At 56.5% G+C, this 57671-nt stretch carries 49 protein-coding genes and 1 riboswitch (1 of these 50 running past the window's edge); of the genes, 39 read left to right on the top strand and 10 right to left on the bottom strand.

Features of this window, described 5'->3' with window-relative positions:
• The 5 genes from EXY20_RS25895 to EXY20_RS25875 form a co-directional block, all read left to right on the top strand.
• Positions 1-472 carry the 3' portion of a thiol-disulfide oxidoreductase DCC family protein gene (locus EXY20_RS25895; protein ID WP_135555030.1) on the top strand. Its footprint begins 2 nt before the window's first position, so only the last 472 of its 474 coding nucleotides appear in the window; the start codon is cut by the window's left edge — 1 of its three bases falls inside, at position 1; the stop codon is at positions 470-472.
• A gap of 410 nt (positions 473-882) precedes the next feature.
• Positions 883-2004, top strand: a complete 1122-nt coding sequence (gene bglB, locus EXY20_RS25890; RefSeq protein ID WP_135555029.1) for a beta-galactosidase BglB — start codon at positions 883-885, stop codon at positions 2002-2004.
• A 42-nt stretch (positions 2005-2046) separates the two neighbouring features.
• On the top strand, positions 2047-3006 hold the full coding sequence (locus EXY20_RS25885) for an ABC transporter permease (RefSeq protein ID WP_135555028.1): 960 nt from the start codon (positions 2047-2049) through the stop codon (positions 3004-3006).
• A gap of 41 nt (positions 3007-3047) precedes the next feature.
• The gene (locus EXY20_RS25880) at positions 3048-3962 is read left to right on the top strand and encodes a carbohydrate ABC transporter permease (RefSeq protein WP_135555027.1); all 915 of its coding nucleotides are present in this window, start codon (positions 3048-3050) and stop codon (positions 3960-3962) included.
• Between the two features lie 99 nt (positions 3963-4061).
• Positions 4062-5768, top strand: coding sequence for an extracellular solute-binding protein (locus EXY20_RS25875; RefSeq protein ID WP_135555026.1), 1707 nt, complete (start codon positions 4062-4064; stop codon positions 5766-5768).
• A 121-nt stretch (positions 5769-5889) separates the two neighbouring features.
• On the opposite strand, the gene bglB (EXY20_RS25870) is transcribed toward EXY20_RS25875, so the two are convergent.
• Together bglB (EXY20_RS25870) and EXY20_RS25865 are read right to left on the bottom strand one after the other, a co-directional pair.
• A complete protein-coding gene (bglB, locus tag EXY20_RS25870; RefSeq protein WP_235886200.1) occupies positions 5890-6984 on the bottom strand; it encodes a beta-galactosidase BglB in 1095 nt (364 codons plus the stop codon).
• Between the two features lie 42 nt (positions 6985-7026).
• Entirely contained in the window at positions 7027-8178 is a 1152-nt protein-coding gene (locus tag EXY20_RS25865) for a response regulator transcription factor (RefSeq protein WP_135555025.1), read from the bottom strand.
• Positions 8179-8510: 332 nt separating this feature from the next.
• On the opposite strand from EXY20_RS25865, the gene EXY20_RS25860 reads away from it, so the two are divergent.
• Genes EXY20_RS25860 through yajC form a run of 4 tightly spaced genes read left to right on the top strand, consistent with a single transcriptional unit; the run spans position 8511 to position 13316 of the window.
• Positions 8511-10700, top strand: a complete 2190-nt coding sequence (locus EXY20_RS25860; RefSeq protein ID WP_135555024.1) for a SpoIID/LytB domain-containing protein — start codon at positions 8511-8513, stop codon at positions 10698-10700.
• A gap of 12 nt (positions 10701-10712) precedes the next feature.
• Positions 10713-11798, top strand: coding sequence for a tRNA preQ1(34) S-adenosylmethionine ribosyltransferase-isomerase QueA (gene queA, locus EXY20_RS25855; RefSeq protein WP_135555023.1), 1086 nt, complete (start codon positions 10713-10715; stop codon positions 11796-11798).
• A 28-nt stretch (positions 11799-11826) separates the two neighbouring features.
• A complete protein-coding gene (tgt, locus tag EXY20_RS25850) occupies positions 11827-12960 on the top strand; it encodes a tRNA guanosine(34) transglycosylase Tgt (protein WP_135555022.1) in 1134 nt (377 codons plus the stop codon).
• A gap of 26 nt (positions 12961-12986) precedes the next feature.
• Positions 12987-13316, top strand: a complete 330-nt coding sequence (yajC, locus tag EXY20_RS25845; RefSeq protein WP_135555021.1) for a preprotein translocase subunit YajC — start codon at positions 12987-12989, stop codon at positions 13314-13316.
• 41 nt (positions 13317-13357) lie between these two features.
• Here the strand turns inward: yajC and EXY20_RS25840 are convergent, their stop codons facing one another.
• Both EXY20_RS25840 and EXY20_RS25835 read right to left on the bottom strand, forming a co-directional pair.
• Positions 13358-14203, bottom strand: coding sequence for a phosphatase PAP2 family protein (locus EXY20_RS25840; RefSeq protein WP_135555020.1), 846 nt, complete (start codon positions 14201-14203; stop codon positions 13358-13360).
• 96 nt (positions 14204-14299) lie between these two features.
• Entirely contained in the window at positions 14300-14695 is a 396-nt protein-coding gene (locus EXY20_RS25835; protein WP_135555019.1) for a TIGR04086 family membrane protein, read from the bottom strand.
• A gap of 191 nt (positions 14696-14886) precedes the next feature.
• On the opposite strand from EXY20_RS25835, the gene EXY20_RS25830 reads away from it, so the two are divergent.
• Positions 14887-16197: an ArsB/NhaD family transporter gene (locus EXY20_RS25830; protein ID WP_135555018.1), complete on the top strand. Its 1311-nt coding sequence runs from the start codon at positions 14887-14889 to the stop codon at positions 16195-16197.
• An 18-nt stretch (positions 16198-16215) separates the two neighbouring features.
• On the opposite strand, the gene spoVB is transcribed toward EXY20_RS25830, so the two are convergent.
• On the bottom strand, positions 16216-17757 hold the full coding sequence (gene spoVB / locus EXY20_RS25825) for a stage V sporulation protein B (protein ID WP_407944939.1): 1542 nt from the start codon (positions 17755-17757) through the stop codon (positions 16216-16218).
• A gap of 204 nt (positions 17758-17961) precedes the next feature.
• Here spoVB and EXY20_RS40480 point away from each other — a divergent pair, with 204 nt between their 5' ends.
• The 8 genes from EXY20_RS40480 (at position 17962) to dtd (ending at position 27764) form a co-directional block, all read left to right on the top strand.
• Positions 17962-18450, top strand: a complete 489-nt coding sequence (locus EXY20_RS40480; RefSeq protein WP_328592592.1) for a post-transcriptional regulator — start codon at positions 17962-17964, stop codon at positions 18448-18450.
• A 172-nt stretch (positions 18451-18622) separates the two neighbouring features.
• On the top strand, positions 18623-19855 hold the full coding sequence (gene secD, locus EXY20_RS25815) for a protein translocase subunit SecD (RefSeq protein WP_135555016.1): 1233 nt from the start codon (positions 18623-18625) through the stop codon (positions 19853-19855).
• The gene (gene secF / locus EXY20_RS25810; protein ID WP_235886199.1) at positions 19845-20756 is read left to right on the top strand and encodes a protein translocase subunit SecF; all 912 of its coding nucleotides are present in this window, start codon (positions 19845-19847) and stop codon (positions 20754-20756) included. Before secD ends, secF begins: the two co-directional genes overlap by 11 nt.
• A gap of 73 nt (positions 20757-20829) precedes the next feature.
• Entirely contained in the window at positions 20830-21789 is a 960-nt protein-coding gene (locus EXY20_RS25805) for a cation diffusion facilitator family transporter (RefSeq protein ID WP_135555015.1), read from the top strand.
• Between the two features lie 66 nt (positions 21790-21855).
• Positions 21856-24429 (top strand): single-stranded-DNA-specific exonuclease RecJ, encoded by a 2574-nt coding sequence (gene recJ / locus EXY20_RS25800; RefSeq protein WP_135555014.1) that lies wholly within the window; start codon positions 21856-21858, stop codon positions 24427-24429.
• A complete protein-coding gene (locus EXY20_RS25795) occupies positions 24426-24938 on the top strand; it encodes an adenine phosphoribosyltransferase (RefSeq protein WP_135555013.1) in 513 nt (170 codons plus the stop codon). The genes recJ and EXY20_RS25795 overlap by 4 nt, the downstream gene beginning before the upstream one ends.
• 176 nt (positions 24939-25114) lie before the next feature.
• Positions 25115-27301 carry a RelA/SpoT family protein gene (locus EXY20_RS25790; protein ID WP_135555012.1) on the top strand — a complete coding sequence of 729 codons (2187 nt, stop codon included), beginning with the start codon at positions 25115-25117 and terminating at the stop codon, positions 27299-27301.
• Between the two features lie 16 nt (positions 27302-27317).
• Positions 27318-27764 (top strand): D-aminoacyl-tRNA deacylase, encoded by a 447-nt coding sequence (gene dtd, locus EXY20_RS25785; RefSeq protein WP_135555011.1) that lies wholly within the window; start codon positions 27318-27320, stop codon positions 27762-27764.
• Here dtd and EXY20_RS25780 read toward each other — a convergent pair.
• From EXY20_RS25780 to EXY20_RS39195, 3 genes are read right to left on the bottom strand one after another with little or no spacing between them, the layout of a single operon-like run.
• The gene (locus tag EXY20_RS25780; protein ID WP_135555010.1) at positions 27761-28732 is read right to left on the bottom strand and encodes a polyprenyl synthetase family protein; all 972 of its coding nucleotides are present in this window, start codon (positions 28730-28732) and stop codon (positions 27761-27763) included. The genes dtd and EXY20_RS25780 overlap by 4 nt on opposite strands.
• Before the next feature lie 13 nt (positions 28733-28745).
• A complete protein-coding gene (locus EXY20_RS25775) occupies positions 28746-29387 on the bottom strand; it encodes a response regulator transcription factor (protein WP_135555009.1) in 642 nt (213 codons plus the stop codon).
• Complete coding sequence (locus EXY20_RS39195) at positions 29384-30790, bottom strand: sensor histidine kinase (RefSeq protein ID WP_167859530.1); 1407 nt, start codon at positions 30788-30790, stop codon at positions 29384-29386. Before EXY20_RS39195 ends, EXY20_RS25775 begins: the two co-directional genes overlap by 4 nt.
• A gap of 1027 nt (positions 30791-31817) precedes the next feature.
• On the opposite strand from EXY20_RS39195, the gene EXY20_RS40330 reads away from it, so the two are divergent.
• From EXY20_RS40330 to EXY20_RS25755, 4 genes are all read left to right on the top strand, one after another.
• Complete coding sequence (locus tag EXY20_RS40330; RefSeq protein ID WP_268966429.1) at positions 31818-31946, top strand: hypothetical protein; 129 nt, start codon at positions 31818-31820, stop codon at positions 31944-31946.
• A 197-nt stretch (positions 31947-32143) separates the two neighbouring features.
• Positions 32144-32341: a hypothetical protein gene (locus tag EXY20_RS25765; protein ID WP_135555007.1), complete on the top strand. Its 198-nt coding sequence runs from the start codon at positions 32144-32146 to the stop codon at positions 32339-32341.
• A 61-nt stretch (positions 32342-32402) separates the two neighbouring features.
• Positions 32403-32555, top strand: a complete 153-nt coding sequence (gene sda / locus EXY20_RS25760; RefSeq protein ID WP_135555006.1) for a sporulation histidine kinase inhibitor Sda — start codon at positions 32403-32405, stop codon at positions 32553-32555.
• A 200-nt stretch (positions 32556-32755) separates the two neighbouring features.
• Entirely contained in the window at positions 32756-34726 is a 1971-nt protein-coding gene (locus EXY20_RS25755) for an FAD-dependent oxidoreductase (RefSeq protein WP_135555005.1), read from the top strand.
• Positions 34727-34828: 102 nt separating this feature from the next.
• Here the strand turns inward: EXY20_RS25755 and EXY20_RS25750 are convergent, their stop codons facing one another.
• Positions 34829-35245 (bottom strand): hypothetical protein, encoded by a 417-nt coding sequence (locus tag EXY20_RS25750; RefSeq protein WP_135555004.1) that lies wholly within the window; start codon positions 35243-35245, stop codon positions 34829-34831.
• Between the two features lie 569 nt (positions 35246-35814).
• On the opposite strand from EXY20_RS25750, the gene hisS reads away from it, so the two are divergent.
• The 4 genes from hisS (at position 35815) to EXY20_RS25730 (ending at position 41075) form a co-directional block, all read left to right on the top strand.
• Positions 35815-37071 carry a histidine--tRNA ligase gene (gene hisS, locus EXY20_RS25745; RefSeq protein WP_135555003.1) on the top strand — a complete coding sequence of 419 codons (1257 nt, stop codon included), beginning with the start codon at positions 35815-35817 and terminating at the stop codon, positions 37069-37071.
• A 54-nt stretch (positions 37072-37125) separates the two neighbouring features.
• Positions 37126-38901 (top strand): aspartate--tRNA ligase, encoded by a 1776-nt coding sequence (gene aspS / locus EXY20_RS25740; protein ID WP_135555107.1) that lies wholly within the window; start codon positions 37126-37128, stop codon positions 38899-38901.
• A gap of 18 nt (positions 38902-38919) precedes the next feature.
• A complete protein-coding gene (locus EXY20_RS25735; RefSeq protein ID WP_135555002.1) occupies positions 38920-39666 on the top strand; it encodes a tRNA threonylcarbamoyladenosine dehydratase in 747 nt (248 codons plus the stop codon).
• Positions 39667-39758: 92 nt separating this feature from the next.
• The gene (locus EXY20_RS25730) at positions 39759-41075 is read left to right on the top strand and encodes a replication-associated recombination protein A (RefSeq protein WP_135555001.1); all 1317 of its coding nucleotides are present in this window, start codon (positions 39759-39761) and stop codon (positions 41073-41075) included.
• An 82-nt stretch (positions 41076-41157) separates the two neighbouring features.
• On the opposite strand, the gene mnmA is transcribed toward EXY20_RS25730, so the two are convergent.
• Positions 41158-42276, bottom strand: a complete 1119-nt coding sequence (gene mnmA, locus EXY20_RS25725) for a tRNA 2-thiouridine(34) synthase MnmA (RefSeq protein ID WP_135555000.1) — start codon at positions 42274-42276, stop codon at positions 41158-41160.
• Between the two features lie 207 nt (positions 42277-42483).
• Between mnmA and cymR the strand changes: the two genes are divergently transcribed.
• The 13 genes from cymR (at position 42484) to EXY20_RS25660 (ending at position 56851) form a co-directional block, all read left to right on the top strand.
• Positions 42484-42903, top strand: coding sequence for a cysteine metabolism transcriptional regulator CymR (gene cymR / locus EXY20_RS25720; protein WP_135554999.1), 420 nt, complete (start codon positions 42484-42486; stop codon positions 42901-42903).
• A 220-nt stretch (positions 42904-43123) separates the two neighbouring features.
• Entirely contained in the window at positions 43124-44278 is a 1155-nt protein-coding gene (locus tag EXY20_RS25715; RefSeq protein ID WP_135554998.1) for a cysteine desulfurase family protein, read from the top strand.
• Between the two features lie 261 nt (positions 44279-44539).
• On the top strand, positions 44540-44737 hold the full coding sequence (locus tag EXY20_RS25710) for a hypothetical protein (protein ID WP_135554997.1): 198 nt from the start codon (positions 44540-44542) through the stop codon (positions 44735-44737).
• Between the two features lie 237 nt (positions 44738-44974).
• Positions 44975-46045, top strand: coding sequence for an AI-2E family transporter (locus EXY20_RS25705; protein WP_135554996.1), 1071 nt, complete (start codon positions 44975-44977; stop codon positions 46043-46045).
• Positions 46046-46620: 575 nt separating this feature from the next.
• Positions 46621-49248, top strand: coding sequence for an alanine--tRNA ligase (gene alaS, locus EXY20_RS25700; protein ID WP_135554995.1), 2628 nt, complete (start codon positions 46621-46623; stop codon positions 49246-49248).
• Between the two features lie 127 nt (positions 49249-49375).
• The gene (locus EXY20_RS25695; protein ID WP_135554994.1) at positions 49376-49636 is read left to right on the top strand and encodes an IreB family regulatory phosphoprotein; all 261 of its coding nucleotides are present in this window, start codon (positions 49376-49378) and stop codon (positions 49634-49636) included.
• Between the two features lies 1 nt (position 49637).
• A complete protein-coding gene (gene ruvX, locus EXY20_RS25690; RefSeq protein ID WP_135554993.1) occupies positions 49638-50048 on the top strand; it encodes a Holliday junction resolvase RuvX in 411 nt (136 codons plus the stop codon).
• Positions 50049-50059: 11 nt separating this feature from the next.
• Positions 50060-50368 carry a DUF1292 domain-containing protein gene (locus EXY20_RS25685; RefSeq protein WP_135554992.1) on the top strand — a complete coding sequence of 103 codons (309 nt, stop codon included), beginning with the start codon at positions 50060-50062 and terminating at the stop codon, positions 50366-50368.
• Positions 50368-50682 carry a DUF1292 domain-containing protein gene (locus tag EXY20_RS25680; RefSeq protein WP_135554991.1) on the top strand — a complete coding sequence of 105 codons (315 nt, stop codon included), beginning with the start codon at positions 50368-50370 and terminating at the stop codon, positions 50680-50682. The genes EXY20_RS25685 and EXY20_RS25680 overlap by 1 nt, the downstream gene beginning before the upstream one ends.
• 87 nt (positions 50683-50769) lie before the next feature.
• Positions 50770-51885 (top strand): endolytic transglycosylase MltG, encoded by a 1116-nt coding sequence (gene mltG, locus EXY20_RS25675; protein WP_135554990.1) that lies wholly within the window; start codon positions 50770-50772, stop codon positions 51883-51885.
• A 106-nt stretch (positions 51886-51991) separates the two neighbouring features.
• Positions 51992-52924 (top strand): peptidase U32 family protein, encoded by a 933-nt coding sequence (locus EXY20_RS25670; protein WP_135554989.1) that lies wholly within the window; start codon positions 51992-51994, stop codon positions 52922-52924.
• Positions 52925-52937: 13 nt separating this feature from the next.
• Positions 52938-54242, top strand: a complete 1305-nt coding sequence (locus EXY20_RS25665; protein WP_135554988.1) for a peptidase U32 family protein — start codon at positions 52938-52940, stop codon at positions 54240-54242.
• Positions 54243-54406: 164 nt separating this feature from the next.
• A riboswitch (cyclic di-GMP riboswitch) is annotated at positions 54407-54494 on the top strand.
• 203 nt (positions 54495-54697) lie between these two features.
• Positions 54698-56851 (top strand): methyl-accepting chemotaxis protein, encoded by a 2154-nt coding sequence (locus EXY20_RS25660; protein ID WP_235886198.1) that lies wholly within the window; start codon positions 54698-54700, stop codon positions 56849-56851.
• Positions 56852-57671 lie beyond the last annotated feature (820 nt).

Here is a 57671-nt window from a genome sequence, read left to right as displayed (position 1 = left end):
GAAGGAGCAATTGACGGTGTTGTACGACGAAACCTGCGTGCTTTGCAGGCGGACGGTCGATACGCTCGGCAAGCTTCGCACGACGGCGAAGCTCGTTATGCTGCCTTTGCAAAGCGCGCCGTCTGCCATGCTGCCCGCCGGATATGCGCGGGAGGAATTGCTCGCGCAGCTTCATGTAATCGATGAAGACGGCCGTCTGTACCGCGGCGCCGACGCCATTTTCCGCATCATGCGCTCGGTCCCCTCCTTGCGTTTTGTCGCCCCGCTGTACCGAATCCCCGGCATGAAACCGCTCGCCGACTCGATTTATCGCATCGTCGCCAAACACCGATATCGCCTGTTCGGACAAGTCGGCGACGACTGCTCCTCCGGTTCGTGCAAACTCCACCAAGGCAAGCATAGTGAGAAAACCTCTATCGAGCGGCCTTTCGAAGATGAGCGACCGCGCTCCACCCCACAAAGTGAAGATTAGCTTCGAAGTGTAGTCCGGGTACTTTGCGGGGACCCCGGCAGAGATAAGTTTTATCGCCAAAAATAATGGGCGTTTCCGTTTGTTTCGGAAACTTATCCAATCTATTGTGGTCAAAATAACGAATAAAGAATCAAATCTACGCCATATAAAACGCTTTCAAATTCAATTATACTTAGTTTGTAGCGTTTCCATCTTCCAATGTATCCCAGACGCTGGCGGCGGGTGCAGAATCACTCAGGCAGCGGATAGAAGCGCAATTGTGAATTCGATTCCGAGCGTCGTCAGGGTCGGTTGCAGAACGAATTTGGACGGAATGATACAGGAATAGTGCCTTCAAAAATGACTGAATATTCGGTCTATTTGGCTTGGATTCATCTGTTGTCACGGTGCGCTTTCAATGAGGAACGGGAATGATGATGGACGGTTGGACGTTGCAGGAGAGGAGGAAGCGGATGATCGCCAGACAGCTGGATAAAAGCGACATTGAACGGCTGATCGACAAAACGGCCGGCAAAATGAAGCGGCTGGAAATCCAAATCGAAGAAGACACGCCCGCCAGCATCATTTCGATGGATACCTGGGATTGGTCGCAAGGTGTCGGTTTGTTTTCGCTCTACAAATATTATTTGGAATCCGGCGACCAGAACGTGCTCGATGCCATCATCGACTGGTTCGACCGACGTTTGCAAGAAGGACTCCCGCCGAAAAATGTCAACACGATGTGCCCGCTGCTCACCCTCAGTTATATTTGCGAGTTGAAGACGGCGAACCAGGCGCAATACTTGAGCGTGTGCAAGGAATGGGCAGCGTACGCCGTCGAAGGGTTGCTCCGAACGCCGGAGAACGGCATCACGCATGTTGCCATCGATCACGACAACAGCGGAGAGTTGTGGGCGGATACGCTTTACATGACCGTGCTGTTTATTGCGCGCATGGGTGTGCTGCAAGGTCGCGACGATTATGTGCAGGAGAGCATCCATCAAATTCTCGTTCACCTGAAATATTTGACCGATAAGGAAACCGGGTTGTTTTATCACGGATGGACATTTCAGGAACGCCATCATTTCGCTGGCGCGTTATGGGGACGGGGCAATGCGTGGTATTTAGCCGGGATGGTCGATTATTTCGAGATTGTCAAGCTTCCTCTCGGGGTGGAAATGTTTCTGATCTCCTCGCTCGAGCGTCAGGTGCAGAAGCTGGTCGCCCTGCAAGCCAAAAGCGGGATGTGGCATACGCTTCTTGACGATCCGACCTCATACGAGGAAACGTCGGCTACGGCTGGATTCGCTTACGGCATTCTGAAAGCGGTGCGCAAAGGGTATTTGAGCGAGGAATACGCGGATGTAGGCATCAGGGCGATGCACGCGGTCATCGGCCGAATCGATGCGGATGGCGCCGTGCAAGGCGTATCGTACGGTACGAGGATGGGGCGTACGCTCGGGTTTTACAAGCAAATCCCGCAATGCCCGATGCCTTACGGTCAATCGATGACGCTGCTTATGCTTGTCGAAAGCCTTCATTTGTTTCGATAACTTCGCTTGCAAGGTTGAATTCTCGAAAAAGGTTGTGATGGTATGGAATCCTCATCGATCCCGGTCAAAGCGAATTCGGTAACGGGGGTGAAAAAGCAGCCCCGCGCCGTGCGGGAAATCAAACGAAATTTCGATTTGTATTTGTACTTGGTACCCGGCTTCTTGTTCTTCGTCGTGTTTGCATACATTCCAATGTTCGGTGTCGTCATTGCATTCAAAGACTACAACATTTTCAAAGGAATTCTCGAAAGCGATTGGGTTGGCTTCCGGTTCTTCAAAGAAATGATTGAACTGCCCAACTTTTTCCCGATGATCCGCAACACCCTGCTGCTGAACATCCTTGGCCTGATCTGCGGATTTCCGGCTCCGATCATTTTGGCGATTATGCTGAACGAAATGCGAGCCAAAGTGTTCAAGCGTGTCAGCCAATCACTGCTATATTTACCGCATTTTATGTCCTGGATTGTGCTTGGCGGTATGATCTACCAAATTTTGTCGCCCAAATACGGCGTTCTGAATGAAGTGATGAGCTGGTTCGGGTTGCCCAGCATTTATTTCATGGCGGATAAAGGCTGGTGGGTGGCCGTCTATGTCCTTTCCAGCATATGGCAAGGAGCGGGCTGGGGGACGATCCTGTACCTCGCAACGATGACGACGATCGACCCGTCGCTTTACGAAGCGGCAGTGATCGACGGAGCCGGCCGTTGGAAACGAATCAAACATATTACGATTCCCGGCATCGTGCCTACAATGGCTGTTTTGCTTATCTTCAATGTCGGCGGTTTGGTGTCGATCGGCTTCGAGCACCCTTACGCGCTGGCCAATCCGCTCGTCAACGGAGTGTCTCAGGTTATTAGTATCGGGATCTATGAAATGGGTATCCAGCAAGCGGCGTTCTCCATTACGACGGCGATTGGCCTGACACAGTCTGTCGTCAATCTGATTCTGATCTGGACGGCCAATTATACCGTTCGCAGGATGGGGCAAGAAGGTTTGTGGTAACTCGGCCGTAAGGCCAGTTTCTAGATGGAGGAGGAGCTTCGATGGAAGAGGCGTATGTAACAAAAAGAAGCAGCAAGTTCAGCATGATGACTGGCTGGGATATCGCCTTTCATATATTCAATTATACTTGTGTGGCCGTCTTCACTTTCGTCTGTATGTTTCCGTTTTTCAACTCGGTTGCGAATGCGTTCAGCAGCAACGCTGCCATTCAAACCGGAAAAGTTGTGCTGTGGCCCATCGGGTTCCAGCTTGATGCGATCAAGGCGACCCTTCATAACAGTTCGATTATACGCGCCTTTTGGGTAACGGTTTTCATTACGGTCGTCGGAACGGCGCTCAATATGCTCTTTACGGTAATGACCGCGTATCCGTTATCGCGACGAGACTTATGGGGCCGCAAATTTTATATGAATTTCCTGCTCGTCACGATGCTGTTCAGCGGGGGGCTTATTCCGAGCTATTTGCTCGTTCGCGAATTGGGGCTGATCAATTCCATATGGGTGCTTATCATTCCCGGTTTGATCGGCGTATTTAATGTGATTATTATGAAAACGTTTTTTCAGAACATCCCTGGCGAGCTTTGGGACGCTGCGGTCATGGACGGCTGCGGCAATACCAGATACGTGCTGCGCGTCGTGCTTCCGCTGTCGGCGGCCTCGATTGCAACCATCAGTCTGTTCTACGCGGTCGGACACTGGAACACTTATATGAGCGCCATCATTTATATCAACAACCCGGATTTATACACGCTGCAGGTGAAACTGAGGAACTTGCTGCTGTTGTCGCAGATGGACACCAACCTCGAAACGCTGGCAACAGTCGATAAATTGAATGTGGTTGAGGAATCGCTCAAATCCGCCGTCATTGTTTTTGCGACAGTGCCGATTCTCGTCGTGTATCCATTCCTGCAAAAATATTTCGTCAAAGGTTCTTTGCTGGGTTCGGTCAAAGGGTAACTGGCCACAAGCGGCAGGATGCGGATTTCCAACCTTTACCGGGGTTGTCCGCCTCATATAAATGATTCCTGCAAACCAAATTAAGGAGGAAATGCAGCTATGGGGAAAATGCGAAAAGGGGCTTTAGGCGCGCTGGCGTCGGTTATGATGATGTCGACCTATCTGGTCGCCTGCTCAAGTTCAAAGGAAAACACAAGCAGTCCGTCCACCTCGCCGTCATCGTCGACAGCGGCCAGCGCATCGCCGAAACCGTCGGAAGCGCCGAAAATTACCAAGATTAAAGTGGAGCTTTGGGACCGTGGCAATCAACCGGCAGGAACACCTGCGCTGAAAGACAACGTTATCGTCAAATGGGTCAACCAACAGCTCGCTCCTCTCGGCGTAGAGGTCGAATACGTGCAAATTCCGCGCGCCGAAGAAAGCACGAAATTGAGCGTTTGGCTTGCGTCAGGGGATTCGCCGGATGTCATTCTTACGTATGACATCGGGGTCATGAACAAATATGCCGAACAAGGCGGATTATGGGATCTCGGAGCGGCACTCGACAAATTCGGTCCGAACATCAAGAAAAACAACAAAGCGGCACTTGACGTTGCCGGTGTTTATAAAGACAAACGTTACGCAATTCCGGCCTTGCGCGGCAATCCGTACGGCGGCGCGAACATGTCGATCCGCAAAGACTGGCTCGACAAGCTTGGTTTGCCGGTTCCGAAAACGGTCGACGAGCTTACGGCAGCGCTGAAAGCGTTCAAGGAGAAAGATCCGGGCGGCGTAGGCAAAGACAAAGTCGTTCCGTGGGGCTTGCCTGCACTCACCGGCAACGGTCAAGCGACTTTCATGTACGGCATGATGGCAGCGTTCGGCATCCGCAGCGACGGTCCGGCTCCTTCCAACGTCTACATGCAATCCGGCAACTTCGAGAATGGCAAATTTACATCTAGCGTCGCGATGCCGGAAGGCAAAGAATATTTCCGCTGGATGAACCAGTTGTTCAAGGACGGATTGATCTCGAAGGAGTTTGCAACCGATGCGAACTCGACACGCTACAATCAGGACTTTGCCAACGGTCTGGTCGGATTTATGGACGCAAACAACCCAGCCGCATACCAAAACATTCTCATGAGAAAAACAGGGCCGAAAACGGGTCAATATGTAACATTGGATCCGATGAAAGACCCGAAAGGCAACTACTTCTTCAATAAAACTGCCGACTACGGCATGATGATCATGGTGCCGAAATCCAGCTCGCAAGAAAAAATGGAAGCGGCTGTGAAGTATTTGGACTGGATGGCCAAACCGGAAAACATCGAAGCGCTCAACTCCGGGTTGGAAGGCGTTCACTTCAAACGCGTCGACGGCGCACGCGTACCGATCGATCCGGAGAAGAACAAGCAAGAACTGTGGGTCTTCGGCGGCGGCGATCTCGAGATCATTCAGCAAGGCAACACGGTAACAACGGATCGCAAAATTATGATCGCCGAGCAGTCTACCAGCACGGACTTGAATACGCCGCAACTGCGCGAAGAATACGCCGATCTTACGCTCGCATTCTATGAGAGCGTGAAAAAATACGGCATGACAGGACTGCCAATCACTGCACCTCGCCCGGTTAACGACAAGATCGGTGCAAACCTTGGCAAATATATTGGCGAAGCTATCTCGAAAGTCATCATCGCCAAAGACTTCGATGCCGAATACGCCAACCTGCTGAAAGGCTGGGAAGCGAACGGCGGCAAAGATTATGACAAAGAAGTTACGGATATCCTGAACCAAATGGGCTTCAAAGGAATGAAAAAAGCGTTCTAAATGAAATAACAAAAACGGTTGAGCGGATCATTGATCCGCCCAACCGTTTTTGTTATGCCCCATCCGATAAAAAATGGTTGAACGGATGCTGGATCCGCTCAACCATTTTGTGTTTGACCTGTTACTGCGCCGTTTTTTCCGTTTTCTTGAACAGATGCAGGCTTTCGACAAGCATGAGCAAGGCGAGCGACTGGCCGTACGGCATCGGGCATTGCGGGATTTGTTTGTAGAAGGCGAGCGTGCGTCCCATTCGTGTGCCGTACGATACGCCGTGCAAAGCGCCGCTTTCGTCGATTTGGCCGCTTACGGCTTGTAGCGCTCGTTTGCCCGTTTCGACAAATTCTTCGCTTACATAACCTTTACGCACCGCCTTCAGGATGCCGTAGGCGAAACCGGCGCTTGCCGACGTTTCCTCGTATGAGGTCGGGTCGTCGAGCAGCGTATGCCACAATCCGTTTTTCGATTGCAGGAGGGCCAGTTGTTGAATTTGTCTCTCCAGGGAAGAGAGAAGAAACATTTCCACGCCGATCGGGAGCTTGACGATGTCGAGATAATCGACGAGCCCCGCCATGTGCCATGCATTGCCTCGCCCCCAAAGCGCGCGGGCAAAATGATGACCGCCCATAAACGTCCACCCGTGATACAATAAACCGCTTTCCAAATCGGTCAAGTACTTGATGTGCACGAGCATTTGGCGGATGCTTTCCTGCACGTAATCATCCCGATCCAGCAATACGCCCATTCGGGCGATGAAGAGAACGGTCATATACAACGTATCCGGCCACAACTCGCCGGTATTGTCGTTGTCGACGACGACATGGGTAATGCCGAATTCCGGCGTTCGCGGCATTTCGTACACCGCATAGCTGACCCATTCCTCGCATAGATGCAAATAGTCGGCATTGCCCGTTTCTTCGTATAAATACGACAATGTCAACAACGGGCACATGGTGTTGACGTTTTTCGAAGGCAATCCTTCGCGTATGCGTTGATCGAACCAACTCGTCAAGTAGGCGAGCACGGCTTCATCCCGCGTTTCCCTGAAATAACGATAGAGCGAAAACAAACCTACGCCCTGGGACCAGTCCCACACGTCCATCGAAATGATGCTCGCCGGGGTGTCTTCCTGGATGCTGATATCCAAACTGTTCATTTTATCGATTACTTTTCCAATGAGCACCTCAACTTCGCTTTTTCCCAAATTTTTGGCGATCATTTTTTTCCTCCTAATATGCTTCTGCATCAAGATCGGAATCGTTTACGTCGCCTTCCCGTTATTTTTATATTCTTTAGGAGAAACGCCTTCCATTCGTTTGAATACGTGATAAAAATAAGCATACTCTTTGAATCCTACCATGTCGCCTACCTGATTTACATTGTATTTGCCGTCCTTCAGCAGCCGTTTCGCCGCTTCGATCCGAGCCCGCGCGACCAAATCGGTAAAAGTAACGCCGGTCGCTTTCCGAATGGTTCGGCTCAAATGGCTGGGGCTGTAACCGAACTTGTTCGCCGTGGAGGCCAGGCTGATATCCCGGTTGTAATGGCTATTGATATGTTCCTGCACCTGTTTGACGAACGGGATGTATTCTTTGCCGGCATTGCCCAGCTTATCCTTTACCTCGATGAACAAGGCGGACAGGAAGAAGCTCGCTTCCTGGATGTCTTCAAGCTGAAGCGCTTCATCCAGAAGCTGGTCCACGCTTTTGTCCAAGCCGCATTCGTTTCGCGTAATGCGGTAAAAGTACAGAACGGCGTTCATGCATAGTTGGGAAACCAATCCTTTGATGACAGACGGGTTGCCGTTGCTGTACGCCTTTATTTTGGCAAGCAGTCGATTCGTATAAGCGTCAATTTCAGCGGTGGAGGCACGCTCCAGCGTGGAATCGAATTGCTCGAGCTCCTGAAGGATCGAGCCGATGTTAACGCTTTCATAATCATGCCCGTCATCCTCTGCCGTTTCGTGCAGGGCGATGCCGCCACTTGTCGATTCCGCGTGCCGCTGATGCAAAAGAGAGGGGACTGTTCGCCGGATGTTATCCAAATCTCTTACCGCGGATTCGACGGCCTTGTATAGTTCTTCGCGTTGCAAAGGTTTGGCGACGACGGCATGAACCTTCTGAAGAAACGGATGTTTTCCCGGCTCGAAATCACCCTTCCATGAGGTCAGAATCGTCTTGGCCGTCGGGTAATTGTCGTTCATCCAATCTGCCAACTCGAGACTGTCTTTGTCCGTCTTGCGGATGTCGGCGATCACGATGTCCGGCTGCAATTGTTGGATCATCGTTTTGCCTTGCGAACCGTTCTCGGCCTGACCGATTACCCGGCAATTCAGCTTTCGCCAATCGAACGTATGGACGATCAAATGGCGATCTATTGCCGTATTATTGATGACAAGCACTGTTATCGTCATTTTTCCCTCCCTGCCTGCATTTGGTTTCAGGGGGTAAGTTCTTGTCGATCCGTTCGAGATTATACCACTTTAATTGTATGCGATGAATGGCGGTTTTTTTATCTTATAATATTGCTCTTTCATGAGTTTTTTTGTCCTTATTGGGTAGCTTGATGTGCGGTAAAAAATGTAAATATTTAGTAAAATAGAGAAATTGCATATTCTTGAAAATCCGGCGGCGAAGCGTTGCCAAGTGTCGATTGCTGCCGAAACTTCGCCCGGGCAAGGGTAACTTTTTCCTCTTCGCTGCGTCTAAACAACTATCATGGGCGAAGAGAGGACGAATCGACAGCATGAACCTAACGATGCGACGCAAGATGTTGACGGCCTTGTTATGTGTTGGCGTCTGGAGCGCCGGGTACGGGGCCGGTGCAGCGGAGGCGGCGGATGCCGCACCCAAAGACAAAGCCGCAACCCCCGCAACGGAGGCAGCTTCCGGCAATGGCGCGACTCCAGTCAACGCGGCCAATCCCCCCGTCACCGATGCGGCAGTTCCGAAGGAAGATTCGATTCGCGTAGCGCTATATCTCGATACGAAAGAATACAGCCGTACGGTGCCGTCCGTTACGTTCACTGCCCCGGCCGGGCTGCGGGCAGGCTTTGGCGCGCCCGGTGCCGGCAGCGCGGTGCTGGCTACGACAGACGGCAAGCCGCTGCGCGCCAGCCTGGACCAGTTTCGCGTGTTGCTGCTTGAAACGGGAGATGCTGCACAGGCGCAGAAGCTGGCGGACAAGCTGGACGGCGCCGTCGTATGGAAGACGAGCAAAGCCGGCAAGGACGTTTACCGCGTGCTTGCCGGTCCGTACGCAACGGCGGAAAGTGCGGCCGCCGCGAAGGAGACGCTGGCGAAGACGACCGGGCTTCCGGCATCGTCGTTCGCCGTGAAAGGCGCGCTGCGACTGAGCGCCGGCGACTATGCGAGCGAGCCGGAGGCGGCAGCGCAGCTGGCGGCGGTAGCCAAAGCCGGCTTCGATGCGGCGATTGCGGTGCAAGGCTCCGACGCGGGCAAGATCGGCTACGCCGTGTGGATCGGTGATGAAGCCGATCCGGCGCAGCTGGCGGCGCTGCAGCAGCAAGCGACGAAAGCGCTGCCTGGCGTGGCGCTGCAGCCGGCCGATACGAAGGCGCCGTATTTGCTCTTGCGGAGCGACGCCGCGGACGGCGCCGAGCCGGTGACGCATGCGGCGATCAATCCGGCCGCCGGCGCCAGGATGTGGGTCGCGCCGCAAGCGGGCAAGCTGACCGTGCGCGAGAAGAGCGGCCGCACTTATCGCGGCTTTGCGGAGCTGAGCCAGTTGAACGGCAAGCTGGCCGTTATTAACGAATTGCCGCTGGAGCAATACTTGTACGCGGTTGTCTCCTCCGAAATGAGCACCGGCTGGCCACTGGAGGCACTGAAGGCCCAGGCGGTTGCGGCTCGTACATATGCGGTTCGCAAGAACATGGCTTACACCGTCGCCGACGTGACCGATACAACACTCGATCAGGCTTACGAAGGCAAAGAATTCGACGATGTCGTCAAAGCGGTGGACGCCACGCGCGGCGAAATTATCGTCGATGCCGCCGGCAAGCCGATCGAGGCGCTGTTCTCGTCCAACGCCGGCGGCATGACGGCCGACAATGCCGAAGCGTGGCGGGGCAAAGCGCCGTATTTTCGCGCGGGGGCTAGCCCCGACGACGGCGATGCGGCGGGCCGCCTGAACTGGCTTCGCGTTGCGATGGCGGACGGCAGGCTCGGTTATGTGCGCTCCGACCTGCTGCGCGACACGGGCCAGCGCAATCCGCTTGGGCTAACCGTGTACACGGCGACCGAAAAGGGCGTCAATGTCCGCGAAGCGCCGTACACGTGGGACAATGCGGCCAATCCGGGTTTTGCCCAGTTGAATCCGGGCGATGCCGTTGTGGCGATCGGCCAGGAGAAGGAATCGAGCTCGTACAATTGGCTGTCGGTTCCGCTGCGCGGCAGCGAGCTGCTCGCCAGCCTGAACAAACAGCTGAGCGCGCCGCTCGCCGGGCCGCTGACATCGCTGCAGGTCGCTTCCCGCGGGCCGTCCGGCCGCGTTACGCTGCTGCGTGCGAACGGCAAGGACGCGGCAGTCACGTACCCCGACTCGTACCGCAGCGCGCTGGGAGGGCTGCGCAGCACGCTGTTTGAAATCGAAGAGACCGGCAGGTATACTATATTGGGTGCGGACGGCCGCACAACAAGCCATCCGGAAACGACGGCGGCGCCGGTCATCGCTTCGGCATTCGGCGCTGCAACGACCGGCGGCAAGTCGACGGCCGGCAACATGCTTGTGCTCGGCAGCGGCGGCACGCTGCGCGCGGTCACCGCCGAGCCGCAATTCATTTTCCGCGGCAAAGGGTTCGGCCACGGTCTTGGCATGTCGCAGTGGGGAGCGCGCGGGTATGCCGAGCTGGGGTATGATTACCGGTATATTTTGCAAAACTATTTTGCGGGGACGACTATCGTCAAGCCATAGAGGATGAACGGAATGGACGTGCAACAATTCGATTTTGAGCTGCCGGAGGAACTGATCGCCCAGACGCCGCTTGAGAACCGGACGGAATCGCGCCTGCTTGCGCTTGACAAGCGGACAGGCGCTACCGGGCATCACCGGTTCGCCGATTTGAAACAATACTTGCAAGCCGGGGATCTGCTCGTACTCAACGATACGAGAGTCATTCCAGCCCGGCTTTTCGGCGTGAAGCCGGATACCGGGGCCAGGGCGGAGCTGCTGCTGCTCCGGCAGCTGGAGGAGGACCGCTGGGAAGTGCTGCTGCGTCCGGCCAAACGATTCCGAAAAGGTGCAGTCATCGTATTCGCAGAACAATCTTCCGCGGGCGGAACGGGCGATCCGGCTTTCAGCGCCGTCGTCGAGGAAGAAGGCGAGATGGGCGGCCGCATCGTCAAGTTTCGGTATGAAGGAGTATTCAACGAGTGGCTCGACCGTCTGGGCCAAATGCCGTTGCCGCCTTACATTAAAGAAACGCTGTCCGACAAGGAGCGGTATCAAACCGTTTACGCCAAGCACGAAGGGTCCGCCGCCGCGCCAACGGCAGGTTTGCATTTTACCCGGCCGTTCCTGCAGGAACTGGAGGACGCAGGCGTCGGCATCGCCTATGTTACGCTTCACGTCGGGCTTGGCACGTTTCGTCCCGTAAGTGTGGATACGGTAGAAGAGCATCGGATGCATGCCGAATATTTTCAGCTGCCGCAAGAAACGGCGGATGCGATCAACCGCACCCGCGCCGCCGGCGGCCGCATCGTGGCGGTTGGCACCACGTCGGCGCGCACGCTCGAAACGGCGGCAAGGCTGTGTGCCGGCGGCGACGCTGCCGCGCCTGAACTGTCGCTGACGCTCCGGGCTTGCAGCGGCTGGACCGACATCTTTTTGTACCCCGGCGTACCGATTAAACTCGTCGATGCGCTGCTGACCAATTTTCATTTGCCAAAATCGACGTTGCTGATGCTGATCAGCGCTTTGGCCGGCACGGAGCATGTGCTGCATGCTTATCGCGAAGCGGTGGAGCGGCGGTACCGGTTCTTCAGCTTCGGCGACGCCATGTTCATTCATTAAACGAGCATTAATTGGAGGGCAACACCCGATGGCGATCACCTACGAACCGATCAAAACATGCCGGCAATCCGGCGCCCGTCTGGGACTTGTACATACGCCGCACGGTACGATCGAGACGCCTGCCTTCATGCCGGTCGGCACGCTGGCGACCGTCAAGACGGTCAGTCCCGAAGAATTGAAACTTATGGACGCGCAAATCGTACTAAGCAATACGTATCACCTGTTTCTCCGTCCAGGCCACGAAATCGTCCGCCGCGCAGGCGGCTTGCACAAGTTTATGAACTGGGACCGGCCGATCTTGACCGACAGCGGCGGCTTTCAGGTGTTCAGCTTGAGCGACAGGCGCAAGATCAAGGAAGAAGGCGTCGAATTTCGTTCGCACCTGAACGGCGACAAGCTGTTCCTTTCGCCGGAAGTTGCGATGCAGATTCAGAACGCGCTCGGCGCCGACATCATTATGGCGTTCGACGAATGCGCGCCGTACCCGGCCGAGCACGGTTATGTCAAACAGTCGCTCGAGCGGACGACGCGCTGGGCCGAACGATGCCTGCTCAGCCACGAGCGGCCGCACGATCAGGGACTGTTCGCGATCGTGCAGGGAGGCATGTTCGCCGACCTGCGCAAACAGAGCGCAACCGAGTTGACTTCCATGGATTTCCCGGGTTATGCTATTGGAGGACTTAGCGTGGGCGAACCGAAACCGCTGATGTATGAGGCGTTGGAGGAGACGGTGCCGCTATTGCCGACCGGCAAGCCGCGTTATTTGATGGGCGTCGGTTCTCCGGATGCGCTGGTGGAAGGGGCTATCCGCGGCATCGATATGTTCGACTGCGTGCTGCCGACCCGCATCGCCCGCAACGGCACGGTCATGACCGGCACGGGAAGGCTCGTCGTGCGCAACGCGAAGTACGCCGAAGATTTCGGCCCGTTGGACCCGGCTTGTACCTGCTACACCTGCCGCCATTATTCCCGGGCTTATATCCGGCACTTGATCAAGGCGGACGAAACGTTCGGCATCCGGCTGACGTCGATACATAACCTGCATTTCCTGCTGGAGCTGATGCGCGGCGTCAGACAAGCGATTCGCGAGGACAGGCTGCTCGATTTCCGCGACGAATTTTTTGCGGCGTACGGCATGGACGAGAACGGGAAAGGCTTTTGACCGACACTATATTTGGAGGGGTTTTCATGTGGTATTTGGCCGCCGATGAGGCGACTACGGGCAGCGGCAGCAACATGCTGTTCACGTTCGGCCCAATCGTATTGATGTTTGTGGTGCTTTATTTCTTGCTCATTCGCCCGCAGCAACGGAAACAGAAGACGAGGGTGAGCATGCTCGGCCAGCTGAAGAAAGGCGACAAAGTGGTAACGATCGGCGGCCTGCACGGCACGATCATGGAGATTACGGACGATATCGTAGTGCTTCGCGTCAACGATACGATGAGAATGACGTTCGATCGCTCGGCGATCAATTCGGTCACGCAATCCGCTGTATCGGATACACAGGAGAAGAAATGAAACAAAGCGGCTTCCGGATTCCGGAGCCGCTTTGTTTGTCGTTACTTGCCGATTTGTCGGCTGCGGAGCAGGCCGCTGAGCAAGTTCGTCACCAGCAGCGGCTTGCCTTCCGCGATGCGCAGCGCGGTGCGGGCGGCGAACAAACCGAGCAGCATGCCGGCGCACATGTCGGTCAGCCAGTGAATGCCGAGATAGAAGATCGAGAAGATGATGAACACCGCCGAACAAGCGGTAAACACTCGCCAGAAGCGGTTGTTCGAACGCATCGCGATGACCGCCATCGTGACGGAAATCGACGTATGCAGGCTCGGAAAACAGTTGTCAATGCCGGACAGCGGCCTGTAATCCTGCTCGAAGGTCGGAAACAGGTCGTGGATGAGCATCGATACATTCGGGTGAAACGACCATACTTCGCGCACCGGGAAAAACAAATAAAACGGAATCGCAATCAAATAGTTGAAGATAAGCGCGTAGCATACGGCGTAAAACAACTTGTACTGTTTCGTATATGTATAGAACAGCGTCGATGCGATCATGACCGACGTAAAAACGACGACATAGAAGAAAGTCGATGCTTGCGTGAGCGCGTCATTGCGGAACCAGGTTTGAATCGATGCGACAAAATTGCCTTCCAGCGCATAGATTTGGTCGGTGAAGTCGGCCCGGCTGTGCATGTGTTGTTCAAGCCAGAGCTCCATTTTGTTCGAAAACAGGATGGCGATCATGGCGGTAAAATGGAGTAAATATTTGCGTGACGTGAACATTTCCTGAACAAACGCGCCGGCGGCAAAAAACGGATTCGTGCGAATCGAGAACAGCAGCAGGAAAAACGTCGTGATCACAATGGCCAAAACGACATGATTCATCGACTGGTAAAAAAAAGTCATGGCGCGAAACGTCCCCCATCCGGGTTTTATTGCGCAATTGGTTGGACAAGCGAACTCATTATAGCATAGTTTGCGCAGGAAGGGGAAATGGCAGTCTCACTTGCGGCCGGATGCGTTGACGCCGAACATGCCGCCAAGCGCGCCGGACAAAAAAGCGATGCCGATAAACAGCAGCGACTGGGCGTCCAAGCCGCGGTCGTAGCCGAGAAAGGCGACAAGCCAGACGACCAACGCGTACAAGACGCCAAGCACCCCGCCGTAGTACCAGCCTCTTCGTCCCGCGCGCTTGCCCGCCGCGTATCCGCCAAGCAGCAGCGATAAAACGTGAATGACATACGCATACACCGGCAACTCGTCTTCCTGCTGGCTTGTGGCCAGCAATAGGAGCGACGCGACGATCGTCAGCAGCCCCATGGCGAAAAAAGCGTAAGTCAATCCGGTGAGCAGCGGCGAAGACAGTTTGACGCGCGAATGTTTGACGATTTCGATCATGTTCCCTTCCCTCCCTGGAAAAATATGGCGAGACGGACATGAGCGGCTGCGGCCGCGCGTCGGTCTCTTCCGCTTATTGCTAGTGTATGGCCAAGCAGGCGACAGTAGACCAGCCGCAGAGGCCGGTATTGGCCAGGCGCCGCATTTTTTAGTATAGTCGAAGTAGAAACCCGTTCGAAGGATGTGATCGTTTGGAACTCGTATCCCAGCTGGAGAAGTGGCAGGTTATTGCTGCTGCAGTCATTTTTTTGCTCTGTTATGCGTTGATCGTGACGGAAAAAATCAACCGCGCCGTTATTGCGCTCGCCGGGGCGCTGCTCATGGTCGTGCTGGGCATCGTCGATTTGCAGGCGGCTTACGAGCGCCATATCGAATGGCAGACGATCTTCCTGCTCGTCGGCATGATGCTGCTCGTCGGCATTGCCGCCCGCAGCGGCATGTTTCAATATGCGGCGATCAAAACGGCGCAGGCGGCCGGAGGCAATCCGACGCGCATCTTGCTGCTGCTGTCGCTGATGACGGCGGTTGGCGCAGCGCTGCTCGACAACGTAACGGTTGTGCTGCTGATGGTGCCGATCACGATAGCGATAGCGCGCGTGCTGCATATTTCGCCGCTGCCGTTTCTCGTTTCCGAAATCATCAGCGCGAACATCGGCGGCACCGCCACCTTGATCGGCGACCCGCCGAACATCATGATCGGCTCGGCGACCAACCTTGATTTCAACGATTTTCTGATTCATCTGGGTCCGCCGGTTGTCATCATTTTGGCCGTTTCGCTGCTGCTCGTCGTTTGGGCCTACCGCTCCCACCTGCTCGTGTCCCGCATTCACCAGCAAGAGCTGATGAATGTCGACGCCCGCGCTTATATCGTCGACCGCAAGCTGATGGTCAAATCGCTTGTCGTGCTTGCGCTGACGCTGCTCGGCTTTTTTCTGCACGCCGTGCTGCATGTGGAGGCGGCGGTCGTTGCGGTTGCCGGGGCGACGCTGCTCATGCTGATCGGCGTCAAGGAAGAGGAACTGGACGAAACGTTCCGCTCGGTGGAGTGGGTGACGATTTTTTTCTTTGCCGGGCTGTTCGTACTGGTCGGCGGTTTGGTCGAATCCGGCATCATCGGCAAGCTGGCTACTTCGGTGATGCAAGTAACGGAAGGCAACATCGCGTTTACTTCGCTGCTTATCCTGTGGATATCGGGCATTGCGTCGGCTACGATCGACAACATTCCGTTCGTGGCGACGATGATTCCGCTTGTCCAGGATATTGGCGTGCAGATGAACGCAACCGACACGGCGCTTGAGCCGGTCTGGTGGTCGCTGGCGCTGGGCGCCTGCCTGGGCGGCAACGGCACTTTGGTGGGCGCGTCCGCCAACCTGATCGCTGCCGGCATCGCGAGCCGGGAAGGATATCGCATTACTTTCGTCGACTTTTTGAAAATCGGCGTGCCGGTTACGCTCGTATCGCTGCTGGTTTCGACGGCATACGTCGCCTGGGTGCTGGTGTAAGCCGGCAGCGCCGGCGATTCACCTTTTGAACGTCCACGGAAACGGGATTCGGCGCAAGTCATATTTGTCGATCAGCTTCATCCAGGCGACGCAGGCCAAGTAAACGGCCGTTCCGGCAAGCGAAGCGGCGACGAACCGCCAGCCGCCGTTGCCCGGCCAACCGCTCGTTTCCACGACGAACGCGGCGAAGCCCATGGCCAGCATGGCGGCGCCGACTTTGACAAATTCACCCGAAGGCATGCCGAATTTCAGCTGCCGGGTTATGCTGGCCCAATGGAGCAGCGTAACGGCGACGATATTGATGTTGATCGCCAGCACCGCGCCCAGAATGCCGTAGCTTGGCCGCGAGGCGAGCACGACGATCAAGGTCAGCTTGATTGCGGAGCCGATGAACGAGTTGACAAGCGCCGTTCCCGGGCGATCCAGCGCCTGAAGCGCTGCCTGCAGCGGGGCCTGGAAATAAATGAACAGCGCGACCGGTGCCATCATTTTCAACATGACGGCGATGTCGGTATTGTGATACAAGTAGTAACATAACGGTTCGGCCAGCACGAACATGATGACCGCGAACGGTGCGCCGGTAATGAGGGCAAGCCGCAGCGACTGATGCAGCCGTTTGTGGATCGTGCGCATGTCGCCGGCGGCGGCGGCCTGCGACAGCGTCGGAACGAGTGAAGTCGACAGCGAGAATGTAAGCGCGCTCGGCAGCAGCAGGATCGGAATAATCATTCCTTGCAGCGCGCCGTATTGCGCGGTTGCTATGGCGGTAGGGATACCGGCAAGCGCCAGGCTCTGGGCAATGAAGATCGACTCCAGCAAATAGGAGGTCGAACCGACGAGGCGGCTGGCGGTAACCGGAACGGCGATGCGCAGCAGATGGCGCATCAACTGGCGGTTCCCCCGGCTGCCGTCGCTTCCTCCGTCCGGTTCCGGCTTCGGCCTGACGGCGGCATACCGGCTGCGGCTGCGGAAATAAAAGACGAGCGTGACGAGCAAGCCGATCAGCTCGCCCACGGTGACGCCGATCATGGCGCCGGCTGCCGCATATTCGATGCCGAACGGCAGCAGCATCTGCGCGAACAGCAGCATGGCCACGATGCGGGCGATCGTTTCGGCGATTTGCGACGCCGCGGTGGGAATCATATTTTGCCGGCCCTGGAAGTAGCCGCGCATGACCGACGAGATGCCGACGAGCACGATGATCGGCGTCATGCAGACGAACGTCAGGTATACCCGCGAATCCGTCAGCAGATAACGCATGATGAGCGGCGCAAACAACAGGCAGAGCGCGGTGAACAGCGCGCCCAGCGACGTGGTCAGCGCCATCGACAGACGCAGGATGCGGCGGATGCGCGCCTCGTCGCCGGCAGCGTCGGCTTCGGCGACCAGCTTGGCGACGGCCAGCGGCACGCCTCCCGTAATAATCGTCAGGATGAGGATGAGGAACGGGTAGCCGAGCTGGTACAGGCCGACTCCTTCCGCGCCGATCAGCCGCGGCAGCGCGATGCGCGGAAGGAAGCCGAGAATGCGGTTGACGATGCCGGCGACGAGCAGGATCATGGTTCCTTTGATAAACGATTGTTTCAGCTGATTCACGTAACGACCCTCTTTCCGCCCGGGCATGTACCCGTTGTCCATAGTTATGGATATGCAGGAGGCGGCCAAGCTCATGACTTGCGTCTGAAGGCTGGCCGGCGGGAAGGATTCCGGGAGTTTGCGGCGAATACTCTTTAAGTGCGGTTACTCAGGGGGAGGTCTCCCATTATGACGGAACGGGATTACGAAGCGCCGCATCGCGCGGATTCGCTGGAAGCGTTGCCGACTGCGGACGTCGAAGACGGGCCGGTAGCGGAGGATGCCGCTTGTGCCGAAGAAGATGCCGCCGCCGAGCCGGCTGGCGCGCAGGCAGCGGAGAACGAGCCGGGACAGGAACCGCTTCCGGGCGACATGACGGTAGAAGAAGCGGGCCTTGCCGCAGCCGCCGAAGCGGAAGCGGAAGCACCGCTAGAGCTTGAGGACGAGAGCCGGCTCAACGCCACGATCGAAAATTTGTGCCACAGCAAAGCAGACGAATTTCATATGCTGGGTTACGAACACGTAAGCGGCAAGGACATCTGGGATTGTGTCAGCGAGAAGTACGACAAAACCGGCATTCCTGGACTGCATCGGATCGTCAACGACATTTTGTCGCTCAAATCGACGCAATTCATGAACTGGATGACGATGCGCGCCTATAAAGGGGGAAGCTTCTGAGCCGGCGAACGGCAGACGAAGCCCTCGACTCGCGACCGGACAGGTGAGGACCGATTGTCCGGTTTTTTGCGCGCAAGAGCGGCTTTTCGTTGCGAAATGGCGCAAATTGACTCGTATTTTGCGGGTGGGTATAATAGGAATATTGAGTCTGGAAGGGAGACAAAGCACCATTATGAAAGTCAACAGGTTAGTCGCTTTTTTACTGATCGTAGTGGTAATGCTGGCGCTGGTCGGGGTTACCAGTCCGGCGTTGCTCGACAGAATCAAGCTGGGGCTCGATTTGAAGGGCGGGTTCGAAATTTTGTATGTCGCCACGCCGATCGATGAGGGCGGCGTGCTGACGAAAGATTCGTTGCACGAAACGGCCAAAAGTCTGGAGAAACGCGTCGACAAGGAAGGCGTCGCCGAACCGGAAATTACGACCGAAGGCAAGGACCGGATTCGCGTCAGGCTGGCGGGCGTTACCGACGAGCAGAAGGTGCGGGACAAGCTCAAGGAGCCGTCCGCGCTGACGTTTAAAGGCCCGGACGGCAAAGTCGAAATGGACGGCCGCGACTTCGTGCCCGGCGGAGCCAAAGTGCAATACCAGAACGGCACGCAGCCAATCGTCGAAATCAAGCTGAAAGACGCGGCGAAGTTCAAGGATATTACGACGCGGCTGCTCGGACAAACACTGTCGATTTATATGGACGACGAGCGCATTTCCAGTCCGTCGGTCAATCAGGTCATCGACAGCAACACCGCCGTGATCACCGGCCAGTTCGACTACCAGGAAGCGAAGGACTTGGCCGAGAAGATCAACCTTGGCGCGCTTCCGCTGAAGCTGACGGAGAAATATACGCAAAGCGTAGGCGCGTCGCTCGGCCAGTTGTCGCTGGAAGATACGGTGCGCGCGGGCGTTATCGCCGCCATCATCATTCTGGCATTCATGTTGTTCTTCTATCGGCTGCCCGGCATCGTCGCCAGCATTACGCTGATTACGTTCACCTGGCTGCTGCTGCTCGTCTTTTATTTGATGAACGTCACGCTTACGCTGCCCGGCATTGCGGCGTTCGTGCTGGCGATCGGGATGGCGGTCGACGCCAACATCATCACGTACGAACGGATCAAGGAAGAGATCCGCAGCGGCAAGAGCCTGCTGTCGGCGCTCAAGTCCGGCTCCAAGCATTCGTTCCGCACGATTATGGACGCCAACATCACGAACTTTATCGCCGGCGTCGTGCTTTATTACGTCGGCAACGGCGCAATTCGCGGCTTTGCCTTGACGACGCTGCTCAGTATTGCGCTCAGTATTTTGACCAACGTCTTTTTCTCGCGGTTTCTCATTTACTTGCTCATCCGCAGCAATGTATGGAAGAAACCGAGCTATTACGGTGTGAAGGAGGCCGAAATCCGTGACCTATAACAATCGTTTCGACTTCATGAAGCACCGCAACATCTTCTTTTCCATCTCCCTTGTGCTTGTGCTTGTCGGCATTATCCTGCTTCCGATCGTTGGCCTTCACTTCGGCGTCGACTTCAAAGCGGGGACGTCAATCGACGTCAGCGTAGGCAAAGCGGTAGAGAAAGAAGCGGCAGAGAAGGCGCTGAGTGACGCCGGCTTCAGCAAGTTCAAATTGACGGTAGGCGGCAACAACAGCAATATGGTATCGTTGCGCTTTGACGAAATCCTGAGCGATGTCGAGGCTACGAAAGTTAAAGACGCCTTCTCGGCTGCCTTTGGCACCCAGGTATCGCAGGAAGTGAACGCCGTGTCGCCGGATATGGCGCAGGAACTGGGCCGTAAAGCGATTTATGCGGTGCTGATTGCAAGCTTGGCGATCTGCATTTACGTCTCGTTCCGATTCGAATGGCGGTTTGCCGTTGCTGCGATCATCGCCATTTTGCATGACGCATTTATGGTCGTCACCTTTTTCGCCATTTTCCGCTTTGAAGTCAATCTGCCGTTTATCGCCGCCGTGCTGACGACGATCGGTTATTCGATCAACGACAAAATCGTCATCTTCGACCGGATTCGCGAAAACGTCCGTTTCGCCAAGCTGAAAACGACCGAAGATTTGTCGCTCGTCATCCATCAGAGCATATGGCAAACGATGGCGCGCAACGTGTATACGGTCGTCACGGTTCTGATCGCCGCCGTTTGTTTGTTCCTGTTCGGCAGCGAAGCGATCAAGCTGTTCGCCCTGGCCAAAATCATCGGCTTGACGAGCGGCGCGTATTCTTCGATTTGTATCGCCAGTCCGCTCTGGTTTTTGTTCAAGAACAAGGCAGTTACGGCAAAGAAACTGACACCGGCCAAAGAATAGCAGCACCGATTCGCTGCCCGTTCGCCGGAACGGACAACACGCGAACGCGGTTTATCGTGGGGGAGTGACCAGCTTGTCAGATCAGCGTTTCAAGCAGGCGCAGGCGGAATATGCCGCTTGGGCAGGCATTTTCGCAGGCTCGTTGCTAACCGCCGTCAAGGGCGTGGCAGGCTATCTTTCCGGAAGCAAGGCACTCCTTGCGGACAGCGCCCATTCGGCGTCCGAAGTAGCCGGCTCGATCGCCGCGCTGGTCGGCATCCGATCGGCCAAGCTTCATGCGGACGACCAGCATCCGTACGATCGCGGCAAGGCGGAATCGATTACAACGATTATCGTTTCCGTCGTGCTGCTTATCGCGGGTATCGAAATCGGCCTCACCTCGTTAAAAAAAATTGCCGCCGGCGTGGACAAAGCGCCGGAGTTGAACGCGCTCATCACGATCGTCGTTGCGCTCGCGGTACAGGAAGCCATGTTTCGCTACAACTTCCGGCAGGGCAACCGACTGTCCCGCCCGGCATGGGCCACGAACACGGCGGAGCATCGTTCGGGGGTATTCGCATCCGGCGTGGCGCTGGCCGGCATTGGCGGCGCCATCCTCGGCAGCGTGTTCGATATGCCGCAGCTGTACTACCTGGACCCGATCGCCGGCGTCATTATTTCCGCATTGGTGCTGCGCAAGGGATACAAGCTGGTGGTGGAATCGATTCACAATACGATGGATCATGTGCTTCACGAGGAAGACGCGGAAGAATTGCTCGAAACGATTCAACGGGTAAAAGGCGTCATCGCAGTGGACGATTTGCGCGCTCGCGAGCACGGCCACTACGTGATCGTCGATGTCAAAATCAGCGTCAACCCGCGCATTACGGTGACGGAAGGCCACGATATCGCCAAGTCCGTCAAGCTTCATCTGATGAAACGGTTCCATCACGTTTCCGACGTATTCATCCATGTCAATCCGTACGATCCCGGCTATCCGTACAAACGCAATATAGACCTCGATCAGGACGACTTTCCGACGTTGCTTCATTGATGGAGAGAAATGGAAGGCGCTTCGCCAGGGGCAGGGGCTTTAAAGACAGCCCAAGGAGGGGATCGCATGCTGGAATCGAAGGCAAGATGGGACGTGGCCGCTTGCGACGAAACGGTCGTCAAGGAATTGGCGGACGCCGCCTCGGTGTCCCTCTTGCTCGCCCGCCTGCTTGTCGTCCGGGGAATCCGGACGAAGGAGCAGGCGGCCTTGTTTTTGGAAGGCAATGAACAAACGATGCACGACCCGTATGAACTGGCCGGCATGACGGAAGCCGTCGCACGCATCCGTCAGGCGTTGGCGGACGGGACGAAAATTCGCGTTTACGGCGACTATGACTGCGACGGCGTCAGCAGCACGGCGCTGATGACCGGACTGTTCCGGCAATTGGGCGCCGACTTTGACACGTATATCCCGCACCGCGTTCAGGAAGGGTACGGACTGAACCGATTGGCGCTGGAGAAAGCGCGCGACGCCGGCGTCGGGCTGATCGTCACCGTCGATACGGGCATCAGCGCGGCGGAAGAAGTGGCGTATGCGCGAACGCTCGGCGTCGATGTCATCGTAACGGATCATCACGAACCGCCGGAACGGCTGCCGGACGCCTGCGCCGTCGTCAACCCGAAGCAGCCCGGCTGCAAGTATCCGTTCAAGCATTTGGCCGGCGTCGGCGTCGCCTTCAAGCTTGCTCAGGCGCTGCTCGGCCGATTCCCGGTCGAGCTGCTGGAGCTGGCAACCATCGGCACCATCGCCGATCTGATGCCGCTTACCGGCGAGAACCGCGTGTTGGTGCGGCTGGGTCTCGCCCGCATGCGGGAAACCGGGAACCCCGGCATCCGGGCGCTGCTCGACGTAGCCGGCGCCGACCGGCGCACGGTAACGGCAACGAACGTAGCGTTCGGCCTGGCGCCGCGCATCAACGCGAGCGGACGGCTGGAGAGCGCCGGCGACGCGCTGGCGCTGCTGACGACGGACAACGAGCAGGAAGCGGCCCATCTGGCGTTCCAACTGGACGGCCTGAACAAGGACAGGCAGCGGCTGGTCGACGACATGACGCAGGAAGCGATCGCGATGCTGGAACGATCGATTGCGGAGAAGTCGGATGAAGCGGATGCGCAGGAGCGGCCGCTTGGGCGGAAACGGGTGCCGGAAGTGATTGTGCTGGCTCAGGAAGGCTGGAACGTCGGCGTCATTGGGATTGTGGCTTCGAAGGTGCTTGAGGCGTATTACCGGCCGACGATTATTCTCGGCATCGATCCCGCGACCGGCAAGGCGAAAGGCTCCGCGCGATCGATCGCGGGCTTCGATATCCATCGCGCGCTGACGGCTTGCAGCGACTTGCTCGAGCACTTCGGCGGCCACTATTCCGCCGCCGGCATGACGCTTGACGCGAGTCGATTGCCGGAGCTCGCGGACAGGCTGTGCCGGCTTGCCGGCGAGTGGCTGTGCGCCGAAGATTTGACGCCGAAGCTGCAACTGGACGCCGCATGCGACCTTGCCGATGCGACGCTCGGCGCGATCGCCGACATGCAGCGGCTCGCTCCGTTCGGCATGGGCAATCCGGCGCCGAAGTTCGTCTTCGCCGGCGCCTTGGTGCGCGAGATGCGCAAGATGGGGCGCGATCAGCAGCACTTGAAGCTGCTGATCGCGCCGGAAGCCGGCGACGCCCCCGCGCTTGAGGCGGTAGCCTTCGGCAAAGCGGAGCTGGCGCGCAAGCTGTCGCCGACGGCGCAGCTTGACGTTGTCGGCGAGCTCGCGGTCAACGAGTGGAACGGCGTGAGCCGGCCGCAGCTGATGCTGCAGGATGTGCGGGTACGGCGCAAGCAGCTGTTCGATTGGCGCGGCGCCAAAGACGTGCCGAAGCGGCTCGCCGCGCTGCTCGGTGACGACCGGTTCGAAGGCGGCGCCGTCGGCGTGCTGCTGTTCGCCGCAGGAGACGCCGCGCTGCTTGGCGAGCCGCCGTCTGGGGAACTGGCTCCGGCCGTATGGCTGGCGGAGCGCGTACAGGCAGACGCCGGCATCGACGGCACGTCGCAGGAGACGCCGGCTTATGCGATGAAGCCGCTGAACGATATCGCGAAGCGGGCCGGTTATGCGGCGGTGAAGGATTTGCTCGTGCTGACGCTGCCGCAGCGCATGGAGCAGCTGCAGGCTGCGCTGCGGCAGGCGACAGGCGCGCAGCGGGTGTATGCGCTGCTGGCGGACGCCGAACCGGCAGCCGCAGGCGTGATCCCGTCCCGCGACAGCTTCAAGCTCGTGTACGGCACGCTGCATGCGCTGACGGGCACGAACGGCGCGTTGGCGCGACCGCCGGGAGCGGGAAGCGGCGCCGATTGGCCCGCTTACATAAGCAGACGGACGCAGGTGCCGGTTGCTACCGTTCGCTTCATCCTCGACGTGTTCGAGGAGCTGCAATTAGTCGAGCGCAGCGGCGCCGCTTATCGCTGCGTATCCGCTGCGGTGAAGCGGGAGCTTGCCAGCTCCAGCCTGTACGAGCGCCGGCTGTATCGGCAGCAGGTCGATCAGGAGCTTGTGTATTCGACGGTGCAGGAACTGAGCGGGTCTCTGCTGCCGCTGCTTGGTGCAACAAGCGGAACGACCGGAACGAAGGAATCCCAATCGAAGCTGGAGGAAGTCATATGAACTTTAAGGACCATATTCGGGTCATTCACGATTTTCCGCAACCGGGCATTCGTTTTAAGGACATTACGACGCTGCTGAACAACGGTCCGGTTTACCGCGAAGCGATCGATTCGCTCCGGGCGCTTATTGCGGACTGGCAGATCGATTGCATCGCCGGTCCGGAAGCGCGTGGGTTCGTCGTTGGCGCGCCGCTCGCTTATGCGCTGGGACTCGGATTCATCCCGATCCGCAAAAGCGGCAAGTTGCCGGGAACATGCATCGAAGCCGATTATGCGCTCGAATACGGCAAAGACAAGCTGGCGATGCACGAGGATGCGATTCGTCCCGGTCAACGCGTGCTTATCGCGGACGACTTGCTCGCCACCGGCGGCACGATCGCCACGTCTATCAAGCTGGTGCAGCAGCTTGGCGGCGTTGTTGTCGGCGCGGCGTTTCTGATCGAATTGACCTACCTGAGCGGCCGGGATCATTTAAAGGGCATCGACGTTGTGTCGCTCGTGCAATATTGAGTCGAATTAAGGAAGCTTGCCGGTCGCAAGCTTCCTTCTTTTTCCCATATGACCTGAAATTCGTCAAGGAAATGCCGCTTGTCCGCAATATTCTTGACGCGACTTCCTCAATCGGCGCATAATGTAGGAATACGACAAAATGAGGATCTCGCAACTCGAACGGAAAGGGCTACGCAATGGGCATGGAGCAGTTACGCGACAAGGCGGCGGTTTACCTCAAGGAAGCCGAGCTGAAGCGAATCGAAGAAGCTTACGTATTTGCCGATCAGGCCCACCACGGCCAGCTGCGCAAATCGGGAGAACCTTATATTTTGCACCCGCTGGCGGTTGCGGACATCCTGGTCAACATGCAGATGGATGTCACTTCCGTCATTGCTGCGTTGCTTCACGACGTGGTGGAGGATACGACGGTATCGCTGGAGGCGGTGCGCGAGAAATTCGGCGAAACGTGTGCGATGCTTGTCGACGGCTTGACGAAGCTGGAGAAGATTCAGTTCAAATCCAAAGAGGAACAGCAGAACGAAAATTATCGCAAAATGTTCGTTGCCATGGCGCAGGACATTCGCGTGATTCTGATCAAACTGGCCGACCGGCTGCACAACATGCGCACGCTGAAATACCAGTCCGAAGAAAGCCAGCGGCGGATCGCCGACGAAACGCTGGAAATTTTTTGCCCGATTGCGCACCGGCTCGGGATTTCGGCGATCAAATGGGAGATGGAGGACATCGCGCTCCGTTATTTGAACCCGCAGCAGTATTACCGAATCGTCAATTTGATGCAGAAGAAGCGGGCCGAACGCGAACAATTCATCGACAACGTCATCGTGCGCATCCGCGAGAAGGTTGGCGAGATGGGCATCGAAGGCGATATTTCCGGCCGGCCGAAGCACATTTACAGCATTTACAAGAAGATGACGTCGAAGAACAAGCAGTTCAACGAAATTTACGACCTGCTGGCGATTCGCATCATCGTCGACAATATCAAGGATTGTTACGCGACGCTGGGCATCATCCATACGCTGTGGAAGCCGATGCCGGGCCGCTTCAAGGATTATATCGCCATGCCGAAGGCGAACATGTACCAATCGCTGCATACGACGGTCATCGGCCCGAACGGGGAGCCGCTCGAGGTGCAGATTCGCACCTGGGAAATGCATCGTACGTCCGAGTTCGGGGTTGCGGCGCACTGGGCGTACAAGGAAGGCGGCGGCGCTCCGTCCGGCGGCATGGGCGAAAAGATGAACTGGGTATCCGACATTCTCGAGCTGCAGAACGAAACGCGCGACGCGTCGGAGTTTATGGAATCGCTGAAGATGGACTTTTTTTCCGATCTCGTGTTCGTCTTTACGCCGAAAGGGGAAGTCATCGAGCTGCCGGCGGGTTCGGTGCCGCTCGATTTTGCTTTCCGTATCCATACGGAGGTTGGCAACCGCACGATCGGGGCCAAGGTGAACGGCCGTATCGTGCCGCTCGATCACCGGCTCAAAACCGGCGATATCGTCGAAATTTTGACGTCGAAGCATTCATACGGCCCAAGCCAGGACTGGCTGAAAATCGCCCAGTCGTCCCATACCCGCAGCAAAATCAAGCAATGGTTCAAAAAGGAGCAGCGCGAGGAGAACGTGGCCAAAGGCCGCGATCTGATCGAGCGCGAGCTCAAGCGGCTCGGCTACGAGCAGGCGGCGCTGATGTCCGACGACAACTTGCAGGAAGCGGCGGGCAAATTCAATTTCAACGACATCGACGACATGATGTCCGCCGTTGGCTTCGGCGGCATTACCGCGGCGCAAATATGCACCCGGCTGACGGAGAAGCTGCGCAAGGAGCGGGAATCGGAAGAAGCGCAAGCGCTTGAGCTGACGAACGAAGTCAAGGAAATGAAAGGATCGCCGGAGAAGAAGAGCCGTCCTACGCACGGCGTGCAGGTGAAAGGCATCGACAACCTGCTTGTGCGTTTCGCGCGCTGCTGCAATCCGGTGCCGGGCGACGACATCGTCGGTTATATCACGCGCGGGCGCGGCGTCTCCGTCCATCGCGCGGATTGTACGAACATTCCGATCGGAGAGGGCGAAGAAGGCAATCGGGTGATCGAAGTGGAGTGGGTCGATTCGGTTGAGGCGAATTACAGCGTCGAGATCGAAATCCTCGGCCACGACCGCCGCGGGCTGCTGAACGAAGTGCTGCAAGCCGTATCCGAAAGCAAAACGATCATTTCCGCCGTGTCCGGCCGCTCCGACAAAAACAAGATGGCGCAAATCCATATGACGATCCTGATTCGCAACGTCGAACATTTGCAATCGGTTGTCGACAAAATCAAACGGGTACGGGAAGTATATTCGGTGCATCGAATCATGCAATCGTAAAAAGGAGTTTGCCTCGATGAGAATTGTCGTCCAGCGCTGCAAATCGGCGCAGGTTGCGGTTAACGGCGATGTCGTCGGCAGCATTGCGGAAGGGCTGGTGCTGCTGGTCGGCGTGACGCACGAAGATACGGAGCGGGATGCCGCCTACTTGGCCGACAAAATCGCGCAGTTGCGCATTTTCGAGGACGAGCAGGGGAAGATGAACGTCTCGCTGCTGGAGACGGGAGGCCAGGTATTGTCCGTTTCGCAGTTTACGCTGTATGGCGACACCCGCAAGGGCAGGAGGCCGAACTTTATGGCCGCCGCCCGGCCGGAGCTGGCCGAGCCGCTGTACAACCGCTTCAACGAATTGCTGCGAGACAAAGGGCTGCGGGTCGAAACCGGGACGTTCGGCGCTATGATGGACGTAACGCTGACCAACTGGGGACCTGTCACGCTCATTATGGAGAGCCAGCCGATCTAAATCGCGGCCGGCTCTTCATCCGTTTTCTTCGCTTCGCGCTTCCCGATCACCAGTTCCCGGAATCGCTCTCTAACTGGCGAATCGACGCATAACCCTTCAAACATTTCCTCCGCTTTCTCCTTCAGCAGCGCGATGACAACCCGTGAAAATTCCAGGCAGCCGGAGTTGTTGACGAACGAGACGCAGCCTTGCTTGTGCTGCAGAAACTGCTCTCTGGTGATGTCGCCGTCGTAATATTGCTTGAGCGGCGGGAAATCGGCTTCGCTGTAGGCAAGCAAATAAAGGATCGGCAGCGTTTTGCGTTTGTCGAGCAGGTCGTTCTTCAAATCGAAACGAACGGCATCCTTCATGTCGTTCTGGATTTGCGACATGACGCCGGCGCAGTGGGCGATGACGTTGATCCGTTCGATGTCATCCGGCCTGGCTTCCGGGACGAGCGAATAGCCGAGATAGTAGACCAATTGGATCAGCGAACCGGACTTATATTCCGTTACGCGCAAATAGTCGTTTTCGTCCGTAACGCTGCGATTCAAGTCCCGCTGCTGGCCGTTCAGCGATTGCGTTAGCAGGCGCGACACCTCCTTCATGCCGGTTGCCGGCGAAAGGCCCGCGTCGGCGTAGAGCGCCGAAACCTCGGCCATAAGCGCGACCAGGAACAGCGTGGCGGCGTTTAGCGCATACGGCCGGGGGCATGTCATCCACGGTACCGTATCGTTGTCCTCGTCCTGCAAATCGTCCACAATATCGGAAACGAGACCGATCAGTTCGGCGATGGCCTCGGCGCGATCGATCAGGGGCGAGCTGCCGCCGAACAGCTCGTGCACCGTACGGGTGTACTTGCCCCAGCGGCTTTCTTCGGTCGCCTTGTTGTCGATGAACGCAGCGATCAGCGTTTTCAGCCCTTCCTCCGTTGCATAGGTGCCGATCATCCGCTCGAGCTCCCGTTTGATTCGTTCGTCCATGCCCATGGTTGTCGCCACCTTACTCGTTCGCTTCGTAATAACTGCTGCGAATAAATTTTTCCAGCGCTTCGGCGCGCGTTTTGACGCCGAACTTTTCGTATATTTTCCGCTGGTAGTTGTCGATCGACCGGCGGCTCGAATGGATGCGCAAGGCGATTTGTTCGAGTGTTGCGCCTTTGACGATCATGTTCATAATAATAATTTCGTCGTTCGTCAGCTGCACGTCGACAAATTCCTGACGCGGCATCCGATCGATGCTTTTCAGCATGGAGACCGGAATGACGATTTGTCCGTCGAGCACGCAGGCAATGATATGTTTGATCGTGCTGTGCCGGGTCCCTTTTGTGATGACGCCGCTGAATTGCAGCTCGACCAGTTTGCTGGCCAAGGGCGTAATGTCGATGCCGGAGAAGATGATGATATGCGTATTCGGATAACGGCTTTTGATTTGGGCGGCGACGTCCGTTCCCATCAAATCGGGCAGCTGGTAGTCCAGAATGACCAATTCGGGCAAGTGCTGCTCCACCAGTTTCATGCAAGACTCCCCGTCGATCGCGCCGCCTACGACCGTAATGCCTTCGACATTTTCCAGCAGCTGAATGGTCGCCTGCAGCATGAGCGGATGATCGTCGACGACAATGGCTCTAACCGTTTCGTTCATGCCGTTTTCCCTTCTTTCAGCGGAATGGTTGCCGTAAATCTCATGCCGGCGCCGATGCTCGATTCGAGTTGAAAGCGGCCGTTCAGCGAAAGGACGCGTCCTTTCATCTGTTCCATGCCGATACCGGAATTTCCGATTTCTTTCTCTTTTGGTTGGTTCATGTCGAATCCGACGCCGTTATCTTCATATTCGAGACGAAGGATTTGATTTCCTGCTTCCAAAGATAACCAAACGCTTTTTGCCTGGGAATGTTTTTTGGCGTTGTTGATCAGTTCTTGCACCATGCGGAAAACATGACGTTTCATTTCCATATCCTGGGCTTCGATCAAATCTTTGCGGAACGAACGGAATTCCAGCGAAAAAGAGGAGACGGCTTCCTCGAAGCTGACCAACTCCTCGATGGTGCCGACGAGGCCGATTTCCCGCAGCAAGTGCGGATGCAGCTCGAAGCAGCTTTGGCGCAAGTTGGCGTTGATGATGTCGATGTAATCGATAAACCCTTGCAGCTGCGCTTTGTCGTCGGCGGAGAGCGCGTATTTTTCGATCAGCTGGGCAAACCGCTCCTTCAGGAAAAACAAATCCTGCATCGTCGTATCGTGCAGCTCGGTGGCGATCCGGACGCGTTCGCTTTCCTGCAGCTCGAACATCAGCTTGCGGAACCAGATTAACTCGCTGGCCGCTTCCTCGTTCGGAATTTGCGCCGCGAGCCGCTGCACCTCGAGCGACAGCTTGCGGATCAAATAAACGTTCTCCAGGCTGACGGCCAGGTAGGAGATGATGATGTTCAGCCATTGCTGCTCTTCGATGCCGATCAGTGTTTTGGACTTCTTCTGGGTCAGAATGAGGTAGCTCGTGAATTCGTCGTGGCGATTGACTTCGTAGATCGAATAATTCGGATGGTCCAGTACGCCATCATTGATGAGCGCTTCCACTTCGGCGGTATCGATTTCGCCTTCGCTGATCAGCTCCAGCTTGTCCGGGTATTGAAACACGATGGCGCCGCCGTGCACCTGGAACGTCTGCACGACATCGAGCAGCATAACGTCCCGCAGCTCGCGCAAATTAAAATTGACGCTTAGGTTGCGCGTCAGCTTCTTCAGCGACGACTGCAGCTGGTGCTTGTGCGGGAACATGATTGGTTCCAGTTTGTTCGTGAAAAATTCGAGCAGGTAGAGGATGAGCGTTTGAATGACCAATACAAGCACGAACAGGGCGAGAACCGCGTTTAATGTGACTGCTGCCTTGAAGAAAAGGCAAGCGATTAGCACGATAAGGCCAGTCGGCACCAGCGAGATGAAACCGGTCAGTACGATGCGGCGGACGATAAAGTCGATGTCGTACAGTTTTTTCGAAGCAATTAAATAGGCGAAGGACAGCGGAAATAGGAAGATGAAGCCGGACATATACAAATAATCAAATATTGTAGACTGATTTAATAATCGTGGAAGAAAGGAAAAACAGATAGAAGGCATGAAGGATAAAAAGATCGCAAACCAAACGGTTTTGATAACCGTAGCTACATAAGGGTTTGAGCGCCGGTATTTCAAAAATAATTGGAATAACAACACAAAATTATAACAGATGAAGATGGTAATGAAGCCTATAGCATAAATACTCGTATAATTATTAAGGTAGTATGCAAATGGTGAATCAATCAATAAGAGCGCGCTTACAGCCGTGGTCAGCAGTAAAATTCGGTATAGTTTTTTATGTAACCGTGTCGCAATCGTTACACTTGCTTTTTCTTTGAAAAAGACAATTAAAAAATGGAGGAAGACGATGGGGAGTGCAACTAATGAATCTGTAATAATTGCTTTACTAAGAGCATCGCCCTTTATTGAGGCGGGATAGCTCATAAAAATGATGCTTCCGTTCAGAAAAACCAAGGCCAAATGAATGGCTGATTTGGATTTTGGCAGTTTGAATAAAAGCAAAGCAGCCGATGCCAAACATATAAATTCTCCTGCCCACGCCAACAAGTCATACGAAGAAATGACAGAGATTCCTGTTGTTTCGAATCGAATGGTTTCGTTCTGTCTTTGCAGAACGATCTCTTTCGCTTGGTCAATCATATGCCATTTGATGACAGACTTATAATCGTTTGCTGGAAGACCATCGATGGAAACAACTCGATCTCCGACTTGCAGACCATATCTTTGTTCTATATTATCATTCTGAAATCTCGAAATGTACCAGCTATCTTTGTTTGCATCAGCTTCAACTTCGATGCCTAAAAAAGGATTCATTGAAGAAACGGTGAGTATCCATGCTTGAATGAGAAGAAAGAGTACGGCAATAGTAGCAATTTTATAATTCATTCTCCTGAACACTGCATTCTTCCCCCTTACAATTGTTTCAATTTTTTGATAAAATAAAATTAGCAAGTCCCGTTGGATCTACAATTTACAATTATTAAGGGAGGAAATTCAATTGACAACAATCGTACTTAAGCCCCAAATGATGATCGATGCTAGAAATGTTAAAGTGAATGTTGCAAGCAGCAAAGAAACGAATACTGTCCTCGCTTCAACTGAAGTACAAGGCGTAGAGTGGAAATAATCAACATTATACCAAATTCCAAAAAGGCTGCATATTCTCGACTGATGTCGGAATATGCAGCCTTTTTGCATGTCCTGTACACCCTGCAACGCTGTGCAACAAATCATGCACAGCGTTGTACGTGAAATGTGATGCACTCCCAGTTGAACCCAGTTAAAATTTGGGATAAAAGACGGACACCATCAGGGAGAAGCTGCATGGATAAAAAAACATTCGATGCGTTGTTTAAGCGATCTTTTGCAACAGCGGTGAAACGCGAATACGCGGTGTACCAGACGGAGCGGGCCGACAACAGTTCGCTATCTTGGGACGCCGTTCGCAAGCAAATGGAGACGAATCATGCGATAGACAGCATCAACCGGACTGGAACGACCGAAGGCTCTTACTACGCTTGATCGCCGGATTCCCGCTACGGGCATAACCATCGCAAGACGAACGTGCAGTAGGAGGCAAAGGATGCACCGGCTCAGCGATCAGGCCCTGTTGTCGTGCTACTCGGTAGCCGTACGGACAGGGGCAGATCGGGATTTTATTCGCATGCTGCTGGAAGAAATCAAAAGACGCGAGCTCGAACTGCCGAAGCTCGACAAGCAGCCCGAATCATCGTGATCGATTCAAACGCCCGAACGCTTGCTGCGTTCGCGGCGTTTTTTGTGCGCAACGATCGACTTGTTTGCAACAAGCGCGCAAGGTGTTGCATTCCGCTGCAACGCCTCGCGGGAGCCGCCAAATTCCATTCACTCCCGACATATGGTACACTGGTATGGGCAATCGACCCTAATTTATCTACGTCCGTCGAGGTGTAACCGATGTTGCGAAAATCATGGATCATTTTATTTTTAACCGCATTCGTTTTGCTGGCTGCCGGCACTCCGGTCCTGTACTACAAAGAACAGTATGGAGGCGGCCTGATCGTCAGTACGGAAAAGAAACAAGCGTTAATCCCGGTTGAATCCGTAGCCGCTGTCCAGGACCGCTACGACGTAATCGTCGCCGGTACGGACCCGGAAGGAGTCGCCGCTGCCGTTTCCGCCGCGCGCAACGGGCTGAAGACGCTGCTCGTGGACGGGAAAAACCGCGAAATTCTGGGCGGTTTGATGACGCTGGGCTGGCTGAATTTCATTGATATGAACTTTGACCGCGAGAATACGTCGCTTATTCCGGGCAAATACAACGTGCTGAACGAAGGCATTTTCTCCGAATGGTACAACATGGTCGAAGGCATCGCCTTCGACACGAATACAGGCGCCAACGCCTTCTACAAGCTGGTGCAGGACGAGCCGAACATCGACGTGCTGCTCAAGACGAAAACGATGGAGCCGATAGTCAAGGACGGTGCCGACGGCGCGAAAATCGTGGAAGGGCTGTCGCTGACGCTGGCCAGCGGCGAAGCGAAGAAGGTGTACGCTTCGTATGTGATCGACGCCACGCAGGACGCGGATATTGCCGCCGCGGCCGGCGCGCCGTATACGTACGGGCAAGAGGACCTGGGCAACAAGGACACGAAGCAGGCGGTAACGCTCGTCTTCCGGCTGAAGAACGTGACCGACGAAGTGTGGACAAGCATCCGCAAACGCATGACCGAAGACAACGATGCCAACACCCACGCTGATGAAATGACAGCCTACGGGTACAGCGACATGAAAAACTACCCGCCGCTCGACAAATCCAAAGCGGCGCTGCGCGGCTTGAATATCGGCCGGCAAAACGACAATACGATGCTGATCAACGCCCTGCTTATTTTTGGCATCGACGGGCTCGATCCGAAGCAGCGCGAGGACGCGTTTGCGGTCGGCAGGCAGGAAGTGCCGCATATCGTCGAGTACATGAAAAAGGCGTACCCTGAATTCGCCGGGCTGGAGCTCGATGCAACGGCTCCGGAACTGTACGTGCGCGAAACGCGGCACATTCAGGGCGAATATACGCTCGGCATCCTGGATATTCTGGAAAACCGCGACCAATGGGATCGTGTGGCGCTCGGCTCTTACAAGATCGACATCCAGCGCACCGGCCCGAACGATTTTGGTTCCGAAGTGATGACGCCGATCAAATACGCCGTGCCGTTCCGCAGCCTGATTCCGCTCAAGGTCGACAACTTGCTCGTCGTCGGCCGCAGCGCCAGCTACTCGACGCTGGCTCACGGCACCGCTCGGATCATTCCTACCGGCATGGCGGAAGGGCAGTCGGCCGGAGCCGCGGCCAAGGTGGCGCTGGACGGCAAGATGACGTTCAGGGAAATGTCGAAGTCCAAAGAGTTGGTCACGGAGATGCAGAACAAGCTGAACGAGCAAAAGATGAGGCTGCTGCCGTTTACGGTGAAGCCGCAGCCGTTTATGCAGCACAAGGCGTTTCCGGGGCTTAAGGCTGCCGTGTACATTGGCGCGGCATCCTCGCGCGAAGTGACGATCGACAACAAACGGATTCTCAACGAATTTTATTTGGACGACCCGTCCAATCCGCAGCGGATGGTCAACTTGATGGCGAGGGCGAGAAAAATGTTCATCGCCAACATTAAAGGCGACCCGAGCGCCGCTATCGTCGGCATGAGCGATGAAGAGAAAACCAAATCGCCGCTGACGCTGGCACAGGCGAGCCTCACGATCGCCAAGGCGGCCGGGTTGACCGTCACCCGCGACAACGCCAAGGACGAGCTGCTGGCCAAAAAAGTGCTGACGCCGGAAACGGTGGCGATGATCGCCGATCCGCAGAAGCTGACGAACGGCGAGTCGTACATGATGCTGAGAGATGCGCTTCAGTCGCTGGTGAATGTGCGGTTTTAATGCCGCTGCATGACGAAAGCCATTCTTCCCCGATCGGTACGGGAAGAATGGCTTTACGTTTGCAGTCGTATTACGGGTTCTTCGGGGGTACGGGGGCGGGCCTTACGCTTCTTCCGAGTCCCCGTCTTCCGCATCTTCATCCGCTTCTTCGCTTTCATCCGCCTCTACCGCTTCTTCGTCCCCGTCTTCCGAATCCCCGTCTTCCGAATCTTCTTCATCCGCCGCGTCATCGTCTTCTTCGTCGTCCGCATCGTCCGCATCGTCCCCGGAGTCATCCTCCGCATCGGCGTCGCCTTCGGCGCCTGCGTCGCTGTCGGCCTCTTCATCGGCAGCGCTGGCTTCGTCGTTTGCCGCCTGCAGCTGTTCGATCGCCGCTTCCCGCTCCGCGGCGCCTTCTTCCTGCTCCGCAACATCCGCGTCAACCGCATCGATCTCCACGGTTTCTTTCTGCAATTCCACCTGCTCCTCGACACCTGTCGTCTCCAAAGCGGCATCTTGTCCAACTTGCTGTTGTTCCATCGTTTTTCCCTCCATCGCCATTTTGCAAGGGTGTTCGCCCTTGTGGTACATGTATATGCTAGTATTTGAACCGTAGAATGGGAGAGTTCCGGGACTTTTGGTCCGATGGGGCTTAAGATTTTGTTGCCGCGTCCCGCTTTCGGGCCGATCGCGCTTGACTTCCGCCTGCACCGCGATTACAATCGTAACTAATTGCATGACACCGATCCGATGAAGGGACCAAGTAATTCGCACTCCCATCCCCAGAGAAGGAAGCCCTGGCTGCAAGCTTCCCGTTGGCGAACGAATGAACAGACTTCCCGGAGGACAAGCGGCGAACCGTACCCGCAAGCTGGGCAGCAGGTACAGCAGTAGCCGTTATGCGTAGGCGGGCGTTAACCGCTTCGAGTGCGGAACTCGGCGGATCGGCATTGGCCGCTCCGGGACAATCCGGTTCCGAATATGGGTGGTACCACGGGTGATGGCGATAACGCGATCCCTCGTCCCTGACGTTTGTTCAGGGGCGGGGGATTTTTGTTTTAAAGAGGCAGTCCAAAAAGGGCGTTCGTTACGTCAGGGAGGGAATCCGCATGAGCTTTCAGAAGCCGAAAGGAACGCAAGACATTTTGCCCGGAACGGTCGAAAAATGGCAGTTTCTAGAGTCGAAAGCGCGCGAGCTGTGCCGGGCGTTCAACTATCGGGAAATTCGCACCCCGATCTTCGAGCATACGGAGCTGTTTCAACGCGGCGTAGGCGAAACGACCGATATTGTCGAGAAGGAGATGTATACGTTCCTCGACAAAGGCGACCGCAGCATTTCGCTGCGGCCGGAAGGAACGGCCGGCGTCGTGCGGGCGTATGTCGAGAACAAGCTGTACGCCGAACCGGACGTGACCAAAATGTATTATATCGGCCCGATGTTTCGCTACGAACGGCCGATGGCGGGGCGCTACCGGCAGCTGCACCAGTTCGGCATCGAAGCGTTCGGCTCGGAAGATCCGGCGCTGGATGCGGAAGTAATCGCACTGGGCTACACGTTCTACAAGTCGGTTGGCATGAAGCAGGTGCGGGTCGAGATCAATTCCGTCGGCACGCCGGAAGTGCGCGCCGCTTATCGCGACACGCTGCTGGCGTTCCTGGCGCCGATGCGCGATTCGCTGTGCAAGGATTGCCAGGCGCGGATGGACCGCAACCCGCTGCGCGTTCTCGACTGCAAAGTCGATCAGGACAAATTTGCCGATGCTCCATCGCTGCTGGACCATCTCGACGAGGCGTGCAGCGCGCATTTTGCCGCGGTGCAACGCTATTTGACCGACATGGGCATTCCGTTCAGCGTGAATCATCGTTTGGTGCGCGGTCTCGATTATTACACGCATACTGCTTTCGAGTACAAGGCGGACGGCATCGGCGCGATCGATACGATTGGCGGCGGCGGCCGTTATAACGGGCTTGTCGGGCAAATCGGCGGCAGCGACCGTTCCGGCGTTGGCCTCGGCCTCGGCCTGGAGCGCACGCTGCTGATCCTCGAGGCGCAAGAAGTGGAAGTGCCGACCGGCGAGCCGCTCGACGTTTATCTCGTCGGCATGGGTGAACGGGCGGAGCAGGTGCTGCCGCGCATCCTGTACGAGCTGAGGCTCGGCGGTCTGCAGGCGGAGAAAGATTATTTGGGTCGCAAAATGAAGACGCAGCTCAAGTCGGCCGACCGGCTGCAGGCGCGTTATGTGGCGATCCTCGGCGACGAAGAACTGGAACGCGGCGAAATCGCGCTGAAGGAAATGGCGACCGGCGAGCAGCGGTCCGTTGCGCTGGAACGGCTGGCGGAGACGCTGCTGGCAAGCCGGCGATAAGCTAGAAAACGAACGTCAGGCACGAGAGGACAAAGGGAGGATAACCACATGGCCATGTTAAAAACGCATCATTGCGGACAATTAAGCAAAGCAAATGTAGGGGAATCGGTTATTTTGAACGGATGGGTGCAGCGGCGCCGCGACTTGGGCGGCGTGCTGTTCATCGATCTGCGCGACCGCAGCGGCATCGTGCAAATCGTGTTCAACCCCGGCTTCTCCGGCGAAGCGCTGCAAATTGCGGACAAAGCGCGCAACGAGTTCGTGCTTGCCGTCCAAGGAAAAGTAGTCGAACGCGCCGATGATACGAAAAACGCCAACCTCGCCACCGGCGAAATCGAAGTGCAAATTACATCCATCGAAATTTTGAACGCCGCCAAAAATCCGCCTTTCTTCATCGAAGACGGCATTGAAATCGACGAGTCGCTGCGGCTCAAATATCGTTACCTCGACCTGCGCCGTCCGGAAATGCAGAAGACGTTGTGGCTTCGCTCGAAAGCGGCCAAAGTATTCCGCGATTTCCTCGACGGGGAGCAGTTCATCGAAGTGGAAACGCCGATTTTGACGAAAAGCACGCCGGAAGGCGCACGCGATTATTTGGTGCCGAGCCGGGTGCACCCGGGAGAGTTTTTTGCGCTGCCGCAGTCGCCGCAAATTTTCAAGCAACTGTTGATGGTCGGCGGCCTCGAGCGCTATTACCAAATCGCCCGCTGCTTCCGCGACGAAGACTTGCGCGCCGACCGCCAGCCGGAATTTACCCAGGTCGACATTGAAACGTCGTTCCTGTCGCAAGACCAGCTGCTGTCGATGATGGAGCGGCTCGTTGTCAAGCTGATGAAGGAAACCGCCGGCGTCGACATCGCCGCGCCGTTCCAGCGGCTGTCGTACGCCGACGCGATGGGCAAATACGGCTCCGACAAGCCGGACCTGCGCTTCGGGCTTGAGCTTGTCGACGTGGCCGACATTGTGGCGACAAGCGATGTGAAGGTGTTCGCTTCGGTTATTGCCGGCGGCGGCCAGGTGAAGGCGCTCAATGCCAAAGGCTGCGGCACGTGGAGCCGCAAGGAAATCGACGATCTTGGCGTGTTCGCCGCCCGTTACGGCGCCAAAGGACTTGCCTGGGTGCAAATGAAGGACGGCGAAATGAAAGGGCCGATCGTCAAATTTTTCAAGGAGGAAGAAATCGCCGCGCTGCGCGAACGCCTGAACGCCGAAGAAGGCGACTTGCTGCTGTTCTCCGCCGACAACAAAAAAGTTGTGGCCGACGTGCTTGGCAATCTGCGGTTGAAGATCGGGCGCCAGCTCGGCCTGATCGACGACAGCGTGTTCAAGTTCGCCTGGGTCGTCGACTTCCCGCTGCTCAGCTATGACGAGGAAGAAAAGCGGTACGTCGCCGAACATCATCCGTTTACGCGGCCGAACGAAGATGACTTGCACGAGTTCGACGGCGATCCCGGCAAAATCCGCGCCCAGGCATACGACCTGGTACTGAATGGCTACGAAGTCGGCGGCGGTTCGATGCGGATCTACAAGCGCGACATACAGGAGAAAATGTTCCAGGCGCTTGGCTTCTCGAAGGAGGAAGCGCAGGAGAAGTTCGGCTTCCTGCTTGAAGCGTTCGAGTACGGCACACCGCCGCACGGCGGCATCGCGTTTGGCTTCGATCGCCTCGTCATGCTGATCGCCGGCCGCACCAACCTTCGCGAAACGATTGCGTTTCCGAAGACGCAAAGCGCATCCTGCCTGCTGACTGACGCTCCCGGCACGGTCGAGGAGAAACAGCTCGAGCAGCTGTCGATCCGCGTGGCGATCAAGCAGCCGGCAGCGAAGTAAAGGCGCGGGAGGGGTACCATGCTGCACCAATTTTCCCGCAACGAACTGGCGATCGGTCCGGAGGGGCTGGCCGCGATGAAGCGCAGCACCGTCGCTGTGCTCGGCATCGGCGGCGTCGGCTCGTTCGCGGCCGAGGCGTTGGCCCGCTCCGGCATCGGCCGGATCGTGCTGATCGACAAGGACGTCGTCGACATTACGAACGTCAACCGGCAAATACATGCCTTGCTGTCGACCGTCGGCCAGCCGAAAGCCGAACTGATGCGCGACCGCATTCTGCAAATCAATCCCGAGTGCGACGCGATCGCGCTGCGGATGTTTTACACGGAAGCGACGTATGAGCGGCTGTTCGAGTTTCCGCTCGATTACGTCGTCGATGCGTCGGATACGATCAGCTACAAGATCCATCTGATCAAGCAGTGTCTGTCGCGCGGCGTTCCGATGATTTCGAGCATGGGCGCTGCGAACAAGATGGATCCGACCCGCTTCCAGGTCGCGGACATCTCGAAGACGACGATGGATCCGATCGCCCGTGTCATCCGGCAGAAACTGCGCAAGGACGGGATTCGCAAAGGCGTCAAGGTTGTCTTCTCGACAGAGGAGCCGATCAAGACGCGGGAGGACGTGACCCAGCGCATCGTTCCGGAGAACGCGCCGGAAATCCGCAAGGCGCAACAGCCGCCGTCGAGCAACGCATTCGTGCCGTCCGTCGCCGGTCTCATCATGGCCAGCGTCGTCGTACGCGACCTGCTGCCGAAAGATAACTGACGCAAAGAGCCGTCCGTTCTGCGAATACGCAGGGCGGGCGGCTCGGATCGTACCCGGAAGTATGGCGGCTTTAGCGGAAAGGCAGGTACAAGGTGGATTTATTTTCCTATCAAGCGGAGCGACGGACGGAATCGAAATTGCTGGCGGATCGCATGCGGCCGATTGCGCTTGAAGACTATATCGGGCAAGAGCACATCGTTGGCCCCGGCAAGCTGCTGCGGCGCGCGATCGAAGCCGACCAGGTCAGCTCGATCTTGCTGTACGGCCCTCCGGGAACGGGGAAAACGTCGCTGGCCCATATTATATCGCATCGGACCAAAGGCGAATTCGTCAAGCTGAACGCCGTCGACGCATCGGTCAAAGACGTGCGCGAAGTGATCGAACAAGCCAAACAAAACCGCGATCTATACGGCCGCAAAACGATATTGTTCCTCGACGAGGTGCACCGGTTCAATACGGCGCGCCAAGACGCGCTGCTGCCGGCGGTGGAGCAAGGCATTATCGTGTTCATCGGCGCCACCACGGAGAACCCGTTCCACCACGTGAACGGCGCGCTCTTGTCGCGCTCGACGCTGTTCGAGTTGCACGCACTGACACACGAGCATGCGCTGGAGGCGATGCGCCGCGCGCTCGCCGACAAGGAGCGCGGGCTCGGCTTGCTGCCGCTGCAAGCGGACGAAGACGCGCTGCGGCATATCGCTTTCGTCGCCGGCGGCGACATTCGCCGCGCGCTTAACGCGCTCGAACTGGCGGCGCTGACGACAGCGCCGGATGCCGACGGCACGGTACGGATCACACTGGAGGCGGCGGAGGAGTCGATCCGCCGGCCAACGGTCAAGGCGGACGAATCGACCCAGTACGACGTGCTGTCCGCCTTTCATAAAAGCATTCGCGGCTCCAGCGATGCGGCGTTGTTCTGGTTTTTGTACGCCGTCGAGAAACTGGGCATGGACCCGATGACGTTCCTGCGGCGGCTGATCGTCGCCAGCAGCGAAGATATCGGGCTGGCCAATCCGCAAGCGATGGTGCAGTCGGTAACCGCGATGGACGCCTATCACAAAATCGGTTGGCCGGAATCGAAATATGTGATCGCCCAGGCGATTTTGTTCGCGGTCGAAAGTCCGAAGTCGAACTCGATTCCGCTGGCGCTGGGCAACATATATGCCGCATTCGAGCGCATCGGCGCCGCCGAAGTGCCGCTTCATCTGCGGGACGCGCATTACAAAGGGGCGGAGAAGCTCGGCCACGTCGGCTACCAGTACCCGCACAATTTCCCCGGGCACTACGTTGCCCAGCAGTATTTGCCGGACAAGCTGGCGAACGCCACGTTTTTCGACGCAAGCGAGATGGGCATGGAAGAGAAGATGCGCATCAACCAGCAGCGCCGCCGGAGTTCTTCCGCGCAATAGTTGCGAGGATAAATCGAACAAGACCCGCTTTCAGCCTCATCGGCGAAAGCGGGTCTTGTTCATTAGCGACGCTCCGCTTGCGTCAGCGCAGTTTCTCCACGCGATCGATCGTTCCGCCGCCCAGACAGACGTCGCCGTCGTAGAAGACGACCGCTTGCCCCGGCGTAATGGCTTTCTGCGGCTTGTCGAACACGACGCGCACGCGCATGCCGGCACCGGAGGCCGGCTCGTCCAGCGGCTCCACCGTAACGCCCTGATCGGGCTGGCGGTAGCGGAACTTTGCCGAGCATCGCGCCGGCATGACAGGGGCGGCTCCGCTCGTCCAACTGACGCCGTCGGCAATCAACGACGTGGCATACAGGCGTTCGTCCGTTTCCCCTTGCACAACGTACAGCGTATTCGTCGCCAAATCTTTGTCGGCAACAAACCAGGGCTCGCCCGTGCCCGATCCGCCGATGCCAAGGCCCTGGCGCTGGCCGAGCGTATAGTACATCAGCCCGTCGTGTCTTCCTTTCAGTTCGCCGTCGTAGGTGCGCATATCGCCTGGCTGCGCCGGCAAATATTGACTCAGAAATTGCTTGAAGTTGCGCTCGCCGATAAAGCAGACGCCTGTGCTGTCTTTTTTCTTTGCGGTGGCCAGACCGGCCGCGGCCGCGATTTCGCGCACCTGAGGCTTCGTCAGCTGACCGAGCGGAAACATCGCCTTGGACAGCTGGTATTGGTTCAGCGCATGCAGGAAATACGTCTGGTCCTTGTTGCCGTCGATTGCGCGCAGCAGCAGGTATTCGCCGTCCCGGTTGTCTACCCGGGCATAATGCCCGGTGGCGATTCGTTCTGCGCCAAGGTCAAGCGCCTTTTGCAGAAATTCGCCGAACTTGATTTCGCGGTTGCACATCACATCGGGATTGGGCGTCCTCCCGGCGCGGTATTCGTCGAGAAAATAGGCGAACACTTTATCGTAATACTGCTTCTCGAAATTGACCGTATAACAAGGAATGCCGATTTGCGCGCAAACGCGGCGCACGTCTTCGGCGTCGTCCTCGGCCGTGCAGTGGCCGAATTCGTCCGTGTCGTCCCAATTTTTCATAAAGACGCCGATGACGTCGTAGCCTTGCTCCTTGAGCAGCAGCGCCGCCACAGAAGAATCCACGCCGCCGGACATGCCGAGCACGACGCGCATTTGATTCCGGTTGTTGTCCATTGCGTTTTGCCCTTCTTTCCGTTTCGATCCAACCATTTTACCACAAAAGCAAGCAAAATTATTTTCAGAAAGTTGTCATAAGAACTATTCCCACGAACATTCAATCTATGATACCATATAAAGTACGGATAATGGCCAGTAAGCACGTCTGATTTACCCCTTTTATGGACATGCTGATTGCAGATCACGACATAAAGAGGTGCCGCTTTGAAAATTTCTACTAAGGGCCGCTATGGGCTCACCATTATGATGGAGCTCGCCGGCAAGCTTGGAGAAGGCCCCACCTCGCTTAAGAGCATCGCCGAAAAACACCAGCTGTCGGAGCACTACCTGGAGCAACTGATTGCCCCGCTGCGCAATGCCGGTTTGGTCAAAAGCATTCGCGGCGCTTACGGCGGATACGTGTTGTCGCGTTTGCCGGAGCAAATTACTTCGGGCGACATCATTCGCGTCCTGGAAGGGCCGATCAGCCCGGTCGATTTCACTGAAGAAGACGACCCGGCCAAACGCGACTTGTGGATCCGGATCCGCGACAGCATTGCGGAAGTGCTTGACTCCACGACCCTGCAGCATCTCATCTCCTACGAAGGGGACGCCAAGCAGGATAACTATATGTTCTACATTTGAAAAGGCCGTTCAAAAAGTCGTCTTTTGTTTAATCGGAATTGCAGGCCGAGCTTCGCCACTCCAACTTCGCACACGCTACCTTCCCGGATGCATGGGCGAGCAGTTCGCCGTCAGGTAGGACGCATACCCGAGCAGTCAGCGGGAGCTGACGACCAGGGCGAACGACCAGCCCCGGTGCACAAAAGCCAACTTTTTGAACCGCCTTGTGACAGGTGAGGCAATGACAGGCATTTATTTGGATCATGCGGCGACAACGCCGATGCTCCCGGCCGTTCGGGACGTCATGTTCTCTTGCATGACCGGCGGCTTCGGAAACGCATCAAGCTTGCACGGCTTCGGACGCCGGGCGAAGGCGACAATCGAGGACGCGCGCGCGACAATCGCGGAGGCGATCGGCTGTTCGCCGCGCGAAATCATCTTTACCAGCGGCGGCACGGAAAGCGACAATCTGGCGCTGTTCGGCGCAGCGGCGCTGGCGCAAGGCAAGCGGCGGATCGTGACGACGGCGATCGAGCATCATGCCGTGCTTCATAGCTGCGCACAACTGGAACGCCAAGGGTTTGAAGTCCGTTATATACCGGTACATAAGACGGGACAACTGCAATGGGAAGCGCTGGAACGAGCGATTGATCAAGACACGCTGCTCGTGAGCGTCATGTACGGCAACAATGAAGTAGGGACGCTGCAGCCGATCGCACGAATTGCGGAACTGGCTCGCCAGCGCAACATTTTGTTTCATGTTGATGCGGTGCAAGCGCTGGGCTATTGCGACATCGATTTGTCTGCGCTTCCCGTCGACCTGATGAGTTTCTCGGCTCACAAGCTGGGCGGACCGCAGGGAGTAGGAGCGCTGTATTGTTCCTCCCGCGTCAAGCTCGGCGCCCAAATGTTTGGCGGCGGCCAAGAGCGGAAGCGTCGCGCCGGCACGGAAAACGTCGCCGGAATTGCCGGTTTTGCCGCTGCCGTTGCGCAATCGTTACAATTTCGTGAACAGCGACAACAAAATGCCCGCCTGCTTCGTCAAATGATGCAAGATGAGCTGGCCCGGTCGCTGCCGGAACATGCGTTCGTCGTCAACGGCCATCCGGACGAAGCCGAGCGGCTGCCGCATATTTTGAACGTCAGCTTCCCCGGCATCTCGACGGAAACGATGCTGATGAGGCTTGATCTGGAAGGCATCGCCGCCGCCAGCGGATCGGCTTGTTCGTCCGGCGCGCTGGAAACGTCGCATGTGCTGTTGGCCATGGGGCTGGAGCCGGAAGTGGCCGGCTCCGCGATTCGGTTCAGCTTCGGCGACGGGAATACCGAGCGCGAAATTATTGCCGCAGCGAGAACAGTTGCAACCATTTTCAAATCATTGCGTAATAAATCCTGAGCGATAGTACCAAACGTAGTATAAACGAACCGAAATTGACCAAAAATGATACGAAGGCGACCGATTTCGCCGAATGCCGGCAGGTGCCCGATAAGAGCGGGCGAACGGATGTTTACGCAAGGAATGAAATGGATAAGGAACTAATTAGATGCGTGAAGCGTATTCGGACTATGGTCGGCAACAACCGTCGGACCAGGGGAACGGACATGGCAGATAACCTTCTTGTGTCGACAACATTTTATGAGGAACAGGGTGAACGCGATGATGCGGTGTCCAAATTGCAACTCCAAAGATATTGGCAAAATCGGCTCGCACCAGTTTTATTGCTGGGGCTGCTTTATCGAATTGACGGTCAACGGGGAGAAAATGTCGGTCTACCAAGTCGAGGAAGACGGCACGTTAAGCTCGCTCGACGATTTGTTCTTCGAAGAGGAAATGCCGCAAGTGCATGCGAACTGACATGCCGACAGGCGGAAAACGAACGTCCCGATTAGACGCATACGGCGCCGAAGCTTTCGGTCCGGCAGCGGAAGGGGACGTTTTTTTGTTGCAATCTCCCCCTCATTGTCGTTTTGCCGAACAAGCCGCATAGGATGCGCCCGTGCCGTCCAACCTATGGGAAAAACGTTCCGATGCTTTCGATGCGAGTTATTGCTTGCACGGAAACATTTCGCTAAACGTTCAGGAGGGCACAGCATGGAACCTTTCTACCGCAGCAGATGGTTTACGATTCTCGTCTATGCGCTGCTCGGCCTGTTCATCCTGTTCATGTTAATGCAGATCAGGCCGCTGCTTGGCGGCGTCTACCGCTTCCTGCGGGCGATTCTGGCCCCGTTCCTGCTGGCGATGATGCTGTCGTACGTGCTGCATCCGATCGCCAGCGCGCTGCAGCGGCGCAAAATGCCGCGGAGCGTCGCCGTGCTGCTCATTTATGCCGTCTTTTTGACGGGCACGGCGGTTGTGGTCGTCAATGTGATTCCGATGTTCAATGCGCAACTGAACGAGCTGAACGAACATATGCCGCAACTGACCATGAAAGCGGAAAGTTTGATGAGCACGCTGAACGACAACGACTACATGCCCGCCAGCGTCCGTTCCGGCATCAACCATTCGCTGGCGAAGCTCGAATCGAGCATCTCCGCCGCCGTGTCCGGCTATTTGTCGCGCATCGGCAATTTGATCAATATGCTGTTCGTGGCGTTCATCATCCCGTTCCTGGCGTTTTACATGCTGAAGGACTACCAAATTTTTCAGCGGCTGGCGCTGGCGCTCATACCGAAACGGCATCGCGAGGGGACGGTCGAGCTTGTCGCCGACATGGACACCGCGCTGGGCAATTACATTCGCGGCCAGTTTCTCGTTTGCGCCATCGTCGGCGTACTTGCCTACGTCGGCTATTGGGCGATCGGCATGCCGTATCCGCTGCTGCTCGCCGGCGTAGTTGCCGTGTTTAACGTCATCCCTTATGTCGGCCCGTTTTTCGGGGCTGCGCCGGCAGTCGTGATGGCCGCCTCCGTATCCTGGAAAATGGTGCTTTACGTCATGCTCATCAATACGGCGATTCAAGTGCTGGAAGGAAACATCATTTCGCCGCAGGTAGTGGGACGGACGCTGCATATGCACCCGTTGACGATCATTTTTGCGCTGCTGGTGGGCGGTGAGTTGGCCGGCATTGTGGGGATGATTCTGGCGGTGCCGGTTTTTGCCGTCATGAAGGTGCTGGTTCAGCACATGCAGGTGCACTGGAGCAGAAGGCGGGCGACCTGATCCAAAAAGCAAAGCGGCTTGCGGCGCGTGGCAGCGATTCGAACGATGCGCCGGGAGGCAAAAAAGTACCCCGCGCGGCAAACCGGCGGGGTCAATGGGATTTTGAGGACTGAGGACCGATTGAGGATGGAAATGAAAATCATTATCAATTGATAATACTATACCGCGGCCATATCCGTTTGTCAAGCGTTGCCTCTATGCAGTACCATGCAGCCCGCTTGCGCCCCATTCGCCGCGCATGAGTTGACACCGCGGGGCGCGGTTGATTATAATTTTCCATAAAGCGTCGACGAATTCGAGTACGTCACACCTGCGTCGCAGAGAGAGGGCTACGCAAACCCGGCAACGGGGTTGCGGCTGCAAGAGCCCTTACGCCAAGGATGACCGAAAGCTGTTTTCCGAGCGCGGATCAACTCCGCCGGCTGGACCCGTTACCGTCCGCAGAGGAGATTGCAGCAAGGGCCGGAAGGGCGACTGCGATAACCAGGGTGGTACCGCGAACAATTCGTCCCTGTTTCAGGGGCGATTTTTTGTTTTTTTCCGCATCACTTACGAGAAATCAGGAGGTTCGACTCATGAAAGCAAGTGTCATTCGTCAGAAGTGGCTCGATTTTTTTGCATCGAAAGGCCACCAGATCGAGCCGAGCGCGCCGCTCGTGCCGCACAACGATCCGTCGCTGCTATGGATCAATGCCGGCATGGCGCCGCTCAAGCCGTACTTTGACGGCCGGGTGAAGCCGGATAATCCGCGCATTGCCAACTCGCAGAAATGCATTCGCACGAACGATATCGAAAATGTAGGCAAAACGCGCCGGCACCATACGTTTTTCGAAATGCTCGGCAACTTTTCGATCGGGGACTATTTTAAAGAAGAAGCGATTACGTGGGCCTGGGAGTTTCTGACCGATCCGCAGTGGATCGGCTTCGACCCGACCCGGTTGTCGGTGACGGTGTATCCGGAAGACGAAGAAGCGTTCGCTTTCTGGAACAGCAAAATCGGCCTGCCGCAGGAGCGCATTTACAAGCTGCAGGACAATTTCTGGGATATCGGCGAAGGGCCGTGCGGACCGTGTACGGAAATTTTTTACGACCGCGGCGACGCGTACGGCGATCTGAACGACCCGGAATGCTGGCCAGGCGGGGAAAACGAACGTTTCCTCGAAGTGTGGAACCTGGTGTTCTCGCAGTTCAACCATAACAAGGACGGCAGCTACACGCCGCTGCCGAACAAAAACATCGATACCGGCGCCGGCCTCGAACGATTTGCTTCGATTCTGCAGGACGTCGATTCCAACTTTGACACCGACTTGTTCCGGCCGATCATCGATCGCACCTGCGAGATCGTTGGCGCAACCTACAAGGCGAATGCCGAACACGACGTCGCGCTGAAAGTGATCGCCGACCACATCCGCACCGTGTCGTTCTCCGTCGGCGACGGCGTGATGCCGTCGAACGAAGGGCGCGGCTATATCATTCGCCGCTTGCTGCGGCGCGCGGTGCGCTACGGCAAGGTGCTCGGCATGGACGAGCCGTTTCTGTACCGGCTGGTGCCGGTTGTGGGCGACGTCATGGGTGTGTACTACTCCGAGGTCGTGGACAAGCGCGAGTTCATCGAACGCGTCATCCGCACCGAAGAGGAGCGGTTCCACGAGACGCTCAGCGACGGTCTTGCCATTCTGGCCGGTCTGGCCGAAGACGCGCGCAAGGCCGGGCAAGCGCTCATCGCCGGTGCCGATGCGTTTAAACTGTACGATACGTACGGCTTCCCGTTCGATTTGACGGAAGATTTTGCCGCGGAACAGGGGCTGACCGTCGACCGCGAAGGCTTCGACGCCGCGATGGAGGAGCAGCGGAAACGCGCCCGCGAAGCCCGTCAGGAGACGGAAAGCATGAAGGTGCAAGGCGGCCCGCTGTCCGATTTCACGGATAAAAGCGAATTTGTTGGATATAATGAGTGGATAACAAGCGCTTCCATTATTGCCATCGAATACGAAGGGCAACTGGTCGATGTCGTAGGCGCCGGCACTCGCTGCCGCATCATCCTCGACCGCACGCCGTTCTATGCCGAAAGCGGCGGTCAGGTGAGCGACAGCGGCACCTTGACGACGGCCGGGGCGAAAGCGCTCGTCGAAGGCGTCGGCAAAGCGCCGCACGGGCAGCACGTGCATGACGTGCTGGTCGAGTCGGGCACGCTGCGCAAAGGCGAACGCGTCGAGGCGGCGGTCAACCGATCGAACCGCGACGACATTACGAAAAATCATACCGCCACCCATTTGCTGCATAAAGCGCTTAAGGAAGTGCTTGGCGATCACGTCAATCAGGCAGGTTCGCTTGTCGAGCCGGATCGGCTGCGCTTCGACTTCTCGCATTTCGGCAGCATCAGCGCCGAGGAGCTGCAGGAGATCGAGCAGCGGGTCAACCGCCAAATTTGGCACAGCACGCCGGTCGTGATCGAGTCGAAGCCGATCGCGGAGGCGAAGGCAATGGGCGCAATGGCGCTGTTCGGCGAGAAGTACGGCGACATCGTGCGCGTCGTGCAAGTCGGCGATTACAGCATCGAACTGTGCGGCGGCTGCCACGTGCAAGCGACATCGCAGATCGGGTTGTTCAAGATCGTCAGCGAAAGCGGCATCGGTTCGGGCGTTCGCCGCATCGAGGCCGTGACCGGCCGCAAGGCGTACGAGTTCCTCGACGAACAGCTGCAATTGCTGAAGTCGTCGGCCGCCCTGCTCAAATCCGGTATCGCCGACGTGCCGAAGCGGATCGACGGTTTGCTCGGCCAGTTGAAGGAGCTCGGCCGCGAGAACGAATCGCTGCGCGCCAAGCTGAGCCAGGTGGAAGCGGGCGGGTTGGCCGATCAGGTGCAGACGGTCGCGGGGATTTCGCTGCTCGCCGCCAAAGTGAACGGCGATATGGACGCGCTGCGGACGATCGTCGATCAGATGAAGGCGAAGCTGCCGTCCGCGATCATCGTGCTCGGCTCCGTCAGCGGCGACAAGGTGAATCTGGTAGCGGCGGTGACGCCGGATTTGGTCGCCAAAGGCTACCATGCCGGCAAGATCGTCAAGGAAGCGGCGGTTCATTGCGGCGGCAGCGGCGGCGGCCGTCCCGACATGGCGCAAGCCGGCGGCAAAGAGACGGCGAAGCTGGACGAAGCGCTGCAGCTTGTGCGCAAACTTGTCGAACAACCGGCGGCCAAATAGCGGCAGCGCGGATCGTGGCGGATGAAGATGAATATTTTTCCCGGCCGCGGAGGAATTTTTCCGCCCGGTAGAGAATATATCACAGTAGACTAAAGAAGCAACAGTTCGCATGCGGGAGGTGCCGGTGATGAGTTCCATGGACAAAACGATGAAATTCGACGTGAAGCCGGATGCGATCGAAACATCGCCTAAGGAAGTTTTGCTGGCCGTTTACGACGCGCTGCAGGAGAAAGGCTACAACCCGATCAACCAGATCGTCGGGTACTTGCTTTCCGGCGATCCGGCATATATTCCTCGCCACAACAATGCGCGCAGCCTGATTCGCAAGCGCGAGCGCGACGAGTTGATCGAGGAGTTGGTCAGGTCCTATCTGACGCAGAACAAATAACATGCGTTCGATGGGGCTGGACTACGGGGACAAGACGATCGGAGTCGCCGTCAGCGACGAACTGGGCTGGACCGCGCAGGGCTTGGAAGTGATCCGGCGGCGATCGCAAGCTGACGATCTGGCGCGGCTGCAAGCGATCGTCTTGCAATACGAAGTGACGGAAATTGTCGTCGGTTTGCCGAAAAACATGAATGCCACGATAGGCCCGCGCGGGGAGTTATGCCTTGCATTCGCGGAAACCCTGCGGCATGCGTTGCGATTGCCGGTTCATATGTGGGACGAACGCTTGACGACCGTCGCCGCGCAGCGTACCCTGCTTGAGGCGGACGTCAGCCGCAAGAAACGCAAGCAAGTCGTCGACAAGATGGCTGCCGCGTTGATTCTCGAAGGCTATATCAATTCCAAACGATGAGGTGAAGGCGCATGACGGCGAATGACGACAAGCACTTGGAAGAAGAACCGGAAATCATTTACATTCCGGACGAAGAAGGCAACGAGGAAGAATTCGAAGTGATCATGAAATTCGAAGTCGACGGCTCGGACAAAAAGTACATGATGGTCGTTCCCGTCGAAGGCGGTGAAGACGAGGAGTCCGAAGAAGTGTACGCCTTCCGCTACGAGGAAGACGGCGACGATCTGCAGCTGTTTACGATCGAAGACGAAGACGAATGGAATATCGTCGAAGAGACGTTTAATACGCTTATGGAGCAAGCCGAGGAAGAGGAAAGCTGATGAGCGGCCTGCAGAGCAAGCCGTTCGAACCGATTCGCGTGCTGCGCGACGTTTACGGCGACGCCGTGGAATTGATCGGCGACAAGGGGGCACCCGTCACTTATGCGGTGCTCTCCGAGTTTGCGCTGGGCGAAACGATGTATGCCGTGTTGCAATCGGACAAGATGAAGCGCGACGACGATATCGTGTTGTATCGGATCGGGCGGAACGACTCGGGCGAGCCGGAACTGGAAACGATCGAAGATGACGACGAGTGGGAAGACGTGCTGGAATATTACGACGAAATGACGTTTTCGTTCGACGATGAAGTATAATTCGCAAGAAGGACGGCTGCGGTCGTCCTTTTTTCGAGTCGAGCAGGTTGTCGGACTACATTTTGGGCTTGATGGAGGGTTAGGCACGTGTCGGAGCATTGGCAAGCAACGGATCCGGAGGATGAGCCGAGAAGAGGCCGCGGCCTGCGCATCTTCCTCTGGATATTTGGCATACTCGTGCTGCTCATTGGCGGCGCGGCGGTTGCCGGTACGTATTATGTCAAACATTTGCTGACGCCGCCCGCGGCGAAGACGGAAGCGGTGCGAGTGACGATACCGCCTGGAGCGGGTACGGCGAAGATCGCCGCCGTTTTGGAGAAACAGGGTTTGATCCGCAATCATACCGCATTCGTCTATTATATTAAATCGATCGGCGAAGGCTCCCGTTTCCAGGCAGGAGAATACGATATGACCCCCGGCATGACGATCGAACAAATCGTCGACAAGCTGAACGACGGCGATACCGTGAAGAAAGAAACGGTGCGCTTCACTATTCCGGAGGGATTTACCGTGCCGCAAATCGCAGCGAAGCTCGGCGAACTCGGCATTGCGAATGCCGAGGCGTTCCAGCGGCTTGCGGACGACCCGAAGACGATGGCGGATTCCCCGTGGCTGGCCGACATTCCGGCCGATAAGTCGCTTACGCACCGGCTGGAAGGGTATTTGTTCCCGGAAACATACGAGATGGCCAAAGGGAGCAGCGAGCAGGAAATACTGGCGCGTATGATCGAAGAGTGGGAACGGAAAACGGCGATGCTGCCGCCGGACTGGCGCAGCCAGATGGACAAGCTCGACCTCGACTTCCACAACCTGTTGACCGTGGCGTCGCTAATCGAACGGGAGGTTGTCGTGGACAAGGAACGGCCGCTCGTCGCCGGCGTCATTTACAACCGGCTGAAGCTGAAGATGCCGCTGCAAATCGACGCAACGGTGCAGTATGCGCTGGGCGAAACGAAAGAGCGGCTGCTGGAAAAAGATTTGCAAATCAAAAGCCCGTACAACACGTATTTGAACGCAGGTTTGCCTCCCGGGCCGATTTCGAATGTCGGCATCGCTTCGGTGCGAGCGGCGTTGTACCCGGAGTCGTCCAAATATTTGTATTACGTCACCAAAAAAGACGGCACGCAAACCCACCTGTTTGCGGAAACGCTCGACCAGCATAATCGCAACATCGCCGCGAGCAAACAAACGGCCAAACCGTAACTGACGGAAGCGCCGGGCAAATCTTGCGGAACGATAGCGCCCCCGGATTCATTCGGGTATAATATAAAGATTGTGAGCAAGTGATGGCGAAGGGAAGCGAAGTCAAATGGCAACCAAATCGGAGCTGCTCGTTACCGCAGGTTCGGTGCGGGAAGCGGAAGCGCTCGTCAAAGCCGGCGCCGACGCCGTCAGTGTCGGTTCGTCGCGTTACGGCGTCAGGGTAGCCGGCGAAATGGCGGCGGAACAAATCGGCGAGGCAATCAAGATCGTTCACTCTCTCGGGAGCAAGGTATACGTGCTCGTCAACAATATCATGTCCAACGGCTTGTTGCCCGAGTTGGCGGATTACATCAAGCAGGTGGCGGATTACGGAGCCGATGCGCTAGTTTTTGGCGACCCGGCCGTGCTGATCGCCTGCCGCCAGGCCGGCGTCAAGCTGCCGCTGCATTGGAACGCGGAAATGACGACAACGAATTATGCTTCGGCCAATTATTGGGCGGGCAAGGGGGCAACAAGGGCCGTTCTTGCGCGCGAGCTGAATATGGAGCAAGTGCTGGAATTCAAACGCCATGCGGCGCTGGAAGTGCAGGTACAGGTGCACGGAATGACGAACATTTACCATTCCAAGCGGCCGCTGGTCGCCAATTACTTTCAGCATCAAGGCAAGGAGTCCGGGCAGGAGAAGCTCGGAGCGGAACGCGGCTTGTTCGTGATCGAAGCGGAGCGGCGGGACGAGAAGTACCCGATCTTCGAAGATGCGAACGGGACGCATATGATGAGCGCCGAAGACATCTGCATGCTGGAAAGCGTGCACGAGCTGATAGAAGGCGGCATCGACAGCTTGCGCATCGAAGGGCTGATGAAGTCGCTCGCTTATAACGAAGCGGTCGTGCGGGCTTATCGCACGGCGATCGACGCTTACGCGGCCGATCCGGCCGGCTACGAATTTAATCCCGAATGGCAAGAGCCGATCGAAGCGCTGCAGCCGGCGGACCGTCCGCTGTCATTCGGATTTTTTTACAAAGATCAGGTGTATTGAGGTGAAAAACAGGATGACCATTGTCAAGGAACAGCCGGGCACGCCCGGCGGCAAACGGCAGCTGAAACGACCCGAGCTGCTTGCGCCGGGAGGCAGCCTGGAGAAGCTGAAGTTTGCGATCCATTACGGAGCAGACGCGGTCTATATCGGCGGGCAGAAGTACGGTCTGCGTTCGAGCGCCGACAATTTTACGTTCGAGGAAATGCGGGAAGCGGTGCAATTCGCGGACCGGTACGGGGCCAAAGTATTCGTGGCGGCGAACATTTACGCGCACAACGAAGATTTGGCGGAGCTGGACCACTACTTGCGCATGCTGCAGGAAGTTGGCATCGCGGCTATTATCGTCGCCGATCCGGCGATTATCGAAACGTGCCGGCGCGTGGCGCCCAAGCTGGAAATCCATCTGAGCACGCAGCAGTCGACGATGAACTGGCAGGCAGTGCAGTTCTGGAAGGAAGACGGCGTTCACCGCGTCGTGCTGGCGCGTGAAGCGAGCATGGAAGAAATCGTCGACATCAAGCGGCACGTCGATATCGAAATCGAAACGTTCATTCACGGCGCGATGTGCAGCTCGTATTCCGGCCGGTGCGTGTTGTCGAACCATTTTACCGACCGCGATTCGAACCGCGGCGGCTGCTGCCAATCGTGCCGCTGGAAGTACGATTTGTTCGAGGACGGCACGGCGGAGGCGAGCGGGCTCGTGGCCGAGGAGAGCGCCAAAGCGCTGTTCGGCGCGGAGGACGACCCGTTTTCGATGAGCGCCAAAGATTTGTGCATGATCGAATACGTGCCGCAGATGATCGAGTCGGGCGTAGAAAGCTTCAAAATCGAAGGCCGGATGAAAAGCATCCACTACGTCGCGACCGTCGTCAACGCGTACCGGCAAGCGATCGACGCTTATTTGGCCGACCCGGACGGCTACGAACTGAAGCGGGAATGGGCGCTGGAAATCGGCAAAGCGGCGAACCGGCCGCTGAATACCGGCTTTTTCTTCGATACGCCGGGACATGAGGACCATATATTCGAACCGGAGGACAAGGCGGTGGCTTACGATTTTGCCGGACTTGTGCTCGATTACGATCCCGTGTCGCAAATGGCGGTTGTACAGCAGCGCAACCATTTCAAACCGGGGCAAGAAGTCGAGTTTTTCGGCCCGGGCGGCACCGGCTTCAAGCAAGTCGTCGGCAAGCTGTACGATGAAGAGGGCCTTGAGCTCGATGCGGCAAGACATCCGATGCAAAAAGTGAAATTTGTAGTGGATCGCCCCGTCGCCTATTTCGACATGATGCGCAAAAAGTCGGGCAAATCGGCCAAATAACGACAACAGCCTGTGGCTTGCGGCCGCGGGCTGTATGTCGTGTTGTCCAATTTTGTCGAAAAAATGAAATCAGTGTTTACAAAATGGAAAGGCGATGGTATCGTTACTGATAGGAATAACATCCCAACTTGTCAGACAACAATGTGACATATGGCGCATGCGTTCATATACAAGGGCTAACTTTTCCGAAAGGAGAGGGCGCAAAGCCGCGGATCTAAGGCCTTACGAGGCTATGATAGCCGGGTTGCTATAGCGGACGGACCAGCTTGCCTTAGACTGACTGCTCCGTAATTACGAAGCGGTTTTTTTGTGTGTCGAAAGGTTGCCTATGAAAATGTTTTCATAGCGGTTTAAGCCAAAAATAGGAGAGGATTACGCTTTAAATTGTCGAAATAATTCCTTAGAGTGCCCGAGACGAAAGCGAGTTGCAATTATTCGAAGGATGGTGGTTCGTAATGAAATCGGCAAAGGACAAATTCAAACAATTGACAAGCTCGCTACGAACGCAAGGCAACGCTGCCACGGCGCCCGAGAACGAACGCAACGTACGTACCACGCGGAACATGCAGTTGCAAAACCCGATCAAATCGGTTGGCATGAAGCTGTTTCTCATCTTTTTTGTTTGTATCATCATCCTTGTATTGGCGGTAGGGCTTTTTTCATACTCCCAGGCCAAACAAATCGTCAAGGACAAGATGGCGTCGGCCACCGGCCAGACGATCGGGCAGTCCGCCGAAAAGCTGCAATTGCAGTTCAGCAATTACGAGTCGCTGACGATGCAGATTTTGACCGACCAGGAATATATGAAATCGGTGCAAGCTTATAAAGACGCGGACCCGAGTTCCTATGAACGGCTGACGTTGTTCAAGACGGTATCCGACAAGCTCAATACATTCACTTCCGGCACGAGCGGCATCGCCGGCGTGAGTTTGATTTCTATCAGCGACGGCCGAGTAATCGGCAATACGTCGACGGGCGACAAACCGGGCATTGCGAACGAAGCATGGATGAAACGGATGATTGACGCAGACGGCGCCGCCGTGTGGCTGGAAACGAGCAAAACCGGCTTTGTTTCCAGCTCTCCCGAACCCGTTCTGGCCGTAGGCCGGCTGCTCAAAAATTTGAATACCGGAAGCAAGGATTTTGTCCTGCTTTTCGAAATCAAGCTTTCCGCCATCAATGAAAGCATCGGCGAATTGAATCTGGGTGACGGCAGCCAGATCATGGTGCTCAACGATAAAGAGCAGATCGTCCGTTCCGAAGACAAAGAGGCGATTGGCACTACGGTCGAATTGAAGCTGGACAAGGAATCCCTCGATGAAAGCTTGAAGACGGCACAAAGCAAAACGAGCACCTTAAACGGTACGGAATCGCTGATCGTTTACAAGAAGTTGAAAACAAGCGGCTGGCTTCTTGCGGCGACGACGCCGGTTTCCGAACTGGTCAAGGACGCGAAAAAAATATTGACGGCCACGATCTACGCGGCGATTATCGCAGCGGTCATTGCGGCGGTTATCGGATTGCTCATGGCGCAAATGATCGGAAGGCCGCTCATCAAGCTGCGCAATTTGATGAAGCAAGGCGAGCAAGGGAACTTGACGGTGCGGACAAATTCGAACCGCAGCGACGAGATCGGCCAACTCGGCGCCAGCTTCAACCAGATGATGGAGCAAATTACTCGTCTCGTCCAGCAGACGAACCAATCGGCGAACGAAGTGTTGGAGAATGCGGGCGAACTGCTTAACGCGTCCAAACAAACGGCAACGTCAGCCAAAGAAATCGCGGTTGCTACCGAAGAAATCGCCAACGGCGCTTCTTCGCTTGCCGTAGAGGCAGAGAAGGGCAACGGCCTTACATACGAAATGGGCAATAAGATGAAACAAGTTATTTTGTCCAACGTGCGGATGGGCGATTCCGCATCGGTCGTTCGCGAGGCGAGCGAACAAGGGTCGCGTTATATGGAAGAGCTGACACTCAAAACGAACACGACCGAAGAAATGACGCGCTCGATGGTGGAGAAAGTCGACAAGCTGAAAGAAAGCACGTCGTCCATCCGCAAAATTCTCGATGTGTTGAACAATATGACGAAGCAGACGAACATTTTGTCGTTGAACGCTACGATTGAAGCGGCTCGTGCCGGCACCGCCGGCAAAGGGTTCATGGTAGTCGCCGACGAAATCCGCAAGCTGGCGGAGCAGTCGAAGCAGTCGATCGACGTCGTCCGGCAAATTACCGATACGATCCAGCTCGAAATCGACGAGACGGTATCCGTGCTGTCGGCGGCATATCCGGTATTCCAGGAGCAGATCGCTTCCGTCAAGGAGGCGGGTATTATCTTCAATCAGGTGCAGACGAATATGGGCGGTTTCGTGCAGCAGCTTTCCGAAGTGACCGAGTCGATCACGGTGCTGGACGAATCGCAGCTTGTGCTTACGGAAGCGATGAGCAATGTCAGCGCGGTATCGGAAGAGTCGTCGGCCACTTCGGAAGAAGTGGCATCGCTCAGCAACGAGCAGCTCAGCGTCAGCCAGGGGCTGGTGCGGCTGTCGGAAAACCTCGAGCGTTTGTCCAAGTCGCTGCAGGATTCGTTGTCCAAGTTTACGGTATAGGAAAGAGTTCGCGGCCTGTCCCCGATTTGTGGGGGCAGGCTTTTTGTATTGGCCGCGGTGTAGTTAAGAGCCCGGCTCCGCGAGTTGGCCGCTGCGCGGCGGGGGTGCTCTTCCGATCGCAACTTGTTTTCGGATGGCCGCGGAATGGAAGCGCCTAGCAGAAGCCATCCGAAAGCCAAAGGCGACCACTCCGTTTCTCCAGAGCACCCCCGCCACTCCGCTCCTTTTCGCTTCGCTAACTAAAAGCACACGAGCGGCGGTGCCTCGCCGCTGTTGGTAAGCCCGGCTCCGCGAGTTGGCCGCTGCGCTAACAAAAGCACACGAGCGGCGGTGCCTCGCCGCTGTTGGTAAGCCCAGCTCCGCGAGTTGGCCGCTGCGCGGCGGGGGTGCTCTTCCGATCGCAACTTGTTTTCGGATGGCCGCGGAATGGAAGCGCCTAGCAGAAGCCATCCGAAAGCCAAAGGCGACCACTCCGTTTCTCCAGAGCACCCCCGCCACTCCGCTCCTTTTCGCTGCTCTAGCCAAAGGAGCATGGTATTTCGAAATAACCCATGTTATCTTGCTTATTTTGCAAAAAACGGCCCCTACCAACAAAATAGCCAATGTTTTTGCTGGCTATTTGGAAGAAAAGTTCGCTTTGGCGCCGTCTTGGGGGAAATAGCCAGTGTTTTCACTGGCTATTTCCAACATTATGGTGCCGTCAAGTAGTTTGTGTAGTAGGTTCTTCCATCGGGACGATGGAGGTCATTTGTTTGGTGTAAAAGGTTGTGGGCGGCCGTAGCCCAAGCGAAGGCGCGGGAGGTTATTTTTTTGCTCCGTA

This window comes from Paenibacillus cymbidii, from assembly GCF_004764705.1.
Taxonomy (GTDB): Bacteria; Bacillota; Bacilli; order Paenibacillales; family NBRC-103111; genus Paenibacillus_AN; species Paenibacillus_AN cymbidii.
The sequence above is the reverse complement of the archived record's forward strand: the minus strand, read 5'-3'. Positions and strand labels throughout refer to the sequence as shown.

Coding starts and splice junctions, on each gene's coding strand:
- bglB (WP_135555029.1), top strand. CDS start 883: ATGATGATGGACGGTTGGACGTTGCAGGAGAGGAGGAAGCGGATGATC.
- EXY20_RS25885 (WP_135555028.1), top strand. CDS start 2,047: ATGGAATCCTCATCGATCCCGGTCAAAGCGAATTCGGTAACGGGGGTG.
- EXY20_RS25880 (WP_135555027.1), top strand. CDS start 3,048: ATGGAAGAGGCGTATGTAACAAAAAGAAGCAGCAAGTTCAGCATGATG.
- EXY20_RS25875 (WP_135555026.1), top strand. CDS start 4,062: ATGGGGAAAATGCGAAAAGGGGCTTTAGGCGCGCTGGCGTCGGTTATG.
- bglB (WP_235886200.1), bottom strand. CDS start 6,984: ATGATCGCCAAAAATTTGGGAAAAAGCGAAGTTGAGGTGCTCATTGGA.
- EXY20_RS25865 (WP_135555025.1), bottom strand. CDS start 8,178: ATGACGATAACAGTGCTTGTCATCAATAATACGGCAATAGATCGCCAT.
- EXY20_RS25860 (WP_135555024.1), top strand. CDS start 8,511: ATGAACCTAACGATGCGACGCAAGATGTTGACGGCCTTGTTATGTGTT.
- queA (WP_135555023.1), top strand. CDS start 10,713: ATGGACGTGCAACAATTCGATTTTGAGCTGCCGGAGGAACTGATCGCC.
- tgt (WP_135555022.1), top strand. CDS start 11,827: ATGGCGATCACCTACGAACCGATCAAAACATGCCGGCAATCCGGCGCC.
- yajC (WP_135555021.1), top strand. CDS start 12,987: ATGTGGTATTTGGCCGCCGATGAGGCGACTACGGGCAGCGGCAGCAAC.
- EXY20_RS25840 (WP_135555020.1), bottom strand. CDS start 14,203: ATGACTTTTTTTTACCAGTCGATGAATCATGTCGTTTTGGCCATTGTG.
- EXY20_RS25835 (WP_135555019.1), bottom strand. CDS start 14,695: ATGATCGAAATCGTCAAACATTCGCGCGTCAAACTGTCTTCGCCGCTG.
- spoVB (WP_407944939.1), bottom strand. CDS start 17,757: ATGATCCTGCTCGTCGCCGGCATCGTCAACCGCATTCTCGGCTTCCTT.
- EXY20_RS40480 (WP_328592592.1), top strand. CDS start 17,962: ATGACGGAACGGGATTACGAAGCGCCGCATCGCGCGGATTCGCTGGAA.
- secD (WP_135555016.1), top strand. CDS start 18,623: ATGAAAGTCAACAGGTTAGTCGCTTTTTTACTGATCGTAGTGGTAATG.
- recJ (WP_135555014.1), top strand. CDS start 21,856: ATGCTGGAATCGAAGGCAAGATGGGACGTGGCCGCTTGCGACGAAACG.
- EXY20_RS25795 (WP_135555013.1), top strand. CDS start 24,426: ATGAACTTTAAGGACCATATTCGGGTCATTCACGATTTTCCGCAACCG.
- EXY20_RS25790 (WP_135555012.1), top strand. CDS start 25,115: ATGGGCATGGAGCAGTTACGCGACAAGGCGGCGGTTTACCTCAAGGAA.
- dtd (WP_135555011.1), top strand. CDS start 27,318: ATGAGAATTGTCGTCCAGCGCTGCAAATCGGCGCAGGTTGCGGTTAAC.
- EXY20_RS25780 (WP_135555010.1), bottom strand. CDS start 28,732: ATGGGCATGGACGAACGAATCAAACGGGAGCTCGAGCGGATGATCGGC.
- EXY20_RS25775 (WP_135555009.1), bottom strand. CDS start 29,387: ATGAACGAAACGGTTAGAGCCATTGTCGTCGACGATCATCCGCTCATG.
- EXY20_RS39195 (WP_167859530.1), bottom strand. CDS start 30,790: ATGTCCGGCTTCATCTTCCTATTTCCGCTGTCCTTCGCCTATTTAATT.
- EXY20_RS25765 (WP_135555007.1), top strand. CDS start 32,144: ATGGATAAAAAAACATTCGATGCGTTGTTTAAGCGATCTTTTGCAACA.
- sda (WP_135555006.1), top strand. CDS start 32,403: ATGCACCGGCTCAGCGATCAGGCCCTGTTGTCGTGCTACTCGGTAGCC.
- EXY20_RS25755 (WP_135555005.1), top strand. CDS start 32,756: ATGTTGCGAAAATCATGGATCATTTTATTTTTAACCGCATTCGTTTTG.
- EXY20_RS25750 (WP_135555004.1), bottom strand. CDS start 35,245: ATGGAACAACAGCAAGTTGGACAAGATGCCGCTTTGGAGACGACAGGT.
- hisS (WP_135555003.1), top strand. CDS start 35,815: ATGAGCTTTCAGAAGCCGAAAGGAACGCAAGACATTTTGCCCGGAACG.
- aspS (WP_135555107.1), top strand. CDS start 37,126: ATGTTAAAAACGCATCATTGCGGACAATTAAGCAAAGCAAATGTAGGG.
- EXY20_RS25735 (WP_135555002.1), top strand. CDS start 38,920: ATGCTGCACCAATTTTCCCGCAACGAACTGGCGATCGGTCCGGAGGGG.
- mnmA (WP_135555000.1), bottom strand. CDS start 42,276: ATGGACAACAACCGGAATCAAATGCGCGTCGTGCTCGGCATGTCCGGC.
- EXY20_RS25715 (WP_135554998.1), top strand. CDS start 43,124: ATGACAGGCATTTATTTGGATCATGCGGCGACAACGCCGATGCTCCCG.
- EXY20_RS25710 (WP_135554997.1), top strand. CDS start 44,540: ATGATGCGGTGTCCAAATTGCAACTCCAAAGATATTGGCAAAATCGGC.
- EXY20_RS25705 (WP_135554996.1), top strand. CDS start 44,975: ATGGAACCTTTCTACCGCAGCAGATGGTTTACGATTCTCGTCTATGCG.
- alaS (WP_135554995.1), top strand. CDS start 46,621: ATGAAAGCAAGTGTCATTCGTCAGAAGTGGCTCGATTTTTTTGCATCG.
- EXY20_RS25695 (WP_135554994.1), top strand. CDS start 49,376: ATGAGTTCCATGGACAAAACGATGAAATTCGACGTGAAGCCGGATGCG.
- ruvX (WP_135554993.1), top strand. CDS start 49,638: ATGCGTTCGATGGGGCTGGACTACGGGGACAAGACGATCGGAGTCGCC.
- EXY20_RS25685 (WP_135554992.1), top strand. CDS start 50,060: ATGACGGCGAATGACGACAAGCACTTGGAAGAAGAACCGGAAATCATT.
- EXY20_RS25680 (WP_135554991.1), top strand. CDS start 50,368: ATGAGCGGCCTGCAGAGCAAGCCGTTCGAACCGATTCGCGTGCTGCGC.
- EXY20_RS25670 (WP_135554989.1), top strand. CDS start 51,992: ATGGCAACCAAATCGGAGCTGCTCGTTACCGCAGGTTCGGTGCGGGAA.
- EXY20_RS25665 (WP_135554988.1), top strand. CDS start 52,938: ATGACCATTGTCAAGGAACAGCCGGGCACGCCCGGCGGCAAACGGCAG.
- EXY20_RS25660 (WP_235886198.1), top strand. CDS start 54,698: ATGAAATCGGCAAAGGACAAATTCAAACAATTGACAAGCTCGCTACGA.